General features: G+C 68.3%; 43 protein-coding genes, 2 tRNA genes and 1 other RNA gene (2 of these 46 running past the window's edge). 33 read left to right on the top strand and 13 right to left on the bottom strand.

What is annotated here, in order from left to right; all coding sequences use genetic code 11:
* The 4 genes from NW198_RS06925 to NW198_RS06910 all read left to right on the top strand — a co-directional run.
* Positions 1–527 carry the 3' portion of a hemolysin family protein gene (locus tag NW198_RS06925; protein WP_087313643.1) on the top strand. The gene continues 820 nt to the left of window position 1, outside the view, so 527 of the gene's 1,347 nt are visible here — the last part of the coding sequence; its start codon lies beyond the left edge, outside the window; its stop codon occupies positions 525–527.
* A gap of 85 nt (positions 528–612) precedes the next feature.
* Positions 613–1,296, top strand: coding sequence for a hypothetical protein (locus NW198_RS06920; RefSeq protein ID WP_258340527.1), 684 nt, complete (start codon positions 613–615; stop codon positions 1,294–1,296).
* 59 nt (positions 1,297–1,355) lie between these two features.
* Complete coding sequence (locus tag NW198_RS06915; protein WP_087313638.1) at positions 1,356–1,805, top strand: YtxH domain-containing protein; 450 nt, start codon at positions 1,356–1,358, stop codon at positions 1,803–1,805.
* 3 nt (positions 1,806–1,808) lie between these two features.
* Positions 1,809–2,813 (top strand): PRC-barrel domain containing protein, encoded by a 1,005-nt coding sequence (locus NW198_RS06910; RefSeq protein WP_258340526.1) that lies wholly within the window; start codon positions 1,809–1,811, stop codon positions 2,811–2,813.
* Positions 2,814–2,865: 52 nt separating this feature from the next.
* Here the strand turns inward: NW198_RS06910 and NW198_RS06905 are convergent, their stop codons facing one another.
* From NW198_RS06905 to NW198_RS06895, 3 genes are read right to left on the bottom strand one after another with little or no spacing between them, the layout of a single operon-like run.
* The gene (locus tag NW198_RS06905; RefSeq protein WP_258340525.1) at positions 2,866–4,887 is read right to left on the bottom strand and encodes an FUSC family protein; all 2,022 of its coding nucleotides are present in this window, start codon (positions 4,885–4,887) and stop codon (positions 2,866–2,868) included.
* A gap of 48 nt (positions 4,888–4,935) precedes the next feature.
* On the bottom strand, positions 4,936–6,180 hold the full coding sequence (locus tag NW198_RS06900) for an Nramp family divalent metal transporter (RefSeq protein WP_258340524.1): 1,245 nt from the start codon (positions 6,178–6,180) through the stop codon (positions 4,936–4,938).
* Positions 6,180–8,027, bottom strand: coding sequence for a magnesium transporter (locus NW198_RS06895; protein WP_258340523.1), 1,848 nt, complete (start codon positions 8,025–8,027; stop codon positions 6,180–6,182). Before NW198_RS06895 ends, NW198_RS06900 begins: the two co-directional genes overlap by 1 nt.
* 167 nt (positions 8,028–8,194) lie before the next feature.
* On the opposite strand from NW198_RS06895, the gene NW198_RS06890 reads away from it, so the two are divergent.
* On the top strand, positions 8,195–11,272 hold the full coding sequence (locus NW198_RS06890; RefSeq protein WP_258340522.1) for a glycoside hydrolase family 3 protein: 3,078 nt from the start codon (positions 8,195–8,197) through the stop codon (positions 11,270–11,272).
* Positions 11,273–11,429: 157 nt separating this feature from the next.
* Here the strand turns inward: NW198_RS06890 and NW198_RS06885 are convergent.
* A tRNA-Ser gene (locus tag NW198_RS06885) sits at positions 11,430–11,522 on the bottom strand.
* 96 nt (positions 11,523–11,618) lie between these two features.
* Here NW198_RS06885 and tadA point away from each other — a divergent pair.
* Positions 11,619–12,095: a tRNA adenosine(34) deaminase TadA gene (gene tadA, locus NW198_RS06880; protein WP_258340545.1), complete on the top strand. Its 477-nt coding sequence runs from the start codon at positions 11,619–11,621 to the stop codon at positions 12,093–12,095.
* A gap of 39 nt (positions 12,096–12,134) precedes the next feature.
* On the opposite strand, the gene NW198_RS06875 is transcribed toward tadA, so the two are convergent.
* The 3 genes from NW198_RS06875 to NW198_RS06865 all read right to left on the bottom strand — a co-directional run bounded on the left by NW198_RS06875 (position 12,135) and on the right by NW198_RS06865 (position 16,437).
* Entirely contained in the window at positions 12,135–13,685 is a 1,551-nt protein-coding gene (locus NW198_RS06875) for an L-lactate permease (protein WP_258340520.1), read from the bottom strand.
* 82 nt (positions 13,686–13,767) lie between these two features.
* A complete protein-coding gene (locus tag NW198_RS06870) occupies positions 13,768–15,030 on the bottom strand; it encodes a class I SAM-dependent rRNA methyltransferase (protein ID WP_258340518.1) in 1,263 nt (420 codons plus the stop codon).
* A 144-nt stretch (positions 15,031–15,174) separates the two neighbouring features.
* Entirely contained in the window at positions 15,175–16,437 is a 1,263-nt protein-coding gene (locus tag NW198_RS06865) for a DEAD/DEAH box helicase (RefSeq protein ID WP_087313620.1), read from the bottom strand.
* A 120-nt stretch (positions 16,438–16,557) separates the two neighbouring features.
* On the opposite strand from NW198_RS06865, the gene NW198_RS06860 reads away from it, so the two are divergent.
* The 3 genes from NW198_RS06860 (at position 16,558) to NW198_RS06850 (ending at position 19,680) form a co-directional block, all read left to right on the top strand.
* Entirely contained in the window at positions 16,558–17,742 is a 1,185-nt protein-coding gene (locus tag NW198_RS06860; protein WP_258340517.1) for a DUF362 domain-containing protein, read from the top strand.
* A gap of 64 nt (positions 17,743–17,806) precedes the next feature.
* The gene (locus NW198_RS06855; protein WP_258340516.1) at positions 17,807–18,718 is read left to right on the top strand and encodes a ribokinase; all 912 of its coding nucleotides are present in this window, start codon (positions 17,807–17,809) and stop codon (positions 18,716–18,718) included.
* Complete coding sequence (locus tag NW198_RS06850; RefSeq protein ID WP_258340515.1) at positions 18,718–19,680, top strand: nucleoside hydrolase; 963 nt, start codon at positions 18,718–18,720, stop codon at positions 19,678–19,680. The genes NW198_RS06855 and NW198_RS06850 overlap by 1 nt, the downstream gene beginning before the upstream one ends.
* A gap of 143 nt (positions 19,681–19,823) precedes the next feature.
* Here the strand turns inward: NW198_RS06850 and NW198_RS06845 are convergent, their stop codons facing one another.
* From NW198_RS06845 to ade, 4 genes are all read right to left on the bottom strand, one after another.
* On the bottom strand, positions 19,824–20,690 hold the full coding sequence (locus NW198_RS06845; protein WP_258340514.1) for an alpha/beta hydrolase family protein: 867 nt from the start codon (positions 20,688–20,690) through the stop codon (positions 19,824–19,826).
* Positions 20,691–20,754: 64 nt separating this feature from the next.
* Positions 20,755–21,615 (bottom strand): alpha/beta hydrolase family protein, encoded by an 861-nt coding sequence (locus NW198_RS06840; protein ID WP_087313610.1) that lies wholly within the window; start codon positions 21,613–21,615, stop codon positions 20,755–20,757.
* A gap of 75 nt (positions 21,616–21,690) precedes the next feature.
* Positions 21,691–22,257 carry a YcxB family protein gene (locus tag NW198_RS06835; RefSeq protein ID WP_087313608.1) on the bottom strand — a complete coding sequence of 189 codons (567 nt, stop codon included), beginning with the start codon at positions 22,255–22,257 and terminating at the stop codon, positions 21,691–21,693.
* Positions 22,258–22,566: 309 nt separating this feature from the next.
* Positions 22,567–24,381, bottom strand: a complete 1,815-nt coding sequence (gene ade / locus NW198_RS06830) for an adenine deaminase (RefSeq protein WP_258340513.1) — start codon at positions 24,379–24,381, stop codon at positions 22,567–22,569.
* An 87-nt stretch (positions 24,382–24,468) separates the two neighbouring features.
* Between ade and ffs the strand changes: the two genes are divergently transcribed.
* The 18 genes from ffs to NW198_RS06740 all read left to right on the top strand — a co-directional run bounded on the left by ffs (position 24,469) and on the right by NW198_RS06740 (position 46,635).
* Positions 24,469–24,564, top strand: an RNA gene (gene ffs, locus NW198_RS06825) — signal recognition particle sRNA small type.
* 247 nt (positions 24,565–24,811) lie between these two features.
* Positions 24,812–25,291, top strand: coding sequence for a PH domain-containing protein (locus NW198_RS06820; RefSeq protein ID WP_258340512.1), 480 nt, complete (start codon positions 24,812–24,814; stop codon positions 25,289–25,291).
* A complete protein-coding gene (locus tag NW198_RS06815; protein WP_258340510.1) occupies positions 25,288–26,916 on the top strand; it encodes a PH domain-containing protein in 1,629 nt (542 codons plus the stop codon). The genes NW198_RS06820 and NW198_RS06815 overlap by 4 nt, the downstream gene beginning before the upstream one ends.
* 246 nt (positions 26,917–27,162) lie before the next feature.
* Positions 27,163–29,562 (top strand): DNA polymerase III subunit gamma/tau, encoded by a 2,400-nt coding sequence (dnaX, locus tag NW198_RS06810; RefSeq protein WP_258340509.1) that lies wholly within the window; start codon positions 27,163–27,165, stop codon positions 29,560–29,562.
* Positions 29,563–29,584: 22 nt separating this feature from the next.
* A complete protein-coding gene (locus NW198_RS06805) occupies positions 29,585–29,920 on the top strand; it encodes a YbaB/EbfC family nucleoid-associated protein (RefSeq protein ID WP_258340508.1) in 336 nt (111 codons plus the stop codon).
* 13 nt (positions 29,921–29,933) lie between these two features.
* Complete coding sequence (gene recR, locus NW198_RS06800) at positions 29,934–30,542, top strand: recombination mediator RecR (protein WP_087316938.1); 609 nt, start codon at positions 29,934–29,936, stop codon at positions 30,540–30,542.
* A gap of 16 nt (positions 30,543–30,558) precedes the next feature.
* Positions 30,559–31,365 (top strand): hypothetical protein, encoded by an 807-nt coding sequence (locus NW198_RS06795; RefSeq protein WP_258340507.1) that lies wholly within the window; start codon positions 30,559–30,561, stop codon positions 31,363–31,365.
* Positions 31,366–31,471: 106 nt separating this feature from the next.
* Positions 31,472–31,548, top strand: a tRNA-Asp gene (locus NW198_RS06790).
* A 182-nt stretch (positions 31,549–31,730) separates the two neighbouring features.
* Entirely contained in the window at positions 31,731–32,444 is a 714-nt protein-coding gene (locus NW198_RS06785; RefSeq protein ID WP_258340506.1) for an HAD family phosphatase, read from the top strand.
* 1 nt (position 32,445) lies between these two features.
* Positions 32,446–32,940, top strand: a complete 495-nt coding sequence (locus tag NW198_RS06780) for an Rrf2 family transcriptional regulator (RefSeq protein ID WP_258340505.1) — start codon at positions 32,446–32,448, stop codon at positions 32,938–32,940.
* Positions 32,937–33,824, top strand: a complete 888-nt coding sequence (locus NW198_RS06775; RefSeq protein ID WP_375378032.1) for an adenine glycosylase — start codon at positions 32,937–32,939, stop codon at positions 33,822–33,824. The genes NW198_RS06780 and NW198_RS06775 overlap by 4 nt, the downstream gene beginning before the upstream one ends.
* Before the next feature lie 74 nt (positions 33,825–33,898).
* Positions 33,899–34,444: a rubrerythrin gene (gene rbr, locus NW198_RS06770; protein WP_087316928.1), complete on the top strand. Its 546-nt coding sequence runs from the start codon at positions 33,899–33,901 to the stop codon at positions 34,442–34,444.
* 341 nt (positions 34,445–34,785) lie between these two features.
* Complete coding sequence (gene glgB, locus NW198_RS06765) at positions 34,786–36,969, top strand: 1,4-alpha-glucan branching protein GlgB (protein WP_258340504.1); 2,184 nt, start codon at positions 34,786–34,788, stop codon at positions 36,967–36,969.
* A 136-nt stretch (positions 36,970–37,105) separates the two neighbouring features.
* Entirely contained in the window at positions 37,106–39,538 is a 2,433-nt protein-coding gene (locus tag NW198_RS06760) for a glycogen/starch/alpha-glucan phosphorylase (protein WP_258340503.1), read from the top strand.
* Positions 39,539–39,597: 59 nt separating this feature from the next.
* Positions 39,598–40,746: a glucose-1-phosphate adenylyltransferase gene (locus NW198_RS06755; protein ID WP_258340502.1), complete on the top strand. Its 1,149-nt coding sequence runs from the start codon at positions 39,598–39,600 to the stop codon at positions 40,744–40,746.
* 2 nt (positions 40,747–40,748) lie between these two features.
* Complete coding sequence (gene glgD / locus NW198_RS06750; RefSeq protein WP_087314633.1) at positions 40,749–41,843, top strand: glucose-1-phosphate adenylyltransferase subunit GlgD; 1,095 nt, start codon at positions 40,749–40,751, stop codon at positions 41,841–41,843.
* 10 nt (positions 41,844–41,853) lie between these two features.
* A complete protein-coding gene (gene glgA / locus NW198_RS06745) occupies positions 41,854–43,359 on the top strand; it encodes a glycogen synthase GlgA (protein WP_204204621.1) in 1,506 nt (501 codons plus the stop codon).
* A gap of 63 nt (positions 43,360–43,422) precedes the next feature.
* The gene (locus tag NW198_RS06740; protein ID WP_258340501.1) at positions 43,423–46,635 is read left to right on the top strand and encodes a 4-alpha-glucanotransferase; all 3,213 of its coding nucleotides are present in this window, start codon (positions 43,423–43,425) and stop codon (positions 46,633–46,635) included.
* A 94-nt stretch (positions 46,636–46,729) separates the two neighbouring features.
* Here NW198_RS06740 and NW198_RS06735 read toward each other — a convergent pair whose 3' ends face one another.
* Positions 46,730–48,145, bottom strand: a complete 1,416-nt coding sequence (locus NW198_RS06735; RefSeq protein ID WP_258340500.1) for an ATP-binding protein — start codon at positions 48,143–48,145, stop codon at positions 46,730–46,732.
* A 344-nt stretch (positions 48,146–48,489) separates the two neighbouring features.
* On the opposite strand from NW198_RS06735, the gene mfd reads away from it, so the two are divergent.
* Complete coding sequence (gene mfd / locus NW198_RS06730; protein WP_258340499.1) at positions 48,490–51,924, top strand: transcription-repair coupling factor; 3,435 nt, start codon at positions 48,490–48,492, stop codon at positions 51,922–51,924.
* Between the two features lie 36 nt (positions 51,925–51,960).
* On the opposite strand, the gene NW198_RS06725 is transcribed toward mfd, so the two are convergent.
* Positions 51,961–52,986 carry a YitT family protein gene (locus NW198_RS06725; protein ID WP_258340497.1) on the bottom strand — a complete coding sequence of 342 codons (1,026 nt, stop codon included), beginning with the start codon at positions 52,984–52,986 and terminating at the stop codon, positions 51,961–51,963.
* 149 nt (positions 52,987–53,135) lie between these two features.
* Between NW198_RS06725 and NW198_RS06720 the strand changes: the two genes are divergently transcribed.
* The 5 genes from NW198_RS06720 to NW198_RS06700 form a co-directional block, all read left to right on the top strand.
* The gene (locus tag NW198_RS06720; protein WP_258340496.1) at positions 53,136–54,116 is read left to right on the top strand and encodes an SIS domain-containing protein; all 981 of its coding nucleotides are present in this window, start codon (positions 53,136–53,138) and stop codon (positions 54,114–54,116) included.
* Between the two features lie 160 nt (positions 54,117–54,276).
* Entirely contained in the window at positions 54,277–55,206 is a 930-nt protein-coding gene (locus NW198_RS06715) for a PTS mannose/fructose/sorbose transporter subunit IIAB (protein ID WP_258340495.1), read from the top strand.
* A 61-nt stretch (positions 55,207–55,267) separates the two neighbouring features.
* Positions 55,268–56,068, top strand: coding sequence for a PTS sugar transporter subunit IIC (locus NW198_RS06710; RefSeq protein WP_258340494.1), 801 nt, complete (start codon positions 55,268–55,270; stop codon positions 56,066–56,068).
* 13 nt (positions 56,069–56,081) lie between these two features.
* The gene (locus NW198_RS06705; protein WP_258340493.1) at positions 56,082–56,909 is read left to right on the top strand and encodes a PTS system mannose/fructose/sorbose family transporter subunit IID; all 828 of its coding nucleotides are present in this window, start codon (positions 56,082–56,084) and stop codon (positions 56,907–56,909) included.
* 72 nt (positions 56,910–56,981) lie between these two features.
* Positions 56,982–57,671 carry the 5' portion of an SIS domain-containing protein gene (locus NW198_RS06700; RefSeq protein WP_258340492.1) on the top strand. 294 nt of this gene lie beyond the right edge of the window, so 690 of the gene's 984 nt are visible here — the first part of the coding sequence; its start codon is at positions 56,982–56,984; its stop codon lies beyond the right edge, outside the window.

Here is a 57,671-nt window from a genome sequence, read left to right as displayed (position 1 = left end):
GCCGCGCCTCCGACCCCGTTGCCGGCCACGTGCGCTCCGCCGACTTTGTCCCTGACACCAAGGACATCATCCCGCTGCTCTCCGAGATGCAGTCCAGCCACGATCAGATGGTCATCGTCGTCGACGAGTACGGCGGCACGGCGGGCATCATCACCATCGAGGACATCGTCGAGGAGGTCGTGGGCGAGATCGAGGACGAGTTCGACCCCGACAACAAGTACCTCACCAAGCTCTCCGACCGCGAGTGGCTCGTCGACGGCCGCTTCTCCATCGACGACGCCATCGAGCTCGGCTGGCCCATCGAGGACAGCGAGGAGTACGAGACCGTCGCCGGCTTCGTGCTCGAGCTCGCCGACAAGGTCCCTCACCCCGGCGACATCATCGAGAAGGACGGCTTCCAGTTCCGCGTCCAGTCGATGCGCGGCCGTCGCCTCTCCATGCTCCGCGTCGTGGCGCCCGAGCCCGCCGCCGAGGATGCCGAGACTGACGCTGACGGGGATAAGCCGGCCGACTCCGAGAAGGAGTAGGCCGGACCCCGCGACATTCATTACAATGGTCAAAGGTACGCCGCCCGCCGCTCCCGGTGGGCCTGACACGAGGGGGAGCCGGGCGATGGCTCAGCTTTTCGAGATCAAGAAGGTGATCGTCGGCCCGAGGAACCTCGAGGCCATCGTGGGGCTCGCGCCGAGCGCGCCGCTCATGACCAGCGAGGACCCCAAGGGCACCGAGCTCGTGCTCGACCTCATGCCGGGGCTCGCCGACCACCTTTGCCTGGGCGACTCCTCGTCTAGCTTTGGCGAGGTCGTAGAGGACACCGAGCTCGCTCACCTGCTCGAGCACGTGACCGTCGAGCTGCTCGCCCGCACCGACGTGGCGGGAGACGTCTCCTCCGGCCTGACAACGGGCCTCGGCGACGGCCTCTACCAGATCACCCTCGCCTGCCCGGATGACGTCCTGGTTGCCGGCGCGCTGTCGAGCGCGGTCTGGGTCCTCCAGTGGGCCTACTCCGGCGGCAGCGACCCGCGTCCCGACGTGGACGCCATCGTCGACGGGCTCGTCTCCCTGGTGGAGAGCCTCGGGGCCGAGGAGCCGGAGCTCGCTTCCGAGCCCGAGCCCGTGACCGCGCCGGCGCCCGAGGCAGAGCCCGAGCTCGTGGATGACTTTGCCGACGAGCCTGAGACGGAGGACCTCACCCCCGAGCCCGAGGACGCCCCCGAGGACGAGAAGGACCCCGAACCCGGCCCCGCGGACGCCTGGGATCTCGGCGACGTCCCGCGCCCCCACCTCGTTCGCTAACACCCGCCCACCCGGCGCACTCCCGCGCCCCCAGTAGCCAGCACTGACAGGAGGATCCCATGAACAAGAAGACGGTCGGCTTCATCTTTGGCAGCATCGTCGGCGCTGCGGCTGGCGTCGTCGCGGGCGTCATGCTCGCCCCTCGCTCCGGCGCCGAGAGCCGCGCCATGGCGGCCGACGCCATGAACGACGCGTGGGACAGCGCCGTCGACACCTATGAGCGCGGCGCCGGCGTCGTCTCCGACAAGTTCAGCGGCGTGCGCCCCGTGGTCGACGCCAAGACCGACGAGCTTCGCGCCAAGGTCGACCTCGCCCGCGAGCGCATGGACCAGCTCCGCGACTCCCTCTCCGAGGCCGTCGCCGGTGCCTCCTCCCAGGTCCAGGACGCCGTGAGCTCCGTGGCCGATCGCGTCTCCGCCATGACCGACATGCCCGTCGCCGACGAGAAGCCCGCCGACGCCGTGCACGTCGAGGTCGTCGACGCCGACGACGAGACCCCCGAGGCGTAGCGCGTGACCAAGGTCAGCGAGCTCACCGGCCTGCGCGTCCTTATCCACAAGAAGACCAAGACCGCCAAGGACGGCACCGTCACCGACAAGTACCAGAAGCTCGGCAAGGTCCACAACGTGGTCTTCTCGCCCGACGGCAAGCGGGTCGTTGGCCTCATGGTCAAGCGCCCCGACGCCGTTGGCATGATCAAGCGCGAGGACTGCTTCCTCGCGCTTGACGCATACCGTCTCACGGCCGAGAGGGACCTCCTCGTGACGCGCCCCGAGGACGGCATGGACGTCGCCGCCCGGCGTCGCCTGGGGCTCAACTGGGACGCCTGCATCATCTGGTCCGGCATGGACGCCCGGACCGTGGAGGGCAAGTCCCTCGGCTACGTCTCGGACGCCGAGTTTGACGAGAAGAGCGGCGCCGTCCGCCAGTTCCTCACCACCGACGGCAGCCTCGCGCGGGCCCTTATCGGCTCGTTCGTCATCACGCCCGACATGGTCCGCGGCTATTCCGGCGGCTTCATGGTCGTCGACCCGGGCGAGCGCCCCGTCGAGCTCGACGGCGGCCTCGCGGGCGCTGCGGGCGAGGGCTACGCCCGCGCCAAGGCCAAGGGCGCCGAGGTGGGCAAGAAGGTCGGCGCTGCGGCCGGGGAAGCCGTCGACAAGGGCTCGTTCGCCCTGGGCAAGGTGCTGGGAAAGGCCAAGCGCGCCATCTCCGACGCCGCGACGCCCGAGGACGAGCCGCCCGCCGTGCCGCAGGTGCCCGCCGCCGACGTTCGCGTCGAGAAGCCCGTCGCAAGGATCGCCGAGAAGGGCGCGGACCCGGCGAACGCCCCCAAGAAGGCGCAGCCCAAGACCTACGCCCCGGCGCCGTCCGCGACGCCGAAGGCAAAGCCCGCCCCCAAGAAGAAGCCGGCCTCAACCGGCGACAAGGTCGCTCGTGCCGCCGGCAGGCAGCTCAGCGGCTTTGGCAAGATGTTCGGCTCCTTCAAGGAGGAGTTCGACAAGGCCAGAAAGTAACCCCCTCGCGACCTGCAAATTGGGGACTGTCTTCAACTTGCAGGTCGCGGGGTCAGTGGCGAACCTGCTCGGCGTACGAGGGCTTCTCCACGAGCGCCCCGCGGGCGTCGTCGATGGCGGTGCGCAGCTCGCCGGCGCGCTCGACGTATTGCCCGAGCACGTAGCGCAGGTCCGGCTCGGAGAGGCGCGCCACGAGCTCGCGCGCATCCTCGATGCCCGTCCCAAAGCGCCGCGGGTCGCAGTTGGCCTCCGCGAGCTCGATGATGCGGCCAAACGTCGCCTGCTCCTCGGGGCGTACCTCGTGCAGGCGGACGATCAACTCGAGCTGCTCGAGCTCGCACATGAGCTCCCAGAGGCAAAACAGCGCCCGCTCCGCCGCGGCCCGATACCGTGCGAGCTCGGCGATCTCGGGGTCCCGCTCGTCCTTCTCGCCCAGCGAGTCGACGAAGCGGGCCGCCTGGCCGTGGACCATCTGGAAGTGCAGCAGCGTCTCCGAGGAGACGACGGTGTCCACGCGCGTGACCAGCGTGGCGCGCACGAGCTCCCAGAACCGCCCAATCATGTCGAACATCTGGCGCAGGTTGGCCACAAAGAGGCGCCGGTCGGAGCTCGGGCACACCAGGCGGTTGACGACGGAGACCGTGACGATGGCGAGCACCAGGCTCGCGAGGCGCATGCCCGTGGCGTAGGAGTCGTCGATGGAGACCGAGGCCATCGTGACCGCGTACGCCGTGGCAAAGAAGGCCGAGGTCACCGACCCCGGCGTCGAGGCGTACAGTGGCGCCACCAAGACCATGCCCAGCATGGTGATGCCCGCGTAGCCCAGGTCGAGCAGGGCGAGCGCGTGGACGAAGAGGCACCCGATCACGGTCCCGATCATGCGCGTGCGCATGCGGCGGACGGTCTCCTCGGGGAAGGGCTGCAGAAGCAGGAAGGCGTGCAGCGCAAACCAGTAGAGCTTCTCAACGGGAAAGAGCAGGTTGGTGGTGCAGCTCACGGCCAGGACGGCCCCGCAGCGCACGGCGAAGCGCATCTCGAAGGAGTCCAGGCTCGGCCGCTTGCGAAAGAGCGTGACGCGCGCGAGGCCGCGCGGCGTGAGGCGCCAGGGGCGCTGGTGCGGGTCGGCGGCGGTTCGCAGGATGAGCGAGACCAGGTTGAGGTAGCTCTGGAAGAAGATCCGGAAGCGGTCCTCGGGGATGGGCGTCTTTGCGAGAAGGGCGCTCACCTCGGGCAGGAGCGCCTCGCAGGCTTCGGCGCTCTCGAGTCGCAGCGCGACGTCCATGCGGCGCGTGAGGCCCGCGAGCTCGGCGAGGGCGCGGCGGTGCTGCTCCTCGTGGCGGCCCTCCCAGTCGGAGCTGCCCGAGAGGTAGGCGGTGCGCTGGGCGAGCGTCGCGAACATGTCCAGCAGGTCGGACACGCGCGCCGGCGCGCAGGAGTCCTCGCGGGCGGTGTAGGCGAGCCGCGCGAAGTCGCTCCTGAGCGCGAGCAGCTCGCCCGCGAGGGCGCCGTCGGGCCTCCCCGCGGCGCGGTCGAGGTCGTCTGCGAGGCGGCGGACAAGAACGTGCAGCTGCTCGGTGGGGCCGTCGGCGCGATGGCGCGCGACGCCGGCCATGAGCAGGGCCGCCGAGAGCAGCCCGCAGCAGGTGGCGAGCACCGCGGCCTGGGTCCAGAAGGTGTCGATGATGGCGTAGGGGCGCAGCTCGAGCCAGCAGAAGAGCATGGTGTAGGGGAAGTAGCGGCGGGGGTTGAGCTGCGAGGAGCGCATGAAGACGAGAAAGAACGGGACGCAGAGGTTCACGAGCACGCACGCGACGATGCCCGAGACCGCCACGCGTGCGGCGAGCAGCACGAAGGCGCTCACGAGCACGAACCGGGCGTATTGGGTCGGCGGGTTGTACTTGGTGAGGCGCGTCTCGAAAAGCGTCGTGAAGGGGGAGACCACGAGCAGGTAGTCCGAGCCAAACCCAAGCGTCACGACCCAGAGCAAGACGATGAAGAACACGATGACCGGCAGCGTGGCAACGAGCTTGTCACGCTTGCCGTCGAGCCATATGCGCGCCTTGAGGGCGTTCATCGTCCTTCTCCCCAGCCCTGGGGCCCCGCCCGGCCGTCGCGGCCCCGGTCACAGCCCCATTGCCTGCATGGCAAACATGATAACGGTCAGCACCGCCACGGCGGCGATCGTGAACCACGTGAGGGCGTTCCAGAGCCGGCCGTTGGCAAAGCGGCCCATCACGTGCTTGTCGCTCGCGATGAGCACCATGAAGACGAGAAGGACGGGCAGCAGCACGCCGTTGATCACCTGGGCGACCATCATGATGCCAAACAGGTTCACGTTGGGCAGCACCACCACGACGGCGGAGAGGGCGATGACGGCGGTGATGATGCCGCGGTACGCCGGGGCCTCGGTCCAGCTGCGGTCGGCCCCGCGCTCCCAGCCAAACGCCTCGCAGATGGCGCTCGAGGTGATGCCGGGCAGCACGCACGCGGCGAGAAACGACGCGCCCACGAGCCCGGCGCCAAAGAGCGTCTCGGCGTAGTCGCCCACGAGCGGGGCGAGCGCGGCGGCCGCGTCCTCGGCCCCGTTGACAGCGATCCCCGCCGGGTGGAGCACCGCGCCGGTCGTGAGGATGATGAACCAGGAGATGACGCTCGCCGCCACGGCGCCCGTGACGGTGTCGATGCGCTGGTAGGGCAGGTCGTCGGCGCGCGCGTTCTTCTCGACCACGTTGCTCTGCGCCAGGAAGAGCATCCAGGGCGCGATGGCCGTGCCCACGCTGGCCACGAGCAGCGAGAGGTAGCGCGGCGTGGCCTGGACGTGCGGCACCACGGTGTTGAGCAGCGCCTCGCCCCAGTCCGGCCCCACCATGACGCCGGCGACGATGTAGGTCACAAAGACGCACGCGATGGCGAGAAGGACCTTCTCGATGCGCCGGTACGACCCGCTCATCGTGAGCAGCCAGATGGCGAGGGCCGCGACGGGCACGGAGACGATGGGCGGCACGTCGAACAGGGCGAGCGCCGAGGCGATGCCCGCGAACTCCGAGAGCGTCACCGTGGTGTTGGAGACGAGCAGCGCGAGCATGGCCAGGGCCGAGAGCCGCACGCCGAACTGCTCGCGGATGAGCGACGCGAGGCCCTTGCCCGTGACGCAGCCCATGCGCGCCGCGGTCTCCTGGGCGACGATCAGAAGAAAGCACATGACGGGCACGGTCCAGAGCTGGTGGAACCCAAAGAGGGCGCCCGCGTTGGAGTAGGTCGCAACGCCGCCGGCGTCCGCGCCGGCGAGCGCCGCCACCATGCCCGGCCCCATGGCCGCCAGGATGCGTCGCGGCTGCAGCGACGAGGTGCGATCGGCGCCTTTCATCACGCCACCAGGGCCATCACGACGACGAGGAAGACGGCCACCGCCACGAGCATCGCGATCACCGAGATCGTGAAGCCCGAGGTCTCCTTGTTGTGCTCGTCGCGGCTGCGCAGGACGGCCAGGTAGACGGGCGTGAGCGCAAACGAGACGAAGGTGGATACCGCCGCGGCGAAGCCTCCCGTGGTGAGGGCGCCGCCGAGCCCGCCGAGCGAGGACGGGACGGCGGGAACGGCGGGCGAGGCGATGACGCTCTCGAGCGCGACGACGATCAGGGCGACGAGGACGCCGAGCGCCGCGCCCAGGCCCAGACCCTTGAACGTGAAGCCGATCATCGAGGGGGAGTCCTCGTCGTCGGGGTCGTTCTCGAGGAAGAAGTTGGTGACGTAGCTGATGGAGTCGTCCGCGAGGACGAGCGCCACGGCGAGCGGGATCGCGGCGGCGAGCGTCTCGCCGAGGCCGAGGCTGCCGCCCACCACAAACGCCAGCGCGAGTACGCCGAGCGCCCAGAGCGCGACCCAGGCGTTGCGGCGCACGAGCCAGATGAGGGTGCTCGCGTGCCCGGAGTCCTCGCCGTCCGCCGAGCCGCCGGCCACGCGCAGGTCCTCGGCGTGCTCCTCCTCGAGGACGTCGAGGGCGTCGTCGACGGTGACGATGCCCAGCAGGCGTCCCTCGTCGTTGACGACGGGCATGGCGAGCAGGTTGTACTTGGCGATGTCCTCGGCCACGTCCTCCTGGTCGTCCTCGGGGCTCGCGGTGACGAGGTCCTCGGTGGCGATCTCGGAGAGGCGGGTCTCGGGCTCGGACACGATGAGGCTGTTCAGGGTGACCACGCCCGAGAGCCGGCCGTCCTCGTCGGTGAGGTAGACGTAGCGGACGGACTCGAAGTCCTCGTCGAGGCCGCGCAGCAGCTCCACGGCGTCGGCCACGGTGGCGGTCTCGCCGATGGAGGCAACCTCGGAGGTCATGATGCGGCCCGCGGTGTTCTCGCGATAGCCGAGCAGCTGGCGGATGGCGCGCTGCTCCTGGACGCCCATCAGGCGCAGGAGCTTCTCGGCCTTGTCGTAGTCGAGCTCGGAGACCAGCTCCGCCGCGTCGTCGGGGTCCATCTCGGAGAGCATGCGCGAGGCGTCGGACTCGTTGAGGTTGCCCATGAGCTCGGCGGCCATGGCGTCGTCGTCGAACTCCGCCACGGCGGCGGCGCGCTGCTCGTCGTCGAGCTGGGCAAAGACCTGGCCGCGCAGGCGCGGGTCGAGCCGCTCGATGATGTCGGCGATGTCGGCGGGGTGCATGTCGTCGAGGGTTTTGTGCGAGACGGAGAGCTTGACGTTGGAGAGGTCGCGCTCCACGAGGTCCATGTAGCTCCACGCAATGATCTTCTCGGGCATCGGGTGGCCAAAGGTGCGCGCCAGGCGCAGCGCCACGCGCTCGAGGGCGGGGTGGAGGCTGCGCAGCAGCCCGCGCGCGCCCACCTCGGCGCCCAGCAGGCGCAGCTGGGTGGAGCTGGTGTCGGAGAGCTTGAGGTCGTTCACGCGCACGACGCGCATGCCGTGGGTGTCCACGATCTGCTTGTTGAGGATGTCGCGGGCAAGAAGCACCTCGTCCGGCTGCAGGTAGGAGAAGCGCAGGTCCGTGGCAATGACCTTGAGGTGGACCTCGTGCTCGTCGTAGGTGTCGACGAACTTGCGCCACGAGATCATGATGGGCGTGCGGCCGGGCCCCATGAAGGCCAAGCTCGTGATGCGGGGGAAGACCTCGCCGGTGGCGATGCCAAGGTCAGAGACCGTGCCGACCTTCTCGCCGTCGGCATCGAGAACAGGGTTGCCCAAGAGTTGGGACAGATAGATCATTCGCGCTCCTTAAGCTGCGTAGGGCGTCGGGCGACGCGCAGGCGGGGCGCGCCGCAGGGTCATCGACGACGAGGTCGAGGCTTCATGCGGACCTTTCTCTTCGGAGGATTATCCACTGGCCATTGTAGCCCATGCGCCGTCGTATGATGGAGCGGAGAGGAGACCACATGCCACGTGCCGAGAAGAACCACCTCATCGTGCGCCAGCTCGTGCGCCGCGTCGCGCGGGTGGCCGCCGGCGTCGTCGCACTCGCCGTCATCGGCGCGCTCGCGGCGGGCACCGCGGCCGCGGTTCTTCTCGGCGACACGATGAAGTCGTTTCTGGGCACCGACGTCGTGGAGGTCACGGACCGGGAGCGCGAGAGCGTGATGGCCGCGGGCCGCGCCCTCGCCGAGCGCGTGGAGGCCGGCGGCGTGGTGCTGCTGCGCAACGAGGACGAGACGCTGCCGCTCCCCGCCGGGACCGACCGCGTGAACGTCTTTGGCTGGGCGTCGACCCAGTGGGTGGGCTCGGGCTCGGGATCTGGCCAGGTCACGGGCCCCGTGCTGGGGCTTCTCGACGCGCTGGAGGAGCGAGGCGTGGCCTACAACCGCGAGCTTACGGACATGTACCGGAGCTTTCACGGCGAGCGGGACTACCGCGGCTCCGGCGCCCTCAACAGCCACGACTACGAGTACTGCCGCCTCTTTGAGCCGCGCCTCGGCGATGAGAGCTGCTACTCCGAGGACCTGCTCGCCTCCGCGCGCTCCTACTCGGACACGGCGCTCGTGGTGATCGGGCGCGTGGCGGGCGAGTCGATCGACTGCCCGTCCCGCCAGTACAAGGTCCGTGACCGCGACGGCGAGGTCGTGACGGACGCCACCCGCACCTACCTGGAGCTCTCCTCTGAGGAAGAAGAGCTCCTGCGCTACGTGGGCGCCACCTACGAGCACGTGGTCGTGATCGTCAACGCAACCAACACGATGGAGCTCGGCCAGCTCGAGACGATCCCCGGGATCGACGCCGCGCTGCTCGTGGGACCCACCGGCGAGGTGGGCGCCCGGGCCGTGGCGTCGGTGCTCTGGGGCGACGTCAACCCCTCGGGCCGCACCGCGGACACCTACGCCTACGACTTCTCAACAGCCGCGAGCTGGGCAAACGCGGGCGAGAAGGGCGAGGGCTCCTACGTGGGCTCGCAGGGCCTCTACCCCGCCGACGGCACCCCCAACGTCAACGTGGGCGTGCCCGAGACCTACGACGCGGTGCGCTACGTGGACTACGTCGAGAGCATCTACGTGGGCTATCGCTGGTACGAGACGGCCGACGCCGAGGGCTTCTGGGACGACGTGGAAAACGAGCACGGCACGGGCTACGAGGGCGTGGTGCAGTACCCCTTTGGCTTTGGCCTCAGCTACACCGAGTTTGGCTGGGAGGTCGAGGGGCGATCCCCCTCGCAGGGCACGCGCGTGGGGCGCGACACGAGCTTCTCGCTGCGCGTGCGCGTGACCAACACCGGCGACGTGGCCGGTCGCGACGTGGTGCAGCTCTACTGCACCCCGCCGTACAAGCCGGGCGGGATCGAGAAGGCGTCGACCGTGCTGGTGGCGTACGAGAAGACCGACCTCCTGCAGCCCGGCGAGAGCCAGGAGCTGACGCTCTCCTTTGACCTCGATGACGTGGCCTCCTACGACCACGCGGACGCAAACGGCAACGGCTTTGCGGGCTACGAGCTCGAGCGCGGCGAGTACGTCGTGGAGCTCAAGCGCAACGCGCACGAGGTCGCGGACTGTCCGGCGGCCCGCACGGTGCTCTGGCTGCCCGCGGACGTGCGCTGCGAGGAGAGCCTCGAGACCGGGGCCGTCGTGCGCAACCGCTTCACGGGCGCCGATGCCGTCGACGGCGTCTCCGTGGACGGGGGGTCGGAGGGCGTGAGCTACCTCACGCGCGCCGACTTTGCCGGGACCTTCCCGCGTGCGCGCGCCGCGAGCCGGGCGATGTCCGAGGACGTTGCCGCGCTCAACCGCTACGACGAGCGGCAGGCCGAGGGGGACGCCCTTCTCGCCTCCGAGGACGCGGAGACGGGGACCTATCAGCCCACGGCGTCCACGTGGAGCTCCGCCTGGCAGCTCTTTGACAATGGCGAGCTCACGGAGCTTGGCCGCCAGCTGGGCGAGGACTACGGGAGCCCCTTCTGGGAGATCGTGCTCGACCGCATCTCCGTGAGCGACATGGAGCGCCTCACGCTGCACGGCTACCTTGCGACGGGCGCGATCGAGGAGATTGGCAAGCCGCTCACCAAGGAGGTCGACGGGCCCGCGCAGGTGGGGTCGTTCAACCAGCTGACGTATGGCGTGGGATACCCCAGCCCCTGCGTGCTGGCGCAGACGTGGGACGAGGGGCTCGCCCGCGCCTACGGTCGCCAGCTGGGGACGGAGGCGGCGGTGCTGGGGGTCGACGGGCTCTACGCGCCCTGCGCGAACCTCCATCGCACGCCGCTGGGCGGGCGCAACTACGAGTACTACGCCGAGGACCCGCTCGTGTGCGGGACCACGGCCGCCGCTGTCGTGGCCGGGGCGCGCGAGGCGGGCACGTATTGCCTGCTCAAGCACTTTGCTGTCAACAACCAAGACTCCTACCGGGACTCGCTCTACACGTGGCTCACCGAGCAGTCGCTGCGCGAGCTCTACCTGCGGCCGTTCCAGATCGCCGTCGAGGGCGGCGCCACGGGGCTCATGACCTCGTACAACCGCGTCGGAGCCGTGTGGGCGGGCGGCAGCCGGGCGCTGCTTGAGGACGTGCTGCGCGGCGAGTGGGGCTTCGAGGGCGCCGTCATCACCGACTACGCCGACCACCAGCAGTACATGAGCGCCGACCAGGCGCTCTACGCCGGGGGCGACCTCTTCATGGACGGGGTGTTCCGCAACGGCGCGTACGCGTTTGCGCCGGAGGCGGCTGACGGGGCGGCGTGGCGCGGCTACGTGGCGAGCCTGAGGCGCGCGACCAAGAACGTGCTCTACCTGGCGGTGGAGGCGCGCGCGACGAACCTCGCCTACAACGAGGCGGCCGCCGAGGGGGGCCGTGCGGGCATTGAGCGGCCGATCAAGCGCGCGGGGCTCAACTGGGTGGGAACGGCCCTCGCGATCGCGGACGCGGTGGCGCTCACGGGCGTGGCGGCCTGGGCGCACCGCGCGCTGGCGCGCAGGCGCGTGCGGCGGGCGCCCGCGAGCGGGGAGTCCGGGGCGCTTCCCGGCACGCCAGAAAAATAACAGGCACGAAGCGGCCGCGCCTTTTTCGGCAACTGGGCAAACGCTGTCGGGCGGCCTCTCCGGGGTCGCTTCGTGCATGTTATTTTCCGGGGGTGGCGAGTAGACACGCTGCGGGCCCCGGCTGGGAAAGCCCGGCCGGGGCCCGCGTGCCCGCAAATGGCGGAGGAGGAGGGATTCGAACCCTCGGAACGGGGGTTGCCCGCTCGACGGTTTTCAAGACCGCTGCAATCAACCGCTCTGCCACTCCTCCGGATGCAGGAACTATCCTACCCTATGTGGGAGGGCTCGGGCTCGAGGAGGCAGGGTGTCAGAGGCAGAGAGGCTCGCGACGGACGAGAAGGGCGCGATCGCGCGCGTCGGCGCCGCGACGGCAGACGACGAGCGCTTCATGCGCCTGGCGCTCGCGGAGGCGCAGGCCGCGGCGGAGGAGGGCGAGGTGCCCATCGGGGCCGTGGTGGTGTGCGACGGCGTGGTCGTGGCGCGCGCCCACAACCGGCGCGAGACCGACGCCGACCCCTCCGCCCACGCGGAGTTTGCGGCGATGGTTGCCGCCTCGCGGGCGCTCGGGCGCTGGAGGCTCACGGGCTGCACGGTCTACGTGACGCTGGAGCCCTGCCTCATGTGCGCGGGCCTCATGGTCAACGCGCGCGTCGACCGCTGCGTGTACGGTGCGACCGACCCCAAGGGCGGCGCGCTCGGCACGCTCTACGACGTGAGCCATGACCCGCGGCTCAATCACGAGTTCGAGGTGACTCCTGGCGTGCTCGCCGACGAGGCTGCCGATTTGCTGCGCACGTTCTTCCGCGCCCGCCGCAAGAAGTGACGGGTTGACGTTCTTCTCGCCTGGGATGCGGCGTGGCTTCTACAGCACGAGCGACCCCGCGTACACGAGCGCCGCCATCGCGACGGCAAAGCCGAACGCGTACGCGGCAATCTTGCCGAGAATCTCGCCGTCCTTGCCCACCAGTCCGCACGCCGCGCAGCCGATGGCGATGTTCTGCGGGCTGAGCATCTTGCCCGCAGAGACGCCGAGCGAGTTGGCCGCCACGAGCCAGGTCTCGTTGGCGCCGATCGACTGGGCGGCCTGGAGCTGGACGTTGCCAAAGAGGACCTCGCTGGAGGTTCCGGAGCCGGTGACGAAGGTCCCCAGCGCGCCGAGGATGGGGGCGACGAGCGGGTAGAGACCGCCGAGCGTCCCCACGAAGAAGGCGGCGATGCTCGCGATCATGCCGGAGTAGCCCATGATCTTGGCGCAGGCCAGCACGCCGAGCATGGTGAGGATGGTCTTGCTCATCTGCCTGCAGGTGTCGAGAAGAACCTGGACGAGCTCGCGGACGCTGCAGCCCTGGATGAGGCCGCCGATGATGCCGCAGACGATGATGATCACGCCAGGGGTGTCGATCCACGTGAACGTGAGGGTTGCCGTGGGGTCGCCTGCGTAGATGTTGACCGTGGTGGCGACGGCGGAGAGCGGCTCGTAGATGGCCGGGACGAGCTGACTGGTGAGCAGCAGGGCAACGAGGATGAGGATGAAGGGCGACCATGCGAGAAGGATCTGCAGCGCGGGCCCGCCAAAGCCCTCGTAGTGGTGGACGCCCGTGAGACGGTACTCCGCGGGCACTTCTCGCCCGCGCCTGGTGAGCGCAAAGAGGAAGGTGGCGACCAGCGCGCAGGTGGCGGCGACCACGTCGGCGAGCGTCGGGCCCACGAACTGCGCCGCCGCGATCATGGGCAGGCCAAAGGAGAGGCCGGAGACGAGCGCCGCGGGCAGCGCGCCCTTGAGCGCCCTCGCACCGCCGCCCACGAGCATGACCATGAGGATCGGGCAGACGATCACGAACGGGAGCACCTGGATGGCCTGGACCGTCGCCAGCTCGAAGGCGTCGATGCCGGTGATGGAGGCGAGCGTCGTGGTGGGGATGCCGATGGAGCCGAACATGGTGGGGACGCCGTTGGCGATCAGGCAGGCGAGGATGGAGGTCACCGGCGAGACGCCGAGCGCCACGAGCATGCTCGCGGGAATGGCGACGGCAGTGCCGAAGCCCGCCATGCCCTCGAGGAACCCGCCGAAGCACCAGGCTATGAGCAGCGTGAGAATGCGCTTGTCGTCAGAGACCGAGCAGAGCATGGCCTTGATGGTCTCCATGCCGCTCGTGTGGACGGTGACGTTGTAGGTGAACACCGCGGCGATGATGACGATGACGATGGGCCAGAGCGCCATGGCAAACCCCTCGAGCGCGGCAGTTGCCATGTTGAGGGGCGTCATCTGCCAGCCGAGCATGGCGCAGACGGCCGCGACGACGAAGGCGCCGGCGCTGGCGAGCCAGGCCTCCATGTGCAGGCCGCAGAGGGCGATGACCAGCCAGATGATGGGTGCGAGGGCGAGGACGAACATGCCAAAGAGCTCGAGCATCGTGTGACTCCCGGGGACGTGCGTGACTTTCAGTCCCCTAATGTAGCACTGCCCGCCGCGCCGGCCGCGATCCTTTTGGGCGCTAGACGACCTGGAAGATGAAGAAGTCCAGGTAGTGGCTCTCCGGGAAGCCCCAGAGGATGGGGTGGTCCGGGGCCTGCTGTCGCTCCTCGACCTGCTTGAGCTGCACGTTTGCCTGGTGCGCGGCCTCGGCGATGGCCTTGGCGAGAAGGTCGCGCGTCATGAAGTGCGAGCAGCTGCACGTGGCCAGGTATCCGCCGCGCGGAAGGAGGCGCAGGGCCTCGTAGTTGATCTCACGGTAGCCGCGAGCTGCGTGAGAGACGGTTCCGCGGCTCTTGGTGAAGGCCGGCGGGTCCAGCACGATGAGGTCGAAGGGGCCACCCTCCTCGCACAGGCGCGAGCGGTCCGCGCGGAGCTCCGGCAGGTAGTCGAGCACGTTGGCGCAGGTGAAGGCCATGCGGTCCTCGAGGCCGTTGAGCCGGGCGTTCTCGCGCGCGAGCTCGATGGCCGTGTCGCTCACGTCGACGCAGCGCACGTGCTCGGCGCCGCCCGCCGCGGCGTTGAGGCCAAAGGGCCCCACGTGGCAGAAGCAGTCGAGCACGCGCCTCCCGGTCGCAATCTCGCGCACGGCGCGGCGGTTGTACTTCTGGTCGAGGAAGAAGCCGGTCTTCTGGCTGTTCTCGATGTCCAGGTCAAAGGAGAGGCCGTTCTCGCGCACCATGATGCGGGGGGTCTTGGGAGCGGGCAGCCCGTCCCACCAGCCCTTGTACTGGGCCAGGCCCTCCTTGGCACGTGAGGGCCCGTCGTTGCGCTCGTAGATGGCGTCGATCTTCTCGCCGTCTGCCGCCAGCGCGTCGAGAAGCGCGGCGTACACGACGGGTCGCAGGCGCTCCATGCCCACGGTCCCCACCTGCGTGACCAGCACGTTCTCGTAGCGGTCCGCCACGAGGCCGGGGATGCCGTCCGCCTCGGAGAAGACCACGCGGCAGCAGTTGGTGTCGGGCTCGGCGCCGGGCAGGGCGCGCCCGCCCATCACGGCGCGACGGTGCTGCCAGGCCCACGTCACGCGACGGCGCCAGAAGGCCTCGTCGACGCGGTCGTTGGCGTTGCGAGTGACAACGCGCACGCGGATCTTGGACTCCTGGGAGAGCAGGCCCGCCCCCTGCCACGTGCCGTTCTCCTCGAAGAGGTCGACGACGTCGCCGTTTTGCGCGGGGTCGGCGGCCAGCACCTCGCCCTCGAAGACCCACGGGTGCCCTGCGACGAGCGAGCGCGCCGCTTTGCGGGTGATGGTGACGCGCGGGTACGGTCGCGCCTGCTTCATACGCCCTCCTCTGCACGTTGGGGACGGGTTATTTCCGTCAGACAAAAAGGGACAGGTTTGTTGGTGCGCCCGGACGGGCCGATTCTGCCTCCAGAGACCTGTCCCAAAAAGTCTGCACGAAAAAACACGTCCCCAATTGACAGACTAGTAGTGGCGGCCGTAGCGCCCGCCGCCAAAGCCGCGGCCGCGCTGGCGCGAGCCGGCGAACATCGTGCGCGTGGAGCGCTTGGTGGAGCGGCCCTCCTGGGGCATGATGCGGCCGGCGTCGTAGGAGAAGCCGGGGAGGTCCCACACGGGCACGAGCTTCTTGGTGAAGTACTCGATCTCGCGCAGGGGGCTGATCTCGTCGGGCGCCACGAAGGTGTAGGCGTGGCCGGTCGCGCCGGCACGTCCCGTACGGCCGATGCGGTGGACGTAGTCCTCCGGGTCCATGGGGACGTCGAAGTTCACCACGGCGTCGATGCCCGAGACGTCGATGCCGCGGCTCATGACGTCGGTCGCCACGAGCACCTGGACCTTGCCATCGCGGAACTTCTCGAGGGCCCGGGCGCGGGCCTGCTGCGGGCGGTCGGCGTGCATGACGTCAACCTTCACGCCGGCGTTCTTGAGGGTCTTGGAGACGTCGTCCACGCGGTGCTTGGTCCGGCAGAACACGAGCACACGCTCGGGCCTCTCGCCCGCCGCGCCGCCGGTCTCGAGCAGCGCGCGCAGAAGCTCGGTCTTCTGGCCCTGGGTGACGGGGCAGAGGTGCTCCTCGACGGTGTCCGCCGTCTCGCCCACGCGCGAGATCTCGACGGTGGCGGGGTCGGTGAGCAGCGCGTCGATCGTGGACTTGATCGACGGCGGGATGGTCGCCGAGAAGAGCAGCGTCTGGTGACGCTCCGGCAGCGCGTGCATGATGCGGCGCACGGAGGGCCAAAAGCCCATGTCGAGCATGCGGTCGGCCTCGTCGAGGACCAGCACCTTGACCTGGGAGAGGCTCACGTGGTTGTGCTCCATGAGGTCGATGAGGCGCCCGGGCGTGGCAACGAGCAGGTCGCAGCCGCGCTCGAGCTCCTTGATCTGACGGTCGAACTTGGTGCCGCCCATGACAATGACCGCGCGCTGGCCGGTCTTCTCGCACACGACGCTCACGACGCTCTCGATCTGCGCCGCGAGCTCGCGCGTGGGGGTGACCACGAGGGCGTGCGGGCCCTTGCCCTTCTCGCCCGCCACGAGCTGCAGCGTTGGCAGCGCGAAGGCCGCCGTCTTGCCCGTGCCCGTCTGCGCGGAGGCCACGATGTCGCGCCCCGTGAGCACTACGGGGATGGCCTGCGCCTGAACGGGGGTCGGGGTGGTGAAGCCGAGGGCGTCGACCCCGGCGAGGATCTGCTCGTTTAGCCCGAGCTCGGCAAATGAAGTAGTCATGGTTTTCAGTATAGAGCATGACGGCCGTGCGCGCCGCCGCGCCGCCGCGCCGCCGCAGCCCTTCTCGCCCGCCTGTCGTAAAATCTCAGGGGAACCAGACGGACCGAGGAGAGGGGCCTCATGGACGCCGCAAAGGTCTACTTCACCAACCTGCGCACCTACGCCAAAGAAAGCCAGCTCGACAAGCTCAGGCGCCTCATCTTGCGCGCAGGCATTGAGCAGATCGACTTCGAGAACAAGTTCGTGGCCATCAAGATCCACTTTGGCGAGCTCGGCAACTTGAGCTTTCTGCGGCCCAACTACGCGCGCGTCGTCGCCGACGTGGTCAAGGAGCTCGGCGGCAAGCCCTTCCTCACGGACTGCAACACCCTCTACGTGGGCAGCCGCAAAAATGCGCTCGAGCACATCGACTGCGCGTACCAAAACGGCTTCACGCCCTACGCCACCGGCTGTCAGGTGATTATCGCGGACGGCCTCAAGGGCACCGACGAGACGCTCGTACCCGTGAAAAACGGCGAGTACGTGAAGGAGGCCAAGATCGGCCACGCCCTCATGGACGCGGACATCGTGATCTCGCTCACGCACTTCAAGGGCCACGAGCAGGCGGGCTTTGGCGGCGCCATGAAAAACCTCGGCATGGGCGGCGGCTCGCGCGCGGGCAAGATGGAGCAGCACGCCGCCGGCAAGCCCCTCGTGCGCACCGAGAAGTGCATCGGCTGCCGCGCTTGCGAGCGCATCTGCGCGCACGGGGCCGTGAGCTTTGATGCCACGCGCGAGCGCGAGCTCAAGAGCGGCAAGGTGGTCACCGTGCCCGTGGCGAGCATCGACCACGACCGCTGCGTGGGCTGCGGCCGCTGCATCGGCGCCTGCAACCAGGACGCCGTCGTGGCGGGCTCCGACTCCGCGGTCGACGAGCTCAACTGCAAGATCGCCGAGTACGCGCAGGCCGTCGTGCAGGACCGCCCGAGCTTTCACGTCTCCATCGCCACCGACATCAGCCCCAACTGCGACTGCCACGCCGAGAACGACACGCCCATCGTGCCCGACCTGGGGATGTTTGCGAGCTTTGACCCCGTGGCCATTGACCAGGCGGCCATCGACATGGCGCTCGCGGCCCCGGAGCTGCCCAACTCCGAGCTCACCGACATGCGCGCCCGCCTCGAGGCCGCTGGCGGCATCCCGGAGCGCTGCCAGCACGACCACTTCAACCTGACGCATCCGGACACCAACTGGCGCTCCATGATCGAGCACGCCGAGAAGATCGGTCTGGGCACGAGCAACTACGAGCTCATCGAGGTCAAGTAGCGAAGGAGCGCGGGGCAGAGACGACCTTCTTTCCCACGCCATCCCCGCCGCGAGGAGGTTTGCCATGCCCAAGGTCATCGTCTTTGGCAGCATGAACATGGACCTGTCCATCGACGCGCCGCGCATGCCGGCCGCCGGGGAGACCCTCGATGGCTCCGGGTTTCTCACCAACGCGGGCGGCAAGGGCGCCAACCAGGCGGTCGCCGCCGCGCGGCTGGGCGCGCCCGTGCACATGATCGCCGCGGTGGGCGCAGACGCCTTTGGGGAGGAGCTCGTGACGGGGCTCGCGGGCGCGGGCGTGGACTGCTCGCGCGTGCGGCGCCTTGCGGGCGTGACCACGGGCGTCGCCGTGATCGTGCGGTGCGCGGGCGAGAACCGCATCGTGCTCGAGGCCGGCGCCAACCACGCGCTGGGGCCCGATGACGTGCTGTCCGAGCTGCGCCGCGTTGCCGAGAAGGGCGACGCCTTCCTCACTCAGGGCGAGTGCGACCCCGCGGCCACATACGCCGCCCTGCGAGCCGCGCATGAGCTGGGGCTCTACACCGCCTTCAACCCGGCGCCGGCGCGCCCCGCCCCGGAGGGGCTCTGGGAGGCCGTCGACCTCGTGTGTCTCAACGAGACGGAGTGCCAGATCGTCTGCGGCGCGCTGCCCGTCGACGACGAGACGTGCCTCGAGGCGGCTCGGCGCCTGCGTGCCCTGGGCGCCCGCGCGGCCGTGATCACGCTCGGCGCGGCGGGCTCCTTCGGGCTCGGCCCCGACGAGGCGCCGCTGCGCGTCCCCGCCGCCCCCGCGCCCAGGGTCGTGGACACCACGGGCGCCGGCGACACCTTCATCGGCGCCCTCGTTGCCGGGCACGTGCGCGGGATGACGCTCTCCGAGTCCATGAGCTGGGGCGCCGCGGCCTCCGCTCTGACGGTGAGCCGTCTCGGCGCCCAGCAGGCCATTCCGACCGCAGAAGAAGTGGAGGCGACGTGATGAGCTCACCGCGAACGCTGATTCTCAACCTCGACACCGGCATCGACGACGCCCTCGCCCTGGCCTATGCCCTCGGCAGCCCCGAGGTCGAGCTGGCCGGCGTGGTCGCCGGCTACGGCAACGTCACGGCGGACGTGGCGGCGAGAAACACGCTCGCCCTGCTGCGGCTCCTCGGCCACCCCGAGATTCCCGTCTACCGGGGCGCCGACCGCGCGCTCGCGGCGGAGGCGGCCTTCGAGCCCCCGGCGGGCGTCGTGCGCATCCACGGCGAGAACGGCCTCGGCGGCCAGGAGGTGAGCGGCTGGTGCTACGCCGCGCCGCCCTCGGGCGCGGACTTCCTCGCCCGCGCGCTGCGCTCGGCAGCGGACGACCTCCTCTACGTGCCCACCGGCCCTCTGACCGACCTGGCGGGCGCTCTCGTGCGCGCCCCGGAGCTCGCGCGGACGCTCCCGCGCGTGACCCTCATGGGCGGCGCGCTTACGGTTCCGGGCAACGTGACCCCGTTTGCGGAGGCCAACATTCACAACGACCCTGAGGCCGCCGACGTCGTCTTGAGCCTGGGCCTGCGTACGCGCGTCATCGGACTCGACGTCACCTACCAGGTGGTCCTGACGCGCGAGGACACCGCCCTCTGGCGCGAGCTCGGGACGCCTGCCGGCCGCGTCTTCGCCGACATGGCCGACCACTACATCTCCGTCTACGAGAAGAACAACCCGCACCTGGGCGGGTGCGCCCTGCACGACCCGCTCGCCGTGGCGGCCGCCATCGACCCGACGCTCGTGAGCTGCCTATCCACGAACCTTCGCGTCGAGCTCGGCGAGCCCGCGCGCGGCCGCCTGGTCTGCGACCCCGATCGCCTGAGGGATGCCGAGAAGAGCGCGGAGGTCGCCCTCACGGTCGACGCCCCGCGCTTCCTCGACGAGTTCCGCGCCCGCGTGGCGCGTGCCCTCGCCGCGCGCTGACCCCCGGCAGGCTTGACATTTTCGTCAGGCTTGACATTTTCGTCAGGTTATATTGTCAAACGTTCGCAGTTTGACAATATAACCTGACGAAAATGTCAAGCCTGACGAAAATGTCAAGCCATCGCCCCGTTTTGGGCGCTCGCCTACTTCTGGGCCTCGGGCGGGCGGGCCTCGGTGAGGGCCGAGTAGTCCACCGACGCCGTCGACGGCTTGAGCGGGCCCGGCGCGTACCAGTCGAGCGCGCAGTCGATCCACGCGTTCCAGAACGGCCACTCGTGAGCGCCGATCTCGGGCTCCCAGTACGTGACGTCAAAGTCGGCGTCGCGCAGCAGCTTCACGAGGTCGCGGTTGTTCTGGCAGAGGTTGTCGTGCAGGCCGCAGGCCGAGTAGAAGCGCGGCTTGGGCAGGTCGGGGTCCTGGCGGAACTTGTCGATGAGGGCCACGTAGTCCTTGTCGGAGCCAATGACCGTGTCGATGTCCCCGAAGAAGCGCTCGTAGTACTTGCGCTTGCGCGGCGAGCGCGACTCCACGGCCTCGAGCACGCGGTCGCGCATGAAGGCGCCCGAGAGGATGATGATGTCGCCAAAGCGGTCCGGGCGCAGGAGCCCGTTGATGAGCGCGGTGTAGGCGCCGATGGAGATGCCCGCGAGCGCCGTGTCCTCGCGCTTGGCCGAGAGCGGGAAGAGGCGGCGCGTGAAGTCCACCAGCTCCTCGCTGATGAACTTCCCGTGCCACTCGTTTATCTCGGGCTTGTTGAGGTAGAGGCCATCCTCGCCGGAGGGCATGACGAGCGCGATGTCGCGCGCCTCGGCGGTCTCGACCACGTGGGTCTTGTCGATCCAGTCGTAGTCGCGCCCAAAGAGGCCGTGGAGCAGGTAGACCGTGCGGTACGGCCCGCGCCGCTTCTTGGCGAGCTTGTCGCCGTCCATCTTGTCGGCCGGGATCACCACGGTGAGCACCACGTTGCGCTCGAGGTAGTGGGAGTAGAAGTCGACTCTGAGCAGTGCCATTCTCGCGTCCCTCCCCGTGGGGTCGGTTGGGCTTGCCTGCGCCCCCGGCCGGGTTGTGGGCGCCCTAGCGCACGAGCCAGTTGAGGGCCTCGGGCAGGGCGGCGTTCCAGAACTCCCAGTCGTGGCCGCCGTTCATCTCATGATAGGTGACATCGAGCCCGGTGTCGCGCATGCGCCGGGCAAGCACCCGGTTGGGCTCGGCAAGCGGGTCCTGGTTGCCACAGCTCATGAAGATGCGCGGGCGCGGGCGGTCGCAGTAGACGAGGTCGGCCGCCAGGCGCGCCGGGTCCTTGTCAGATCCGCGCACCTCGTCGAGGTTGCCAAAGGTGTGCTCGAGGAAGGGGCGCGAGAGGAAGAACAGGCCGTCGGAGGAGATGATCTGGTCAAAGCTGTCGATGATCATGGCCGAGGAGAGGGCTACGATCGCGCCAAAGGTCTCGCAGTACTTGAGGCCGTTGCGCAGCGCGCCGTAGGCGCCCATCGAGATGCCGCCGATGTAGGTGTCCTCGCGACGGGTCGAGAGCGGAAACATCGTCCGCGCCACCTCGACGAGCTCCTGGCCCACGAAGCGGCCGTAGTAGTTGTGGACCTCGGGCTGGTCCAGGTAGAAGGCGTTGTAGCCGGAGGGCATGACCACGGCCACGCCGCGGCTCTCCGCCCAGTGGCGGATGCGCGTCTCAGAGATCCAGTCGGCGTGGTTGCCGGAGATGCCGTGCAGCAGGAAGAGCGTCTTGAAGGGCGCGCGGCGCGCGGGGTAGGGGTGGGCCTCCCAGGTCTTGAGGTCCTTCTCGAGCGTGCCTCCCTCGCGGCGCATGGCCGAGTCGGTCGCGTAGGCGTCGCCTTGGTCGTCAAACGGGAGGATGACCTCGAGGGTGGTGGTGCGCATGAGCGCGGAGGAGAAGTAGTCGACGCTGATAAGGGCCATGTGGGCCTCCTTGTGCTAGACGAGAAGAACCACGCAAGTATAGCCGAGGGCCGCTGGCGCGTTGCGGGAGGGCTCCTACTTGCAGTGCTCGTCGAGGATGCGCACGAGCTCGCGGAAGCGACCCTCGGAGAGGGCGCTGCGCGGCACGTAGACGTAGCGCTTGCTTCCAAACCCGGCGACCACAAACTCCGAGGTCGGGTAGACGACGCGCAGGTCGGCGTAGTCAAATCGCACGTCGACGCTGCCGGCGTCCTCGAGGTGGAGCGCGTCGTCGCAGGCGACGACGTGAATGGGGGCCTGGTAGGCGGTGGGGGCCAGCGTGGTGGTGCGCGCGTACTGGACCATCAGCTTGTTCCAGTTGTACTGGACATACATCAAGATGACGGAGACGATGAACAGCGCGATGAGAAGGGCCGAGAGGTCGGGGACAAGAATCGCCGCGGCGACGAGCGCGAGCAGCGACGCGAGGTTGGCGAACACCATCGAGCTCTTGAGCCGCGGGGCGAGCTGCTCGGCGGCGCGCGAGAGCGTGAGCTCGTTGTACTCGAAGGTCGCCGAGACGCGGACGCCCTCGTACTTGCTGTCGTCGAACATGCTCTGTGCGCTCGGCTCGTGGCGGCGCGCGGGGGACTTCTTGGCCATGAGATCTCCTTCGGCTGGCTTACCCGTCACATCCTAGCGCATGTGGGGGACGTGTCCGCGAGTTGTGTTTGCCCGGTGAAAGACGCCGTTCGCCGGAGCGCCAAGGCTAGGGCGCGCGGAATGGGGAATGATACTCGTCGTGCAGGGGGCGACCGCACGACGAAAACCGTCGCGTGCCGTCGCACTGTAGAGCCTAACAGCTTGGCAGCTGCCGAAGTGGGGGCCCGGGGCGCTTGGCGCCGACGGGCCCCTGTCCATGTGCGCGACGGCCTACGGCCAAGCGGGTGGCCCGAATGGGCCGTGGAGACCCTACTCCACGAGCAGGTCCTCCATCTCAAAGGTGAGGCAGTTTACGTAGCCGCGGTTGGTGAGGCGCAGCTCCGGCACGCACGCGAGCGACATCACGCCCATCGTCATGAAGGGCGACGGCATCGTGCAGCCCATCTGCTCCCAGGCCCTTCTCGCCTGCGCGACCTTCTCGGCCACCTGCTCCACGCGCTCCGTGCTCATGAGGCCGCACACGGGCAGCTCAACGAGGGCGAGCACCTGCCCGTCGGCCACGGCGACCTCGCCGCCGCCGCACGCCACGAGCGTGCGCGCCGCGAGCGCCATGTCCTCGTCGTTGTCACCCATCACGAGGAGGTTGTGGGCGTCGTGGGAGACGGTCTGCGCGAGCGCCCCGTGAATCCCAAAGCCCATGACAAAGCCCTGGGCGTGCGTGCCCGCCGCGCCGTGGTGGCGGTCAAAGACGCAGACCTTGAGGATGTCGTGGGCAGGGTCGGCGAGCAGCGCCTCGTCGCGAACGGGTACCTCGACCACGATGTCGCGCGTGAGGGTGTCGCCGGGCTCGATGCCCATCGCGCGGACGCGCGCGGTGCCGTCCTTGCGGCCGGGCACGGCAAAGCGGAAGGTCTCGGCCGTGGGCTCCAGGCCCAGGTCCATGGTGTGGGTCATCCACTCCGGCCACGCGTAGGGCTCGGGCGAGAAGAGCGCGCGGCCGTCCTCTGCCACGACCTCGCCGTCGATGAGGACCATGCGGGCGGCAAAGCCCTCGAGGTCGTCGAGAAGCACGATGTCGGCGCACTTGCCCGGCGTGATCGAGCCGAGGTCGTGCGCGAGGCCAAAGTACTCGGCGCAGTTGATCGTGGCCATCTGGATGGCGGTCACCGGGTCGAGCCCGAGCTCCACCGCCGTGCGCAGGATGCGGTCCATGTGGCCCTCGTCGACGAGGGTGTGCGGGTGGTTGTCGTCGGAGCAGAGCAGGCAGTGGCGCGTGTCCACGCCGCTCTCGATGAGCTGCGGCAGGTAGCCGGGGAGGTTGAGCCAAGCCGACCCCTGACGCAGCTGCACCCACATGCCCAGGCGCAGCTTCGCGAGGACCTCCTCGAAGCTCCCGGACTCGTGGCAGGACGAGACGCCGGCCGCCACGTAGGCGTTGAGCGCGCGGTCGCGGTCGGGCGAGGGGAAGTGCCCCGTGACCACGCGGTCGGCGGCGAGGGTCTCGCGCACCTCGTCGATGGCGTTGGGCTCGCAGGCGAGGATGCCCGGGAAGTTCATCATCTCGCCGAGGGCCACGACGTTGTCCCAGCCCATTGCGTCTTTGATGTCTGCCGCGGTGACCGAGGCGCCGGTGTCCTCGACGCCCGTGACCGCCGGCACGCACGACGGAGGCGTCATCATGGCCTTGAGCGGCACGCGGCGCGCGTCCTCGAACATCGCGCGCACGCCCTCCATGCCGCGCACGTTGCCGACCTCGTGGGGGTCGCAGAAGATCCCCGTGGTCCCGTGCGGCACGACGGCGCGCGCGTACTCCGCCACGCCGATCATGGCGCTCTCCACGTGGATGTGGCTGTCCATGAAGCCGGGCGCGGCAAAAAGTCCCGTGACGTCGATGACCCGCGTGTCCGCCCCGATGCAGTGCTCCGCCGTGTGCTCGCCCAGCCCGAGGTAGGCCACGCGGCCGCACGCGACGGCGATGTCGACGTCGGGCAGCACCTCGTGCGTGGTCACGCTCACCAGGCTTGCGTGACGGATCACCAGGTCGGCGGGCTTCTCGCCCTGCGCCACTCGGACGAGCTCGTCGTTGCACTCCCAGAGCGGGGACTTGCAGAAGGTGTTGCGCATGGAGGCCTCCTCGGTTGACGTTTTGACAAGGGTAACGCGCGCGTGGCGCGGCGGGGCCAACTTTGCTAGAGTGTTCTGCGAGCGCGTTCGATGGGCTCGGGTGACGCAACACCTCGAACCTGGTCAGGGCCGGGAGGCAGCAGCCATAAGGGGCCTCTGGCGGGCACCCGATCCCATCGAGCGCGCTCTCTTTGTGCCGATTTTCGGTGGCGCGCGGCGACATCGCGCGCCGTCTGGTCGTACGTCCGAAAAATAACGGGCACGAACCCTCCGGAGATTTTTCTCCAACTGGACTTTTGTCACTTGGCCCCCCTCAGACCGGCTTTGGTGCCCGTTAATTTCTGGGGCGGCCGCGTAGCCTTTCATTCTGGGCTTTGACCGGCTCGGGGTCCTGCGTGAAAATTGCCGAGACGCCGTCGAAAGGACCCTCATGACCCAGCTGCCTGCACATCGTCTTGACCCGCGCATGCTGCGCGTGTGGCGGATCTCGGATGTCGTTGGCATCGTGGTGGTGGCAGTGATCGCCCTGGCGGCCTGGTTCATCGTGCGCCACTTTGGCGGCGACGTCTTCTGGGTCTACCTCGTCGCCGGCCTCATCGAGCTCGTCTGCGTCTGCGACCTGCTGATCTCCCCGCCCATCGAGTACGCCACGTGGCGCTACGACGTCACGCCCACCGACGTGGACCTCTACCACGGCGTCTTTGTGAAGAAGCGCGTGCTCGTGCCCCTCGTGCGCGTCCAGCACGTGCAGACCGAGCAGGGCCCCATCCTGCGCGCGCACGGCCTGGCCACGGTGACCGTCTCCACGGCCGGCGAGAGTTTCGAGATCCCGGGCCTCGCGGAGGCGGACGCCAACGAGCTGCGCGACCGCGTGGCGGAGCTCGCGCGCCTCGCCAAGGAGGACGTGTGAGCGGCGCGCCGAACGAGGGGGACAACGCTCCGGCGCCGCTTTCCGGCGTTCGCCGGGCCAATCCGCTCTCGGTGCTCGTCGAGGCGCTCAAGATGGCCTCTGGCCTGGTGACGCTTGCGGCGTTTGGCCTCGCGCCCGACTTCTTTGCCGGTGACCTCGGCTCGCTCGCCAAGCTCGCCCTTGCCGCGGTCGTGATCTTCGCGGCCTGCCTACTCCCGAGTTTCGCCGTCTGGCGCGCCCGTACCTGGGAGCTTGCGGAGGATGGCCTCCGCGTGTGCTGGGGCTTGGGCTGGGGCCCGTTCAGCCGGCACAGCATCACGCTCCCCTACGACCACATCCACACGGTCTCGATGGGCTCCACCCTCTTCGAGCGCGTGGCGGGTCTCGTGACGCTGGACCTCGACACGGGCGCCGCCTCCGCGGAGGGGGACTCGTCCAAGGTCTACGGCCTGCGCGAGACCGATGCCGAGGCGCTGCGGGCGGAGCTCTTCCGCCGCCGTGGCGTGGCGTCGGCGACGGGCGAGAAGGGCGCGGGCCCCGCGGAGGGCGAGAAGGACGCGGCCGCTCCCGCCCCCGTCGAGGACCGTCCGCTCGCCGTCTTCACGCTCGAGGGCCGCGACCTCCTTCTGGCCGCGGCATCCCAGGTGAGCGCCGGCGGCCAGGCCGTGGCGCTCGTGGTCCTTCTCGTCAACTGGCTCAACAACCTCATCGAGTGGGGCGCGCTCGACCTCGAGGGCGCGGGCGACGAACTCGTCGCCGCGGCGACCCCGGCGCTCGTCCCGCTGGTGGTGGGCTTTGTGGTCGCGGTGCTTTTGCTGGGCGCGGCCGTCTCGTTTGTGGTGAACCTCGTGCGCTACGGCGGCTACCGCGTGGAGCGCCATGCCGACCGCGTGGTCGTGGAGCACGGCCTGCTCACGCGCTCCTCCCGAACGCTCGCGGAGGGCCGAGTCCAGTTCGTGGCCGTCCGCCAGGGCATCATTCGCCAGCTCATCGGCTATGCCGAGGTTAACGCATGGGTGGTCGCGGCCCCCGGCGAGACGGGCGGAGAGCCCTCGGGCAGCGTGCTTTTGCACCCGTTCATCCGCATGGGCGAGGTCGACGGCTTTCTCGCCGAGGTCCTGCCGGACTACGCGGGCGTCCTTGGCCGCGTGGAGCTGGGGCACCTGGGGCCCGTCGCGCGGCGTCGCGCCGTGGTCCGCGCCGCGATCTGGTGGCCGCTTGCCGCCGCGATCAACGCGGGCGCGCTCTGGATCTTTGGGTTCTCGGGCCTGCTCGAGAGCGCCGCGTGGCTGCTGCGGCCCCTGCTCGTGGCCGCCGCCGTCCTGAGCGTGGCGCTGCTCGTTGGCCTCGTTGTCAACGCGTTGCGCGCTTGCCGCTACGCGCGCTTTGGCCACACCGCCCGCGAGCTGGTGCTCGTCACCGGCGGTCTCACGCGCCAGACCATAATCGCGCCGCGCGCACGCCTGCAGCGCATGGAGCTCTCCGCCAACCCCTTCCAGCGCCGCGCGGGGGTCGCGAGCCTCTCCGTGCGCACCGCCGCCGGCACCGCGGACGGCCTCGAGCTCCGCGACCTGCCCGCGGACGCCGCCAGCGAGCTCCTCGCGTGGTTTCGCCCCCGCGGCTGACGCGGCACCGTCGCCGCCGGGGCGCCACGGCGCCGGGACGCCTCATTAACATGCACAGTTCCGTTAAGTTTCATATATCCGCAGGTCGGAAAATGACGTTTCCGGAACTGTGCATGTTAGCGCGCCCCGCGGGCGCCCCGCCCCGCGCGGCGCCCGCGGCGGGCGAGAAGAACCTGTGACCGTCGGGCGAGCCCGGCCCGGCGCGGGTATACTGGAAGGCCGTAGGTCACGTCGCCGGGAGGCCGCATGGAATCGCTCTACACCAAGTACCGCCCGCAGACCTTTGAGCAGGTCGTGGGGCAGGCCCATGTGGTCGAGACCCTCAAGCGCGCCGTGCTCGAGGGGCGCACCAGCCACGCCTATCTCTTCTGTGGCCCGCGCGGCACCGGCAAGACCACGATGGCGCGCATCCTCGCCAAGGCGCTCATGTGCGAGAGGGGCCCGGCCGCGCTGCCCGACGGCAGCTGCGAGCAGTGCCGTCTCATCGCCGCCGGCGAGCACCCCGACGTCATAGAGCTCGACGCCGCGTCGCGTACCGGTGTGGACAACGTCCGCGAGGAGATCATCAGCCGCGTGAGCTACGCGCCGGCGATGGGCCGCTGCAAGGTCTACATCATCGACGAGGTCCACATGCTCACGACGGCGGCGTTCAACGCGCTGCTCAAGACCCTCGAGGAGCCCCCCGAGCACGTGGTCTTCATCATGTGCACCACCGACCCGCAGAAGATCTTGGCCACGATCCTCTCTCGTGTGCAGCGCTTTGACTTCCATGCCATCGGCAACGACGAGATGCAGGCGCACCTGGCGTTTGTCTGCAAGCAGGAGGGCTTTTCCTACGACGAGGCGGCCCTCGAGCTCGTGGTGCGCCACGCGCGCGGCGGCATGCGCGACGCCCTGACCTCGCTCGAGCAGCTCTCGGTCTTTGGTGCCGGCTCGATCGACGCGGCGGCGGCCGCGGAGTTTCTCGGCGAGGTCTCCGGGTCCGTTTTGGGCAAGGTGTCCCGGGCGATGGCGCATCGTGACGTCGGCGCGCTCTTCGCGGAGGTCGCGGAGCTGGCGGACGCCGGGCGCGACCTGCTGCAGTTCACGCGCGAGCTGGCCGCGCACGTGCGCGACGTCTACGTGGTCGCCGCCGTGCCGAGCGCCGAGGACGTCGTCGCGGCACGCGGCGAGGAGCTCGACGCCCTGCGCGCCGAGGCCGCCGCGTTTGGCTCCGTCGACCGCCTCTCGCGCGTGCTCACGATTCTGGGCGACGCCTCGAGCGAGATGCGCACGGCCACCAACCAGCGCCTCGTTCTCGAGATCGCCCTCACGCGCATCGCCCGGCCGGGCACCGACCTCACCCTCGAGGCCCTCGCCGAGCGCGTGAGCGACCTCGAGCGCCAGGTCGCCATCCTCGCGACTCCCGGCGCCCTCGCAGTCGCCGCCCCCATTATCGAGAAGACCCTCGAGCAGCTGCCCGCATCTCCGGCAACGCCCCAGCCCGAGGCGCCCTCCCAATCCCAGCCCTCGGTTGACGAGCCCGCCCCGGAGAACGCCGCCGAGAAGAGCGTGGCCCCGTCACCGGCCGCCGCGCCCGAGCGGCCGACGACCCCCCAGCCCGAGAAGCCTCCGGTACCGAGCGCCCCTGCCCCCGGCGTGACCAGCCCCAGCGCGAGTCGCGAAGCGAGCGACGAGTGCAGCGAGGAGCGCCGAGCGGCTGGGGCTGGCCACGCCGGGGGCAGGGCCGGCCACAGCAACGGCAATCTCCAGCGCCTCTGGAAGCAGGTCGTCGACCAGCTCGTGGCGCAGGTGCCGGCGAAGGGCTCGCTGCTGCTCTCGTCCACGGCGGTCTCCGACGACGGCGAGAAGCTCATGGTGTCGCTGCCCAAGGGGTCGCACTTCGCGGCTCGTATGCTGGAGCGTTCCGACGTGCGCGCGAGCGTGGAGCCGGTGATCGTGGCCGCCTTCGGCCCGCGCCAGGTGGTCTACGTGGAGTCGAGCCTCGCCGGGGCAGACATCGCCCGCGCCGAGCGCGCCGCGACGCCTGCGCCCGCTCCGGCCCCCGCGCCCCAGCCGCAGCCCGCCCCGGCTCCCGCGCCCCAGCCCGCAGAGCCCGAGAAGCCCGCCTACCCGATGCCGTGGGACGAGCCCGCCGCGCAGGCGGCCCCGACCCCGGCGCCCGTCCCGGACGACGACGTCGTCCCCTACACCGACGCCGACGTGACGGTCTACGAGGAGGTCTACGAGCCCGACGTCCCGATGCCGGACGCCCCCGCGCCCCAGATTCCCTCACCAGCCCAGACCCCGATTCCCCCTCTGCCGCGAGCCTCGGGCTCGGCGCCCGACGCTTTGCCCGAGACCGCCGCCGGGGCCTTCCCCAGCGCGAGTCACGAAGTGAGCGACGAGCGCAGCGAGGAGCGCCGAGCGGCTGGGGAAGGCCCCGGCGGCACCTCAGGGGCCGGCGCCGGCGACGAGCTCACCCCCGAGTTCGCGAGCATTGCCTCCATGTTGGCGGAGGCGTTTGGGCAGCCGCTCTCGGTGAGCGTGGAGAGCGCGGCCACGACCTCGGACGAGGACGCCGCCGAGGAGCTCGCGATGGATGACGACGACGCCTCCGAGATGGGCTACACCGACGAGCCCGTCGACGACGAGGACGACGAATAGGAAACGAACGAAAGGAACCGCAATGGCCAGGGGATACAACATGGGCGGCATGAACCGCAACCAGATGATCGCGCAGGCGCGCAAGATGCAGGAGCAGCTCATCGCCGTGCAGCAGAAGGTCGCCTCGACCGAGGTGTCCGCGAGCGCGGGCGGCGGGGCCGTGAAGGTCACCGCGACGGGCGGGATGCGCCTGACCTCGCTCACCATCGACCCCGAGACCCTCGACCCCGAGGACGTCGAGATGCTGCAGGACATGATCCTCGCTGCGGTCAACGACGCGCTCGAGTCCGCCGAGCAGATGGCGAGCCAGCAGATGGGGTCGGTGACCGGCGGCCTCAACATCCCGGGCCTGTTCTAGGCGGGCGCGGTAGATGACGAGCCCCGGCAACGACGGGCGCGCCCTGCAGCGCCTCCTCGACGAGCTCGGGAGGCTGCCGGGGATCGGCCCGAAGTCGGCCCAGAGAATCGCCTATCACCTCCTCGAGGCCGACGCCGAGGAGGCGCGTCGTCTGGCGCAGGCGATCCTCGAGGTCAAGCAGCAGGTGCACTTCTGCCCCGTGTGCTTTAGCTACGCGACGCGCGACACCTGCGACGTCTGCGCGGACGCCAGCCGCGACCGGACCTCCATCTGCGTGGTGTCCGAGCCGCGCGACGTCACGGCGATCGAGCGCACCGGGGCCTACCACGGGCTCTATCACGTCCTGGGCGGCGTGATCAGCCCCATGGACAAGATCGGGCCCGAGCAGCTCCACGTCCGCGAGCTGCTGGCGCGTCTGGCGGACGGCGAGGTGAGCGAGGTCATTCTCGCCACCAACCCGGACGTGGAGGGCGAGACCACCGCGACCTACCTCTCCCGCGTCATCCGCCCGCTCGGGGTGAGGACGTCGAGGCTCGCAAGCGGGCTTCCGGTGGGCGGGGACCTGGAGTACGCTGACGAGGTGACCCTCGGCCGCGCCATCGAGGAGCGCCGGGAGCTCTAGCCGCAAGGAGGAGATCATGGCAAACGAGAAGGGCCGTCACGCCGCGCACGCTGCCGGAACCTCGCCAAAGGCGAAGGTGTCTCGGCGGGCCGCGGCGGGCGAGGGGGAGGGCATCTCCACCATCCGCTCGGGGCAGGGCGCCCGCGTGACCACGCGCAAAAACGCCGCCGAGGCCGCCGACCGCGCGCGCCGAAATGCCGAGAAGCGCTACTTCAAGCGCCACCCCGAGGCCAAGGCGTCCGACGTCGGGCCCGAGCGCAGCGGCAAGAACGTGGTTCTTCTCGTCATCGCCTCGATTCTGGTGCTGGCGATCGTGTTTGTGATCGGGAGCTGCGTGACGGGCCTGGTCTTCTCCTCCAATGACGGCTCCTCGGACCAGCCCGAGCAGACGCTCAAGCTCACCGAGCAGGAGCAGCAGCTCGTCGACCAGCAGCTGTCCCACGACGTGGGTCAGGAGCGGGCCGACGTTGGCGGGTCGGTCTCGTTTGGGGGCGACTCCTACGCGCTGAGCCAGCAAGACGACGGCACCTGGGCGCTCGCCTGCACGAGCTCCTCGGGGTCGAGCTCGACGCTGTTTCTGATCGAGGGGACCCCCGTCGCGCTGCTGCGCTCGAGCGACACCCTCCTCATCCCGGAGAACCGCGGCGAGGCGTGGGACGTCGTCTGCTACGTGATCGACGGGCACAGCGGGGCGGGCTACGTCACGACGGCCGACGGCTCTCTCGCCGGGGGCGCGGGCGAGGCCGTTGGCGCCGAGCTCGACGGGACCACGCTGCGCGTCACCGACGCCGACGGCGCGACCCACGACGTCTCGCTCGTCTAGTCGCGCGGCACCTCCGGGGCCCAAAGGACGCGCCCGAACTTTTTTGAAATTACCCCTTGCGCGATGGGTGGGGAATATGTCAGAATAGCCCTCGCGCAAGGCGAACGGGGTGTTAGCTCAGCTGGTTAGAGCGCCGGCCTGTCACGTCGGAGGTCGAGGGTTCGAGTCCCTTACATCCCGCCATTGCACTGACTGGGGACCCTTCGGGGTCCCTTTTTCATACCTCGAGACCCGGCGCCGCCCTCGCGTCTCCGGCGCCGCCCGCCGCGGCCGGGCGCCCTGCGCCGCTTGCCAACTCCTTACCAACCAAATGCTCACATCGGAGTATCATATCTCCGTACGCAACGTGCGACGACGGGACATCCATGCGGCCCAGCAGCGAGCCAAAGACACAGGGCGTGGCGGTCTTCGACTTCGACGGGACCTCGATAGGGGGCCAGTCGGGCTCGCTGTTCACGCGCTACCTCTTTCGGAACCACATCATGTCCCCGTGCAGGCTGGCGCGGCTGATCTGGTGGGGCGTGCGCTACAAGCTGCACCTCCCGTATCGACAGGACGAGGCGCGCGAGCTGGTCTTTGGCGCGCTGGGCGAGAAGAGCGCCGAGGAGGTGGACGCCGTGATGGCGCGCTTCTACGACGAGGTGCTCGCCCCGCTCTACCGGCCCCGCGCGGTCGAGGAGGCGGCCCGCTGCCACGCGGCCGGGCTCACGGTCCTGCTCGTCTCCGCGACCTTTGAGCCCATAGCCGCGCGCGCCGCCAAGGCGTTGGGCGCGGACGGGTTCGTGGCGACGCGCATGGAGCGCAACGCCGCGGGCGACTACACCGGAGAGGTCGACGGCCCGGTCATCGCGGGTGCCGAGAAGTACCAGGCGGTGGTGCGCTGGTGCGACGAGCACTTTGGGCCCGGCAACTGGTCGCTCGAGGCCGCCTATGCAGACCACCACTCCGACGCCGACCTGCTCGCCCGCGCCCGGAGGCCCTACGCGGTCTGCCCGGGGAAGACCCTCGCCGTCGCCGCAAGAAGAAACGGCTGGCCGATCCTGGACTGGAAGACGGGGTCGCGCGCCGGAAGGAGCTGAGATGGACATTTCGAGAAGGACGGACTACGCCCTGCGGATGCTCACAGAGCTCGTCGAGGACCCCAGCGGGATCGTGTCGGTCAGGACCGCGGCGCGCGAGAACGCCGTGCCCTACTCCTTTGCCCGCTCGATCCAGCACGACCTCGGGGTGGCCGGCATCGTGGAGAACTCCCGCGGCGCCAACGGCGGCATGCGCCTGGCGGTGGACCCGCGCGAGACGACGCTGCTCGACGTCGTGGAGGCGCTCCAGGGGTCGGTCGAGATCTCGTGCTGCGCGGACCCCTCGGGGGACGGCTCGCCGTGCCCCAACCTGCCCACCTGCCGCTTTAGCCCGGTGTGGTGCAACGCCCGTCGCCTGCTGCGGGGGCTCTTCTCGTCGGTCACCCTGCACCAGCTGGTCGTCGAGGGCCGCTCCCCCGTCTTCGAGGGCGAGTTTCGCCTCGTCGACGTCTCGGCCGCGCGCGATCTCGCCACGTCCGACGCGTCGTCGCGATGAGGGTGGCGTCGCCCGTGAGCCCGGATGGGCTCGCCGAGTTCAGGGGGCTCGTCCTCGCGCGCGGCGCGGAGCTCTACCGCGACCTCCCGTGGCGGCGCACGCGCGACCCGTACGAGATCTGGCTCTCCGAGGTCATGCTCCAGCAGACCCAGACCACGCGGGTCGACGGCCGCTGGCAGCGCTGGCTCTCGAGGTTTCCCACGGTCGGCGCCCTCGCCGCCGCCTCGCCCGCAGACGTTCTCGACGAGTGGCAGGGGCTGGGCTACAACCGCCGCGCACTCGCGCTGCACCGGGCCGCGGGGGAGCTCGTCGCGGGAGGGGGAGCACTCCCTGCCGACGCCCGCGCGCTCCAGGCGCTGCCCGGGGTCGGTCCCGCGACGGCTGCGGGGATCCTCGCCTTTGCTTTTGACCAGCACGCCGTTTATCTCGAGACCAACGTGCGCGCGGTCTTTCTCCACGAGCTCTTCCCCGGAGAGGGGGCCGTCTCCGACCGAGAGCTGCTCCCGCTCGTGGACGTAACATGCCCCGCGGACGCCAGCGACCCCGCCGACGACCCACGGACCTGGTACTACGCCCTGCTCGACTACGGCGCCTACCTCAAGCGGACGGTCCCCAACCCGAGCCGCCGCTCGAGCGGGCACACCCGCCAGTCCCGCTTTGAGGGCTCGCACCGCCAGAAGCGCGCCGCCGCGCTGCGCGTCCTTCTCGCTCACAGGGAAGAAGCGGCCGGTGGGCCGACCCTCGAGGCAATTTCCGCGGAGCTTGCAAGCGAGGAGGAGAAGTCGGGTAGAAGCCCCTTAAGCGCACCGGAGGTGCGGGCGCTGCTCGACGAGCTCGCGGCGGAGGGCTTCTGCCGACTCGTCGGGGACGCATGGTGCGTCTAGCTGAGTAAGGTATTGCGTGGTCGGGCAGGGGCCCGACCGGACAACGCCCCCGCGGGGGCGGGAGAGGAGTTCCGATGGCCGTTGACTTTGAGAGCTCGCAGACGAAGAAGAACCTCGAGGCAGCGTTCGCCGGCGAGTCTCAGGCCACCAACAAGTACGCCTATTACGCGAGCAAGGCCAAGAAGGAGGGCTACGTCCAGATCTCAAACATCTTCACCGAGACCTCCGGCAACGAGCGCGAGCACGCCAAGCTCTGGTTCAAGTACCTCCACGGCGGCGAGGTGCCCGACACCCTGACCAACATCAAGGACGCCGCGGCGGGCGAGAACTACGAGTGGACCGACATGTACAAGGGTTTCGCCGAGACCGCCGAGGCCGAGGGCTTCACCGAGATCGCGGCCAAGTTCCGCATGGTCGGCGAGGTCGAGAAGCATCACGAGGAGCGCTACAACAAGCTGGCCGAGCGCATCGAGGCCGGCGAGGTCTTCGCGCGCGAGGGCGTCAAGGTCTGGAAGTGCCTCAACTGCGGTCACCTGCACGTGGGCGCCGAGGCCCCCGAGGTCTGCCCCGTGTGTAACCACCCGCGCGCCTACTTCGAGGAGCACGCGATCAACTACTAGTCGCCTGACCCAATCGAGCCGGTGGCTCCCCGGTCCCGCACGCGGAAGTGCGCTTCGCGAAACTTCCGCTTAGCGGGACCGGGGAGCCCTCTCATGTGTCGCTCCCGCCCGCCCCGCGCTGTGGCTCCACGCGCTTAGCAATCGTGGCGCTTTCGGGCCCCGCCGCCCGACCGCCCGCCGCGAACCGACCCCTGCTCGCGGGCGCATTGGTCTCACTCACGGTTTTTTCATGGACAGCGCATTGACGGAATTGGCACAATGGGTGTTGTTCTGCGCGCTTTGATTTTGCGTCGGAATGCCCGCGCACGGGGCGCGGTGCCAAGACCTTCGAGGAGTGAGACATGGAAGCTCTCGACAGCACGCTCTACCTGAGCAACGACGACCTGTTCCTGTTCGCTCGCGGCGAGTGGTATCGCAGCTACGAGAAGATGGGCGCGCACCCCGCGCAAACGGATGACGGCACGAAGGGCTACCACTTCGCCGTCTGGGCCCCCGACGTCCAGAGCGTCCACGTCATCGGCGACTTCAACGGCTGGGACGAGACGGCCACTCCGCTCACCCAGACCGAGACCGGCGGCGTCTGGGAGGGCTTTGTCCCCGGCATCGAGGGCGAGTGCCTCTACAAGTACCTGATCGTCTCCGCCGAGGGCGAGAAGCTCTACAAGGCCGACCCGTATGGCTTCTACGCCGAGAAGATCCCGGGCACCGCCTCGCGCACCTTCGACCTCGCCGGCTACAAGTGGGGCGACGGCGCCTACCTGAAGAAGCGCGCCGCCCGCAACATGTTCAAGGAGCCGCTCAACATCTTTGAGGTCCACCTGGGCAGCTGGCGCCGCCACGGCGACGAGCCCCAGGGCGACCCGCGCCCCGACGGCACCTACCCCGGCCCCGGCGATCCCTTCCCCGCGCAGCGCGGCGTCGTCTACTCCTACGACGACCTCGCCGAGGAGCTCGTGGCCTACGTCAAGGACATGGGCTACTCCCACATCGAGGTCATGCCCGTCAACGAGCACCCCTTCGACGGCTCCTGGGGCTACCAGCCCACGGGCTACTTCGCGGCGACCTCGCGCTACGGCAACCCCAAGCAGTTCATGCACTTCATCGACGCCTGCCACAAGGCCGGTATCGGCGTGATCCTCGACTGGGTCCCGGGCGGCTTCTGCGCCAACTCCGAGGGCCTCGCCACCTTCAACGGCGAGATGCTCTACGAGCACAAGATCCACCCCAACTGGAACACCCACCAGTTCGACTACTCCCGCGGCGAGGTCCGCAGCTTCCTGGTCTCCAACGCCCTGTACTGGGCCGAGCTCTTCCACGCCGACGGCATCCGCATGGACGGCGTCTCGAGTATGCTCTACATGAACTTTGGCATCGACGACCCGGGCCAGAAGCGCTTCAACGAGAAGGGCACCGAGGAGGACCTCAACGCCTCCGCCTTCATCCGCCAGACCAACGCCGCGATGGGCAAGTTCTACCCCGACGTCATGATGATTGCCGAGGAGTCCACGGCGTGGCCGCTCGTGACCTACCCGCCCGAGAACGGCGGGCTGGGCTTCCACTTCAAGTGGGACATGGGCTGGATGAACGACACTCTGCACTACATGCAGACCGACTTCCCGTGGCGCCCCGGCAACCACCGCATGCTCACGTTCTCCACGATGTACCAGTTCAACGAGAACTTCATCCTGCCGCTCTCCCATGACGAGGTCGTCAACGGCAAGTGCTCGCTGATCACGCGCATGCCCGGAGACTACTGGCGCCAGTTCGCCGGCATGAGGGCGCTCGCCTTCTATCAGATGACCCACGCTGGCGGCAAGCTCAACTTCATGGGCAACGAGATCGCCCAGTTCATCGAGTGGCGCTACTACGAGGCCATCCAGTACTTCCTCGCCGAGCAGTACGAGACCCACCGCCACCAGCAGACCTTCGTCCGCGCGCTCAACCGCTTCTACAACGAGCACCCGGCGCTGTGGCAGCGCGCCTTCGAGTCCGAGGGCTTCGAGTGGATCGACGCCGACAACAACGACCAGTCGATCGTCACCTTCATCCGCAAGGGCGACAAGCCCGGCGACGAGCTCGTGATCCTCATCAACTTTGACGTCAACGCGCGCGAGGACTTCCGCATGGGCGTGCCCGAGTGGGGCGTCTACGAGGAGCTGTTCAACTCCGACGAGGAGCGCTTCGGCGGCTCCGGCGTCGTCAACACCGGCAAGATCAAGTGCCAGGACGAGCCGTGGAACGGCCGCGAGCAGTCCGTCGTCGTGCGTGTCCCGCCGCTGGCCGGCATGGTCCTCAAGCGCACCGGCGCGCTGCGCCGCCCGGCCAAGAAGACGGCGGCCAAGGCCACCAAGGCCGCGACCACCAAGACGGCTGCGACCAAGACGGCCGCCAAGCCCGCGGCAAAGAAGGCCGCGACCAAGACGACCGCGACCAAGACGGAGGCAAAAAAGCCTGCTGCCAAAAAGCCGGCCGCCAAGGCGCCGGCACAGAAGTCAGCAACGCGTAAGAAGGCTTCTGAGGAGTAATCGGAGTAGTAAGCTAAGTGGGGCCGCCTGGCTGGGCGGCCCCACACCGCCAAGGGGTCGACAAGCGACGACGACCCCTCGCGCGGCGCCCCAGCCGCGTGCCACCTGTCCTTGTCGCCCGATCTGAGGAGATGTTTTGACTACCGAGAAGATCTTTGAGAACGAGCAGGACTTCATCGAGCAGTATCGCGAGGCCTGCATGACGAAGTACGGCTCCAAGTTCGAGGAGTGCAGCAGCCAGGAGCAGTTCTACGTGCTCGCCGAGCTTATCGCCAGCAAGGCCCGCGCCATCCAGACGAGCTCGCACACCAAGGAGGAGAAGAAGGTCTACTACTTCTCCCTCGAGTTCCTCCTCGGCCCCCTGCTCGACAACTATCTGATCAACTTCGGCATCCGTGACCTCGTGGCCAAGGGCGTCGAGTCCATGGGCGCCAACCTCGAGGAGATCTGCCGCCAGGAGGTCGACCCGGGCCTGGGCAACGGCGGCCTGGGCCGTCTGGCCGCGTGCTTCCTCGACTCCATGGCCCACGAGGGCATCGCCGGCTACGGCAACGGCATGCGCTACCGCTACGGCCTCTTCCGCCAGTACATCGAGGGCGGCCGTCAGGTCGAGCGCACGGACAACTGGCTCGCCAACGGATTTCCCTGGGAGACCCGCAAGGACGGCAGCTCCGTGCTCGTGCGCTTTGGCGGCCAGGTCGTCCGCCACGAGGAAAACGGCCACTTCTGGTTCACCCAGGAGGGTGGCGAGATCGTCCGCGCCGTTCCCTATGACGTGCCGATCGTGGGCTTTGGCGGCAAGGTCGTGAACAAGCTGCGCCTGTGGTCGGCCGAGCCCTACACGGAGGACTTCGACCTCGACGCCTTCAACGCCGGCGACTACGCCCGCGCCAACAAGTTCCGCTCCGACGTCGAGGCCATCTCCACGATCCTCTACCCCAACGACGCGGGCGAGCACGGCCGGATGCTGCGCCTCAAGCAGGAGTACCTCTTCGTCTCCGCCGGCCTGCAGACCATCCTGCGCACCTATGAGCGCGAGTTTGGCCAGGACTGGGCCAACCTCGGCAAGCGCGTCTCCATCCACACCAACGACACGCACCCCGCCATGTGCGGCCCCGAGCTCATGCGCATCCTCGTTGACGAGAAGGGCGTGGGCTTTGACGAGGCCTATCAGATCTGCAAGGAGACCATCTCCTTCACCAACCACACGGTCATGCCCGAGGCGCTGGAGAAGTGGCCGATCAACACCTTCCGCAACCTCCTGCCGCGCCTCTACATGTTCATCGACGAGATCGACCGCCGCTACCGCGACAACCTCTCCACGCACCTCTCGCCCAACGACGGCAACTGGACCAGCGTCCTCGAGAAGACCGCGATCCTGTGGGACGGCCAGGTCCGCATGGCCAACCTCTCGATCATCTTCTCGCACTCGATCAACGGCGTCTCCGCGCTGCACACGCAGATCCTCAAGGACACCGTCTTCCACGAGTTCTACGAGATGATGCCGCACCGCTTCAACAACAAGACCAACGGCGTGACCCACCGCCGGTTCCTGTGCGAGGCCAACCCGTCCTACTCCAAGCTCATCACCGAGGCCATCGGCGACGGCTGGCTCGACGACGCCATGGAGCTCGAGAAGCTCGTTCCCTTTGAGCAGGACGCCTCGTTCCTCGAGGGCATGGAGGTCGCCAAGAAGGCCGACAAGGAGCGTCTGGCCGCCTACGTCAAGCAGACCTCCGGCGTGGTGCTCGACACCAACACGGTCTTTGACGTCCAGGTCAAGCGCTTCCACGCCTACAAGCGCCAGCTCCTCAACGTCTTCAAGGTGCTCGACATCTACAACCGCCTCATCACCGACTCGAGCTACAACCCGCGCCCGACGTCGTTCATCTTCTCCGGCAAGGCGGCCCAGAGCTACACCTTCGCCAAGGAGGTCATCCGCCTGATCAACTCGGTCGCCGACGTCATCAACAACGACGAGCGCGTGAACGACAAGATCAAGGTCGCCTTCGTGCCCAACTTCGCGGTCTCCAACGCCCAGCTCATCTACTCCGCGGCCGAGATCTCCGAGCAGATTAGCGTGGCCGGCGCCGAGGCCTCCGGCACCTCCAACATGAAGCTCATGATGAACGCCGCCATCACCCTCGGCACGCTCGACGGCGCCAACATCGAGATCTCCGAGCTCGTGGGCCCCGAGAACATCAAGATCTTTGGCCTGCACGCCGACGAGGTCGACGCGCTTCGCGCCTCGGGCCGCTACTACGCGTGGGACATGTACAACTCCGACCGCGACCACCTCGGCCGCATCGTGGACATGCTCACCGACGGCACGCTCGCGCGCCTCTCGGGCAACTTCGACAGCATCCACGACTACCTCATGGTCGACAACGACCCGGATCTGGTCATGCGCGACTTCCACTCCTACGTCCAGGCGTGGAGCGAGCTGACCGAGTTCTACGGCGACCGCGCCGCATGGAACAAGTCGGCCCTTCACAATACCGCCAAGGCCGGATACTTCTCTTCTGACCGAACAATTCGTGAGTACATGGCTGACATCTGGCACATTTAGGTGTACGTGTTGGGGGGCCCGACGGCCCCCCATGCAATGGCTGTGAAAGGAGTGGGGGAATGAGCAAGAAAGAGTGCATCGCAATGCTCCTGGCAGGCGGTCAGGGCAGCAGACTCGGTGCGCTGACGAGCAACGTCGCCAAGCCGGCGGTCTCGTTCGGCGGCAAGTTCCGCATCATCGACTTCGCGCTCTCCAACTGTGCGAACTCGGGCATCACGACGGTGGGCGTCCTGACCCAGTACCGTCCGTACCTGCTGCACAGCTACATCGGGACCGGCGAGGCCTGGAACCTCGACGAGCGCGGCGGCGGCGTCTCGATTCTGCCCCCCTACGCCACGCAGACCGGCGGCGCCTGGTACGAGGGCACGGCCGACGCCGTGACCCAGAACCTTGGCTACATCGAGACCAACGATCCCGAGTACGTCCTCATCCTCTCCGGCGACCAGCTCTACCGCATGGACTATGACGACATGCTCGCCACGCACAAGGCCAACAACGCCGACCTCACCATCGCGGTCATGCCCGTGCCCTGGGAGGAGGCCTCCCGCTTTGGCATCCTTACCGCCGAGGACGACGGCCGCATCACCAAGTTCTCCGAGAAGCCCAAGCAGCCCGATTCAAACCTCGCCTCCATGGGCATCTACATCTTCAACGCCGACCTTCTCGTCGAGACGCTGAAGGAGGACGCCAACGACCAGAACTCCAGCCACGACTTTGGCGGAGACATCATCCCCAAGCTCCTGGCCGACGGCAAGCGCCTGTTCACCTACAAGTTCGAGGGCTTCTGGCGCGACGTTGGCACCATCTCGAGCTACCACGAGACGAGCATGGACCTTCTTGGCCCCAACCCCGCCTTTGACATCTTCAGCACCACCTTCCCGATCATGAGCAACGCCTCCACGCGCCCGCCTGCGTTCGTGGGCAAGGACGCCACGATCGACGACAGCCTCGTCGCCAACGGCTGCCAGGTCTACGGCACCGTCAAGCACTCCATCCTCTCGACCGACGCCTACGTTGGCGAGCGTGCCACGGTCATCGACTCCGTGCTGCTCCCGGGCGCCGTCGTCAAGGACGGGGCCAACGTCGTGCGCGCCATCCTGGGCGAGAACTCCACGGTCGAGGAGAACGTCAGCGTCGGCAGCGTCGACACCACCAAGGACACCGCCGTCATCGGCAACGACGTGGTCGTCGGGAAGGGGGAGAACTAATCATGGAAAAGGTCATCGGCCTTATTACCTGCAACTACTCCGCCAAGGAGTCCAGCCCGCTCAATGAGAGCCGCCCGATGGCGTCGCTGCCCTACTTCGGCCGCTACCGTCTCGTCGACTTTGCGCTCTCCAACTTCGTGAACTGCGGCATCCGCACCGTGGGCATGGTCATGCCGTACAACTACCGCTCGATCATCGACCACGTTGGCTCCGGCAAGGACTGGGACCTCGACCGCAAGAACGGCGGCCTGTTCATCCTGCCCGGCTCCGCCTTCGGCACGTCCCGCACCGGCGCCCGCTTCCTGCTGCGCGACCTGGTCCACAACAAGGCCTACTTCACCCGCAGCACCTCCGACGCCGTGTTCTTCTCGACGGCCAACTTTGTCTACAACATCGACCTCGACAAGGTCTACGAGGCCCACAAGGCCTCCGGCGCGGACATCACCGTCCTGACCAAGACGGCCTCCGAGAAGGACCCCGACGTCACCGCCTTTGACGTCGAGGACGGCCGCGTCTGCGGCGTCCACCACGGCACCGCCTTTGGCGAGACGATGTTCCTGGACTGCTTCGTGATCAATCGCCACCTGCTGCTCGACATGTTCGACTGGTACGCGGCGACCGACTACCTGGACCTCTTCGAGGCCATGACCGGTGACTTTGGTCGCGTGAACGTCCGCACCTACGACTTCGACGGCTACGTCGCCCCGATCTTCAACAAGCGCGCCTACTTCCGCGCCAACATGGACCTGCTCGACCCGCGCATCACCGGCGAGCTCTTCGTGGAGGAGCGCTTCATCAAGACCAAGACCCACGACACGCCGCCCGCCAAGTTCGAGGTCGGCAGCCACGTCTGCCACTCCGCCGTCGCATCCGGCGACCGCATCTACGGCAACGTCAGCGACTCCATCCTCGGTCGCAACGTCATCATCGAGGCGGGCGCCACGGTGCGCAACTCCATCGTGATGCAGGGCTGCGTCGTCAAGAGCGGCGCTCGCGTCGAGAACGCGATCGTCGACCGCGGCAACGTCGTCCCCGCCGGCACCGAGCTGAGGGGCACCCCCGAGGACGTGCTGATCAAGGAAAAGGCTCGCGACTAGGATCGAGGGGATGGACGTGTCCACACAAGCAAAGCGCAGGAAGATTCGCGTGCTCTTCGCCACCTCCGAGGCCGTGCCCTTCGCCAAGACGGGCGGCCTGGGTGACGTCGCGGGCTCGCTGCCCCGCGCCCTCAAGCACGCCGGCGCCCGTGCCGCCGTCATCATGCCCAAGTACGCCAGCATCCCGCAGGAGTACAAGGACCAGATGAAGCACGTCGCGGACTTCTACGTTCCGCTCGCGTGGCGCAACGAGTACTGCGGCATCGAGAAGCTCACGCTGCAGGACCTCGACTTCTACTTCATCGACAACGAGGCCTACTTCAAGCGCGACGGCCTCTACGGCTACTTCGATGACGGCGAGCGCTTCGCATTCTTCTCGAAGGCCATCTGCGAGGCCATCGCCAAGGTCCCCGAGCTCGAGTGCGACATCCTGCACTGCAACGACTGGCAGACGGCGCTGTGCTGCGTCTTCCTGCGCGAGTTCTACCAGCAGATCCCGCAGTGCGCCAACGTCAAGACCATCTTCACGGTCCACAACGTCAAGTTCCAGGGCCAGTACAGCGACAAGGTCCTCGAGGAGGTCCTCGGCCTCGCCCACATCCCCGCGGCCCGCGACCAGCTCTACTGCGACCGCGACTCGGTCAACTACATGAAGGGCGCGCTCTGCTACGCGGACTACCTCACCACGGTGAGCCCGAGCTACGCCAACGAGCTGCAGATGCCCTTCTACGGCGAGGGCCTCGACGGCATCTTCCGCCGTCGCTGCGACGTCCTGAGCGGCATCCTGAACGGCATCGACCAGACCATCTGGAACCCGACGACCGACCCGATGATCCCGGCCAACTACTCCGCCAAGGAGCTCGAGAACAAGGCCGAGTGCAAGCGCGCGCTGCAGGAGGAGCTGGGCCTCGCCCAAGATCCCACGCGCCCGCTCGTGGTCTCCATCGGCCGCCTCACCGATCAGAAGGGCCTGGGCCTGGTGCGCTACGCGATGGACCACCTCATGCAGCGCGGCGTCCAGGTTGCGATCCTGGGCACGGGCGACAAGGACCACGAGGACGCGTTCCGCTACTTCGACGCCAAGTACGGCGACCAGATGTGCGCGCGCATCGCCTTTGACAACGCGCTCTCTCACCGCATGTACGCCGGCGGCGACCTCCTGCTCATGCCGTCCGAGTTCGAGCCGTGCGGCCTCTCCCAGATGATCGCCATGCGCTACGGCACCCTCCCGGTCGTGCGCGAGACCGGCGGCCTGCGCGACTCGGTTACCCCGTACAACAAGTACACGGGCGAGGGCACGGGCTTCTCGTTTGCCAACATGAACGCCGACGAGATGGCCGACACCCTTCTCGGCGCCTGCGAGATCTTCTGGACGGATCAGGACGCGTGGACTAAGCTCATGCTTCAGGCGATGGACGCCGACTTCAGCTGGCGTCGCGCCGCGAACGACTACATGGACATCTACCACGGTCTTCACCCGGAGATCATCAGGTACAACAAGAGAAGAGATAGGTAGCGCTTGAAAGCACGTCACGTAACCTCAGAGCCTGAGTACAGAAGTCCTTTCGGTGCCGTCCAGTTGGGCGGCACCGTTTCGCTGAGCATCGACGTATGGGGCGACGACGTCGTTTTCTGCACCCTGCGCGTCTGGACCGACGCGCAGGGCGAGCAGCTCATCGAGATGCGCGGCGCCAACGAGGGCGACCACCTGCGCTTCACGGCGAGCTACAAGCCGGCGACGACCGGCGTCGTCTGGTACAACTTCGACATCGAGGCGAGCGACGGCGCCGTGTGGCGCTACGGCGCCCGCGAGGGCTGGACCACCGGCGAGGGCGCCTTCACCTACGGCGACCCGCCGTCGTTTCAGATCACGGTGTACCAGCCGCGCCCCCACCAGCCCCGGTGGTATCGCGAGGGCGTGGTCTACCAGATCTTCCCCGACCGCTTCGCGCGCGGCGAGGACTGGCGCGAGCGCGCCGCCGCCTCGCTTGCCGTGCACCGCAAGGGCGGCCCCGGCCGTGAGCTCGTGGAGGACTGGGACACCCCGCCGACCTACGCCCGCACCGAGGACGGCGGCATCGCTCACTGGGACTTCTACGGCGGCACGCTCGAGGGCATCCGCGAGAAGCTGGACTACCTCGAGAGCCTCGGCGTGACGGTGCTCTACCTCAACCCCATCTTCGAGGCGGCGAGCAACCACCGCTACGACACGGCGGACTACCTGCGCGTCGATCCCATGCTCGGCGACGAGCAGAGCTTCAGGGCGCTGTGCGTGGACGCCGCCGAGCACGGCATCTCCGTCATCTTGGACGGCGTCTTCAACCACTGCGGCGCCGACTCGCGCTACTTCAACCGCTTTGGCACCTACCGCGAGCCCGGCGCGTGGCAGGGCGAGCAGTCGCCGTACCGCGACTGGTTCACCTTCAACGACGACGGCACCTACGCCGGCTGGTGGGGCGACCAAAACCTCCCGAGCTTCCGCGCCGACTGCGAGCCGTTCCACGAGCTCGTGTGCGGGCGCGACGGCGTGATTCGCCGGTGGCTGCGCTCCGGCGCGCGCGGCTGGCGCCTCGACGTGGCCGACGAGCTCACCGACGAGTTCATCGCCCAGATCAAGCGCGCCCTTCTCGCCGAGAAGCCCGACGGCGTGCTCATAGGCGAGGTCTGGGAGGACGCCTCCAACAAGCTCGCCTACGGCAAGCTGCGCCAGTACTTCCAGGGCGCCGAGCTCGACGGGACGATGAACTACCCGCTGCGAACCGGGCTTCTCGCCTTCATACGCGGCGAGATCGGGGCCTCCGAGCTTGCTGCGCGTCTTGAGCAGCTGCGCGAGAACTACCCGCGCGACAACTTCTACTCCGCCCTCAACCTCATCGGCAGCCACGACCGCGAGCGCCTGTTCACGATGCTCGGCGGCGCCCCCGACCCGGACTCGGTGCCGGAGGAGGAGCGCGCGGGCTTTCGTCTCACGGACGACCAGGCGGGTCTTGCCATGGCGCGCCTGTGGGTGGTGGCCCTGCTCCAGATGACGCTTCCCGGCGTGCCGTGCGTCTACTACGGCGACGAGCGCGGCGTCGAGGGCTTCCGCGACCCCTACAACCGCGCGCCCTTCCCCTGGGACGGCGGCCGCGCGGACTGCACCAGCATCTACCGCAACGCCATCGCCGCGCGCCGGACGCTGCCGCTCTTTGTGGACGGCGAGTTCGAGCCCTTCGCCTCCGGTGAGGACATCTTTGGCTTCTGGCGCCGCAAGGACGGCGAGGCGGTCTGCGTCCTGGCCAACGGGTCGCTCTCCAATGCCCACGCCGTGAAGGTGCCGATGATCGGCGACGCCGTCGCCGACGTCATCTCGGGCCAGACGCCCAAGGTCGCAAACGGCCAGGCGGAGATCTTCCTGTGGCCGCTCGGCACGGCGGTGCTCCACTTCCACCGCTCCGAGCGCCTGCAGCAGCCGCTCGAGCGCGGGATGGGCGTGCTCTGTCACATCACCTCCGTCCCCAACGACGGCCGTCCCGGCACGCTCGGCGCCCCGGCGCGCCGCTTCGTGGACTGGCTCGCCGCGGGCGGCCAGACCTACTGGCAGGTCCTACCCGTCAACCCCACGGACGAGTACGGCTCCCCCTACGCGGGCGTCTCGGCGTTCGCCGGCAACGTCGCGCTGCTCGAGGACGACGTCGAGACGGTTCTCAGGCGTCTCGAGAAGATCGGCAACGACGAGGACTACGTCCAGTTCTGCAACGAGAACGACTACTGGCTCACGCCCTATGCGATCTTCTGCGCCATCAAGGAGGTGCTGGGCGGGGCGCCCTGGCAGACGTGGCCGGCGCGCTACCGCCACTACAGCCCGAGCCACACGCGCAACCCCCGCATCGCCATGGCGGCCGAGAACCACAAGCGCCTGCAGTACGAGTTCGACCGCGAGTGGAACGAGCTTCGCGAGTACGCGCGCGAGCGCGGCGTTGAGATCGTGGGCGACATGCCGATGTACGTCTCGGGCGACTCCTCCGACGTCTGGAGCGAGCCGGACATCTTCGACCTGGACGAGTACGGGCACGCCCGCCGCGTGGCCGGCGCCCCCGGCGACGCCTTCGCGCCCGAGGGCCAGGTCTGGGGCAACCCCACCTACCGCTGGGACATCCTGCGCGAGCAGAACTACGGCTGGTGGCTGCGCCGCTTCAGCCGCGCGCTCGCGCTCTACGACTACGTGCGCCTCGACCACTTCATCGGGTTCTCGTCGTACTTCTCGATTCCCGCGGGCAAGCCCGCGAGCGAGGGCTCGTATGCGTTTGGCCCGGGCATGGAGCTCTTCGAGGCCGCGCATCGCCAGTTTGGCCCGCTGCCGTTCATCGCGGAGGACCTCGGCGCCATCACGCCGGCCGTGCGTGCCCTGGTGTGCGCGACGGGCATCCCGGGCATGGACGTGGTCCAGTTCTCCGACGGCGACGTCCGCGAGGGCTACGCGCCGCGGCCCGAGACCGTCTGCTACACGGGCACGCACGACAACCAGACCCTCGTGGGCTTCTGCGAGAGCCGCTTTGGCGTCGAGGGCGACGAGGCCGTGGAGCTTGCCGACGAGCTCGAGCGGCGAGCGCTCGCGTCCGAGGCCGACGTGGTCATCGTGCCGCTGCAGGACGTGCTGGGCCTGGACGACGCCGCGCGCATGAACGTGCCCGGCGTGGCCGAGGGCAACTGGTCCTGGCAGGCCGAGTGGGCCGACGTCGACGCCGCGTCCGAGCGCCTGCGCGAGCTGGCGACGCTTCGCGCGGGGGATGACGCGGGCCGCGCGGGCTAGAAGTCCGCACCTCGCTGATGTCCTTCTTGCCCGCGCTAGACGATATGTGGGGTTCCTGCCGCTCCCCACATATCGTCTAGTTTGCGTCTTGGCCTCAGCGGGGGCGCGACACGCCCTCGCACATCTCGTCAAACGTCACGAGGCGGGCGCCAAGCTCGCGTGCCGTCTCATCGCAGCCGGCCGTGAACCCGGAGCGCGAGAAGGCCCATCGTGCGTCCGCACTGTTGGCCCCCGCGAGATGGGCGTGGCGGTCTAGCTTGAGAAGCTGATCGGCTCCCATGGGCTCGCCCCGCCACTTGCACTCCCCAACCATGACGGTCTGTGAGCCGTCAACTGCAACGAGGTCGATCTCCGCCTCGCAGCGCGCCTGGGGATCGTTGCCCCACCACCGACCGACGTCGGTCATGGGGAACGGCAGGCGTCCCTGCGCAAGCTGACGCCAGAGCCAGTCGCGGCAGATTCCCCCAAAGACGGGTCCCAGATGCTCGGGTAGGCCCTCTCCGATGCGGGCGACCACCGTTTGACCCAGGCCGCGTTCGATGAGGGCGCGATATGGCCGGATGAAGCGATACCAGAATCTGAAGAGGCTGTCGGAGAGCCGCCACACCGCCTTGCGCCCCCCGCGCGCGGGCATCGGCTCTTCTCGCTCAACCAGGCCAATGCGCGCGAGCTCCTTGAGGTAGTAGTCAAGCGCGGCTGTCGAGAGGCCCGCCCTCGTTGCGATTTGGTTGTGCTGCGAGGCTCCCCCTGCTATTGCCGAGACCACGGCGTTATAGGGCGCCACCTTGCTGACTTCCTGCTTGAGCAGGCTCTCGGGCTCCTCGTAGAGAATGGAGCTGGGGTCAAGGAACGCGTCCGCGATGTTCTCCGAGAGCCCCCTCTCTTCTGAAAACTGAAGGAGATAGAGCGGCACGCCTCCCACCATGCCATAGATCGCGGCGGCATCCTCAGGCGTCATGTGCGGGAAGAACCTCAGGGAGTCAAAGAAGTCAAAGGGCCTGAGCTCAATCTGGGCCGTGCTCCGTCCGTAGAGCGGGCTCTCCTTGTTCAGCAGCTGCTCCTTCATGAACGAAAGAGAGGAGCCGCAGAGCACGAGAAACAGCTGTGACCGGTCTTTCCTGCGGTCAATGACCGTCTGCAACACGGAGGGAAAGCTCGTGTCTGACTTGGCAAGATAGGGAAACTCATCTATCACAAGGACGCCCCGCTCCTCGCGCGTCGCATCAAAGGCCGCCTCGAGCGCCGGCCGGAAGTCAGCATAGACGGGGGCGCTCTCGGGGCTGGCGTCTGGGTTCTGAAGCGACCACACGGCTTGGCTCAGGAGGCGCAGGTTCATGGCGGCGTCGTCCTCCACGGCGGCGCACCAGCCGCAGCGCAGGTCTCGCGTGAACTCACTCAAGAGGGCGGACTTTCCCACGCGGCGGCGGCCGTACAGCCCGATGAACTCAAAGCCGCCAGATTCGTAGCGCCTGTGCAGCAGTGCGAGCTCACGCTCTCTCCCGATGAACACTGTCCCACCTTTCTCGATGTTACCGTAGTATATTTTACCAAACAATTCTTTAGCAAAGTATTCTTGGGTATATGTTGTGAACGCGCGCAATTCACTGGCCTGTTCGGGTTGGACGCCCGCCGGCCCTCTGCCCAGATGCCGTTTCGAGTGGAGGCGGGGCCGGTGCGAGGCGGCACGCTCTTCTCCGCGGTCCCGTTTCCCGTATGGGCGGCAACGGCCAAGCCCTGCCAAGAAGAACCTGTGAGACCACGTCTCGCTCGCTACAATGGGGCGAGAAGAACCACCCGTCGCAGCCGACGCCCCACCGGGCGCCGGCCCAAAGTCATGCAGAGGGAGTCCGCCCCATGCTCATCGACCGCGTTTCTCGCCAACTGCTCGGCGCGCCCGAGCTCGCCCCGCTCCTGCGCGAGCTTGCCGCCGGGCATGACGCCACGCTCGCCGTCGCGCAGTCGGCCCGCCCGCTCGCGCTCGCGGCCCTCTGGGCGCGCGACCCGCGCCCGTGCCTGCTCGTGGTCTCCGGCGAGGAGGCGGCCGACCGCACGGCCCGCGCGCTCGCGGCGTGGCTCGGGCAGGACAGCGTCTCGCGCTACCCCGAGCGCCGGGACCGTCCCTGGGCGGACGCCACCCCCGACGACGCCGTGATCGGAGCGCGCTGTCGGGCCGTGTCGCGCCTCGCCGCCGGCGAGCGCTGCGTCGTCGTGGCCTCCGCCCACGCCCTCCTGCGCCGCGTCCCGCCCAAGGGCAGCGGATACTTTGCGTCGAGCACGTTCGCCGTGGGCGAGGAGGTCCCCTTCGAGGACGTGCCCGCGCTGCTCGTGGGCATGGGCTATGCGGACAACGGCGAGGTCGACGCCCCGGGCTCCTTCCACGTGCATGGCGACGCGGTCGACGTATTTCCCGCGCAGGCCGCAAGCCCCGTGCGCATCGAGTTCTTTGGCGACGAGATCGACCGCGTGCGCCGCATGGTCGCCTCAACGGGCCAGACCATCGGCGAGCTCGACGCGGTGACCGTGGCCCCGTGCCGCGAGATGGCCTTCACGGACGAGACCGTCGCCCGCGCCGAGCGCGCGCTCTACAAGGCGGCCCAGGAGTCGAGCAAGACGGCCGCCGACCTCGAGCTCATTCGCCAGCGGGCGGCGGACCCGAGCCTCGAGCGCTACCTCCCCCAGCTCTACGGCTCCACGTCGAGCCCCCTCGAGCACATCAGCCAGGAGACCCTCGTGGTGCTCGCCGAGCCGCGCGCCCTCTTCGACGACTGCATGCGCGCCTACGACGAGCTCTCCGCCGCGGCGGGCGCGGCGCGCATCCCGCTGGAGGGCCTCTACACCTCACCGCGCGAGCTGGACTTTGGCAGCCAGCAGCGCCTGTCCTTCTCGTCCATCCTTCGTGCCGGCACAGGCGCGGCCACCGCCGAGCTCGCCGTTCGCCAGCCCCAGATTGCCGGGTCCGACGCAAAGCTGCTCGGCCGCGTGCGCCAGCTCGTCGCGGACCGCGCCGCCGTGCTCTTTGCCGTGCCGGACCGCGCGGCCCGCGAGTCGCTCGAGCTGCGCTTCACCGACGAGTCAATCCCCGTGGTCGAGTCCCTCGGCACGTCTGCCGAGAACAACGACCCGCAGGCACCGCCCCTGGAGCGCGGCAGCGTCACCTTCATCGACGCGCCCGTGCCCGCCGGCATCGTGATCCCGACGGCGAGCCTCGCTGTCTTCTCGGTCTCCGACCTCACCGCCCGCACGGCCAAGAACCGCCGCCGCGCGCGCCGCGTGGACCCCACGAGTGTGACCTTCCCGTTCAAGCCCGGCGACTACGTGGTCCACGCCACGCACGGCATCGCTCTGTTTGCCGAGATCGTGCGCCAGGAGGTCGCCGGCCGCGAGCGCGACTACTTCCTGCTGGAGTACGCGGGCGGGGACAAGCTCTACGTGCCCTTCGAGCAGGTCGACCGCATCACGCGCTACGTGGGTCCCGACGGCGCGAGCCCGCGCCTCACGCGCCTCAACACGGCCGACTGGTCCCGTGCCACGGGCAAGGCTCGCCGCTCGGCCAAGAAGCTCGCCTTCGACCTGGTGGACCTCTACACGCGCCGCTCCTCCGTGCCGGGCTACGCCTTCTCGCAGGACACCCCCGTCCAGGAGGAGATGGAGGCGAGCTTTAGCTACGAGCTCACGCCCGACCAGCGCTCGGCGATCGCCGACATCAAGGCGGACATGGAGGCGCGCCGTCCCATGGACCGGCTGCTCTGCGGCGACGTGGGCTTTGGCAAGACCGAGGTGGCGCTGCGAGCGGCCTTCAAGTGCTGCCAGGACTCCAAGCAGGTGATGGTGCTCTGCCCCACCACCATCCTGGCGCAGCAGCACTTCGAGACGTTCTTCTCGCGCTTTGCCCCCTTTGACCTTAAGGTCTGCGTGCTCTCCCGCTTTGTGACGCCGGCCCAGCAGCGCCGGGCGCTCGAGGGCTTCGCGGACGGCTCGGTGGACGTGCTCATTGGCACGCACCGCCTGCTCTCGGCCGACGTCAACCCCTATGACCTGGGCCTCGTTATCATCGACGAGGAGCAGCGCTTTGGCGTGCAGCACAAGGAGCAGCTCAAGAACATGCGCGAGCAGGTCGACGTGCTCACGCTCTCGGCCACGCCCATCCCGCGCACGATGCAGATGGCCATGAGCGGCGTGCGCGACATGAGCCTCATCATGACGCCGCCGCCGGGACGCCTGCCCGTCAAGGTCACGGTGGGCGAGTGGGACCCGGACCTGGTCTCGGCCGCCATCCGCGAGGAGCTTGCGCGCAAGGGCCAGGTCTACTACGTCTCCAACCGCGTGCACACCATCGACGAGGCGGTCGAGCGCGTGATGGAGGCCGCGCCCGAGGCGCGCGTGGGCGTGGCGCACGGCAAGATGAGCGCCCGCGAGGTCGAGGACGTGATGCTGCACTTCCAGGAGCACGAGGTCGACGTCCTGGTGGCCACCACGATCATCGAGAGCGGCATCGACAATCCGCGCACCAACACGCTGATCATCGAAGACTCCCAGCGCCTGGGTCTGGCGCAGCTCTACCAGCTCAAGGGTCGCGTGGGCCGCGGGCGGGTGCAGGCCTACGCCTACTTCATGTTCCCGGGCGAGGTCTCGCTCACGCCGGAGGCCACCGACCGCCTCACGGCCATCAACGAGTATCAGGACCTGGGATCGGGCATGAAGATCGCGATGCGCGACCTCGAGATTCGCGGCGCCGGCTCGCTCATGGGCGCCGAGCAGCACGGCAACCTTTCCAGCGTGGGCTTTGACCTCTTCACGCAGATGCTCGGCGAGGCCGTGGCCGAGGCTCGCGGCGAGACCCGCGAGGTCGAGCAGGCCGAGGTCACCATCAACCTGCCGGCCGACTTCTTCCTGGCCGAGGAGTACCTGCCCGACGTGGACAAGCGCGTGCTGGCGTACCGGCGCCTCGCCGCGGCGGTCGACCTAGCCGAGATCGACGAGCTGCAGCAGGAGTGCGAGAAGGACTTTGGCGCGCTGCCGCTCGCCGGGCGCAACCTCTTCGATCGGGCGCGCGTGCGGATCCGCGCGCAGCGGCTGGGGTGCGCGAGCGTGTCGCTTGCCAACGGGCGACTGGTCTACCAGGGGCTCGAGGTCGCGCGTCCGGTTGCGCTCAAGCTCAAGGAGCGCGGCGCGCTCGTGTACCCCAAGACGAAGAAGGTGGCCTACCCGTTCCATCGCAGCGAGGAGGAGGTCATGCCGGCCGCGCTCGGCGTACTCGAGCAGGTCGGCGGCGACGACGAGCTCGACTAGTGGGACAGAAACCTCCGGGGTGTTTGTCCCACTTTGCTATACCCATCTAAAGCCGCGGCCGGTGATCTCCGACGTGGTGACGTACGTGATGAAGGCGTTCTCGTCCAGGCTGCGGACGTAGCGCTGCAGGCGCAGCGCCTCGGCGCGCGTGAGGACGGTCATGACCTGGGCCACGCGCCGTCCCGAGTACGCCCCGTAGCCGTAGCTTATCGTCGCGGTGCGGCTGAGCTCGCGCACGATGAACTCCTCAACGCGCGCGGGCTGCCGGCAGATGACGGTGCAGACCTTGTGGCACTTGAGGTCCTCGAGGACGCCGTTCACGATGACGGTCTGCAGAATCAGGCCCACGATGCAGTAGACGCCCACGCGCGCCCCGTAGAGCGCGACGCCCGAGGCTGCGACCACGGCATTGGCGAGCGCCACGGCATGGGCGACGGGAAGGCTCGTGTGGCGGGTGAGCGCCATGACGATAATCTCCGTCCCGCCCGTCGACGCCCCCGCGTTGTAGGCGATAGCGTTGCCCAGCGCGATGAGCAGGACCGTGCAGCAGAGGTCCATCCACAGGTCCCCCGTGAGCGACCCGGCTACGGGCATGATTGCCTGGATGATTGAGGCGTAGACGGGGATGACGACGGAGGCCACCACGCTCCAGACGACCGCCTTGCGCTCCACGAAGATGAGACCCACGACGACGAGCGCGACATTCACGATCCAAAGCGCGGCGTCGCTCGACAGCGCCGGCACGAGCGTGGAGAGCACGATCGAGAAGCCCGTCGCCCCGCCGATGGCGAAGTTGTTGGGCGCCTGGAACGCCACGAACGCAAAGGCGCAAATCAGGGCGCCCACGTTGAGCGAGACCACGAGCCGAACGAGGCTCGGCTGGTCGCGCTTGCGCAGCTTGCGCAGGCTGGCCTCCTCCTCGTCCTCGCTGACCAGCGCCTCGCCCTGGAGCACGGCGTGGCCCTCGTAGGCGGGCGCCGCATGGTCAGGGTCCACCCGCGCCTCCGCGAGCTCCTCCTCGTTCGCCGTTCTTCTCGGCCCTTCCGCCTTTCTTCTTGCCACCTTCATGACCGCTCCTCCCGGATTTACCTACCGTTCACAGGCAATTCCCCGTCTGGACACAAATCATACTAGACGTATATAACGACTATGATGATAATCTCGGTAAGCGGAAAGCCCACGGGGCGAATGCGCCCAGCAAAGGAGCAGACATGAGGATCCAGGACGAGGTTGCCAGCGTCGTGAAGAGCGTGCTCGAGCAGCACGAGATCAAGCGCGTCATCTGGATCGCGGCCGGCGGCTCCTTCGGCGGCCACTGGGCGGCCAACTACTTCCTGCAGCGCGAGAGCAGGACCATCCCCACCGAGATGCACACCTCCAACGAGTTCGTCTTCGCGACGCCGCCGTATGTGGACGAGCGCTGCCTCTGCGTGCTCACGTCCATGCGCGGCACGCCCGAGACCTGCCGCGCCGCCGAGCTCGCCCGCGACCGCGGCGCCGCCACCATCGCCCTCTACGTCCAGGAGTCCGACCTCACGGCCGCCTGCGACCACAAGATCGCCTACGAGAGCATCGCGCTCGACGAGTCCCGCACCGAGCGCGTGAACTCGAGCATCGCCCTGCAGATCGCCATGGCCCTTCTCGCCCAGACCGAGGGCTACGCAAACTACGACAAGGCCATGGCCGCCTTTGACGTGGTGGACGCCATCTACCGCAAGGCCGTCGACTACACGACCCCGCTCGCGGCCGCATGGGCGGAGCGCGTGGCGGGCGAGAAGACCATCTACGTGATGGGCAGCGGCCCGGCCTACGGCTCGGCGTACATCTTCTCGATCTGCAACATCGAGGAGATGCTGCAGATCGACTCGCCGACGGTCAACTGCTGCGAGTTCTTCCATGGGCCCTTCGAGGTCGTCGACAAGGCCAAGCCCATCTTCCTGCTCATGAGCGTCGGCCGCTGCCGCGCCGCCGACGAGCGCGCCCTCACCTTCCTCAACCGCTACGCGGGCGAGAACCTCTATGTGCTCGACGGCAAGGAGATCGGCCTCAACGACCTGCCCGATGAGGTCTCCGAGTACTTCAACCACGTGCTCTTCTCGCCGGTCCTCAACAACGTGTACATGCGCGCCCTCTCCAAGACCACGCACAAGGACTACATGACCCGCCGCTACATGTGGAAGGTCGAGTACTAGCGCACCTCCTTCTGCGGGCGCCGGCCCGCCTCCCCCTAAAGGCCGGCGCCCGCGCAACCCCCTGGGAAATCTTTCGCGTCGCTGCAGAGGCGCTTGGGATTTAGGGCCCCGATGGGCCAGCAACATCGTTCATCTCGGACACAAAGAAAGGAAGGTGGCCATGAACCAGATCATCCTGGCGACGCACGGCGGTCTTGCGGACGGCATGCGGGACACGCTCTCCATGGTGCTGGGCGACGCGTCCAACGTGCACGTCGTCTCCCTCGCCCGTGACGACAAGGACCCCATCACCTCCAAGGTGCAGGCGCTCATCGACTCGTTCGACCCTGCCGACAAGGTCTACGTCTGCACGGACATGCTCGGCAGCAGCGTCAACAACGAGATGGTCGCGCTCGGTGCGGCAAACGAGAAGCTCACCATCATCGCCGGCATGAACATGCCGTTCGTGATCGAGCTCGCCGCCGCCGTCGAGCCGCTCACCAACGAGGAGCTCGTCGAGCTCATCAAGGCGAGCCGAGAAGGACTGCGCGACTGCTCGGCCAACCCCGTCGTGGTGGCGGGTGCGGCGACGCCCGCCAAGAAGGCGCGCGCCGCGACATCTGCCGGCCCCGCCAAGATCAACCTCGTGCGCCTGGACTACCGTCTGCTGCACGGGCAGGTCGTCTTCTCCTGGGTCACCAAGGTCGGCGCCGAGCGCATCATCGTCGTGGACAACGACGCCGCGGGCGACGACGTCAAGAAGAGCGCGCTGCGCCTGGCCAAGCCCTCGGGCGTGCGCCTGAACGTCTTCACCGTCGAGCGCGCCCTCGCGAAGATGGCCAAGCTCAACACCCTCGGCGAGAACGTGATGTTCGTCTTTGGCAACACGCGCGAGCTGCTCGAGTTCAACCGCTCTTACAAGTTCGACGCCGTGAACCTGGGCGCGACCGCCAACCACGACGGCGCCGAGCAGGTCGGCGGCTCCGACAGCTCGGTCTTCTTCGACGCCTCGCAGAAGGCGGACGTCAACGAGCTCCTCAAGATGGGCGTCGAGCTCTACGTCCAGCAGACGCCCACCCAGAAGCGCGTCGACATCACCTCCCCTCTGTAACCGTGCAAAGGGGACAGGCACTTTTGCACATTCCACCTAGCGCAACCGAAAGGAGTTACGCATGAACATGTTCCTCAACGCCGTGCTCGTCGGCCTCGTCGCGGTGTTCTGCATGCTCGACTCGCGCCTGCTCGGCCGCCTGAACTTCGAGCAGCCGCTCGTCGGCGCCACGCTCGTGGGCATCGTGCTCGGCGACCCGGCCACCGGCCTCGCCGTCGGCGCCGCCACCGAGCTCGTGAGCATGGGCCTCGTCTCCGTTGGCGCGGCCGTGCCGCCCGACATGGTCCTCGGCGGCATCGTCGCCTCCGCCTTTGCCTGCCTGACCGGCGCCTCCGCGGAGACCGCCATGACGATCGCCATCCCGGTCGCCGTGCTCGGCCAGCTGCTCGGCATCGTCTTCCGCTCCATCATCGCCGCGCTCACCCACGTGGCCGACTCCGCGATCGAGAGCGGCAAGTTCAAGACCGCCCAGTACCTGCACATCGTCGCCGGTACCGCGCTCTACTCGCTCATGTACTTCATCCCGGTCTTCATCGCCGTCTACGTGGGTACCGACATCGTCCAGGCCGTCGTCGACCTCATCCCCGAGTGGCTCTCCAACGGCCTCAACGTCTCCAGCAAGATCCTGACCGCCTACGGACTTGCCCTCCTGCTCTCCCTGATGATCAAGAAGGGCATGACGATCTTCCTGCTGCTGGGCTTCCTGCTCGCGTCCTACCTGGGCCTCTCGGTCATCGCGGTCTCCGCCCTGGGCGTCATCCTGGCCCTCATCCTCATGGACCTCAAGTTTGGCAAGGGTGACGGCGCGGCGCTTGCGGCTGCCGACCCCGACTATGACCCCCTCGAGGACGACGACGAGTAAAGGAGGAACCACCATGGCAGACATCACCGTTTCCAAGAACCGCAAGCTCTGGCAGTTCTTCTGGCGCAGCTGGGCCATCCAGGACTCCTGGAACTACGAGCGCCAGATGAACATGGGCTTCCTCTACGGCATGGCCCCCACGCTCGACCGCTGCTACCCCAACGAGAAGGACCCGCAGCAGCTCGAGGCCAAGAAGGAGGCCTACCGCAGGCACATGGCGTTCTACAACTGCACCCCGCAGACGAGCGCCTTCGTCCTCGGCCTCTCCGCCTCCATGGAGGAGCAGCTCGCCAAGGACCCCGCGAGCTTCAACCCCGACACCATCAATGCGGTCAAGACCACGCTCATGGGCCCGCTCTCCGGCATCGGTGACTCCTTCTTCCAGGGCACCATCCGCACCATCGCCTTTGGCCTGGGCGTCAGCCTCGCGCAGCAGGGCTCGATGATGGGCCCCGTGCTCGCGATGGCGATCTCCATCGTCCCGTCCGTGCTCATCACCTGGTTCGCGGCCAAGCTCGGCTACGAGGGCGGCCACCAGTACCTCGAGAAGATGCAGAGCGGCAACCTGATGGACAAGGTCATGTACGTCTGCGGCATCGTCGGCCTCATGGCCGTGGGCGGCATGATCGCCACCCTCGTGGGCGCCACGACTCCGGCGATCTTCTCGGACGGCACCGTGGTCATCCAGGACATCCTCGACTCCATCATGCCCCAGATGATCCCGCTCGCCCTGACCGGCCTCATGTACTGGCTCATCAAGAAGAACGTCGGGACCGGCTGGCTGCTCGTCATCGCCATCGTGGGCGGCGTGATCCTCTCCGCCCTCGGCGTCCTGGCGTAATGCCCCGAGCCGTCGTTCTTCTCGGCACCCGTTAGTCCCACTGCAGTAGGTCCTCACACAAAGGAGCAGAACATGTACGAGATCGACCTCTCCCAGCCCAAGCAGATCGTCGCCGACGTCCTGGCCAACCACCAGATCGACTCCGTCGCCTTCGTCGGCTGCGGCGCCTCGATGTCCGAGCTCTACCCGGCCAAGTACTTCCTGGCCAACAACACCAAGACCCTCAACGTCCAGATCTTCACGGCCAACGAGTTCAACTACGACACGCCCGCCTGGCTCGGCCCCAACACCTTCGTGATCACCTGCTCGCTCGGCGGCGGCACCCCCGAGACCGTCGAGGCCAACAAGACCGCCAAGGCCGCCGGCGCCCCCGTCGTTGCCATCACCCACGCCGCCGGCTCTGCGCTCACCAAGGGCGTCGACCACGTGATCGTTCACGGCTTCGAGGCCAACTACGCCGCCAAGACCGAGAAGATGGGCTACGCCATCGCCGTCGCGCTTGAGATCCTGCAGCAGGTCGAGGGCTACGACCACTACGACGAGATGGTTCAGGGCTTTGCGCACGTCTTCGAGTGCGCCGAGAACGCCGCCCAGTCCGTGGGCAAGGTCGCCGAGGCCTGGGCCCAGGAGCACAAGGACGACGACTGCATCCACTTCCTTGCCTCCGGCGCGAGCGAGAAGGTCGCCTACTCCACCTCCATGTTCCTCATGATGGAGATGCAGTGGATCAACTCCGGCAACTTCAACTCCGGCGAGTTCTTC

Origin of the sequence: Thermophilibacter sp. ET337 (assembly GCF_024733715.1) — a bacterium.
Classification (GTDB): Bacteria; Actinomycetota; Coriobacteriia; order Coriobacteriales; family Atopobiaceae; genus Thermophilibacter.
Note: the sequence above shows the minus strand (reverse complement) of the source record. Positions and strands in the feature narration are given on the sequence as shown.

Coding starts and splice junctions, on each gene's coding strand:
- NW198_RS06775 (WP_375378032.1), top strand. CDS start 32,937: ATGAGGGTGGCGTCGCCCGTGAGCCCGGATGGGCTCGCCGAGTTCAGG.
- rbr (WP_087316928.1), top strand. CDS start 33,899: ATGGCCGTTGACTTTGAGAGCTCGCAGACGAAGAAGAACCTCGAGGCA.
- NW198_RS06835 (WP_087313608.1), bottom strand. CDS start 22,257: ATGGCCAAGAAGTCCCCCGCGCGCCGCCACGAGCCGAGCGCACAGAGC.
- recR (WP_087316938.1), top strand. CDS start 29,934: ATGACGAGCCCCGGCAACGACGGGCGCGCCCTGCAGCGCCTCCTCGAC.
- NW198_RS06755 (WP_258340502.1), top strand. CDS start 39,598: ATGAGCAAGAAAGAGTGCATCGCAATGCTCCTGGCAGGCGGTCAGGGC.
- glgA (WP_204204621.1), top strand. CDS start 41,854: ATGGACGTGTCCACACAAGCAAAGCGCAGGAAGATTCGCGTGCTCTTC.
- NW198_RS06780 (WP_258340505.1), top strand. CDS start 32,446: ATGGACATTTCGAGAAGGACGGACTACGCCCTGCGGATGCTCACAGAG.
- NW198_RS06895 (WP_258340523.1), bottom strand. CDS start 8,027: ATGATCTATCTGTCCCAACTCTTGGGCAACCCTGTTCTCGATGCCGAC.
- NW198_RS06870 (WP_258340518.1), bottom strand. CDS start 15,030: ATGAAGCAGGCGCGACCGTACCCGCGCGTCACCATCACCCGCAAAGCG.
- ade (WP_258340513.1), bottom strand. CDS start 24,381: ATGCGCAACACCTTCTGCAAGTCCCCGCTCTGGGAGTGCAACGACGAG.
- NW198_RS06795 (WP_258340507.1), top strand. CDS start 30,559: ATGGCAAACGAGAAGGGCCGTCACGCCGCGCACGCTGCCGGAACCTCG.
- NW198_RS06915 (WP_087313638.1), top strand. CDS start 1,356: ATGAACAAGAAGACGGTCGGCTTCATCTTTGGCAGCATCGTCGGCGCT.
- dnaX (WP_258340509.1), top strand. CDS start 27,163: ATGGAATCGCTCTACACCAAGTACCGCCCGCAGACCTTTGAGCAGGTC.
- NW198_RS06865 (WP_087313620.1), bottom strand. CDS start 16,437: ATGACTACTTCATTTGCCGAGCTCGGGCTAAACGAGCAGATCCTCGCC.
- NW198_RS06845 (WP_258340514.1), bottom strand. CDS start 20,690: ATGGCACTGCTCAGAGTCGACTTCTACTCCCACTACCTCGAGCGCAAC.
- glgB (WP_258340504.1), top strand. CDS start 34,786: ATGGAAGCTCTCGACAGCACGCTCTACCTGAGCAACGACGACCTGTTC.
- NW198_RS06890 (WP_258340522.1), top strand. CDS start 8,195: ATGCCACGTGCCGAGAAGAACCACCTCATCGTGCGCCAGCTCGTGCGC.
- NW198_RS06820 (WP_258340512.1), top strand. CDS start 24,812: ATGACCCAGCTGCCTGCACATCGTCTTGACCCGCGCATGCTGCGCGTG.
- NW198_RS06855 (WP_258340516.1), top strand. CDS start 17,807: ATGCCCAAGGTCATCGTCTTTGGCAGCATGAACATGGACCTGTCCATC.
- NW198_RS06840 (WP_087313610.1), bottom strand. CDS start 21,615: ATGGCCCTTATCAGCGTCGACTACTTCTCCTCCGCGCTCATGCGCACC.
- NW198_RS06805 (WP_258340508.1), top strand. CDS start 29,585: ATGGCCAGGGGATACAACATGGGCGGCATGAACCGCAACCAGATGATC.
- NW198_RS06900 (WP_258340524.1), bottom strand. CDS start 6,180: ATGAAAGGCGCCGATCGCACCTCGTCGCTGCAGCCGCGACGCATCCTG.
- NW198_RS06905 (WP_258340525.1), bottom strand. CDS start 4,887: ATGAACGCCCTCAAGGCGCGCATATGGCTCGACGGCAAGCGTGACAAG.
- glgD (WP_087314633.1), top strand. CDS start 40,749: ATGGAAAAGGTCATCGGCCTTATTACCTGCAACTACTCCGCCAAGGAG.
- NW198_RS06785 (WP_258340506.1), top strand. CDS start 31,731: ATGCGGCCCAGCAGCGAGCCAAAGACACAGGGCGTGGCGGTCTTCGAC.
- NW198_RS06920 (WP_258340527.1), top strand. CDS start 613: ATGGCTCAGCTTTTCGAGATCAAGAAGGTGATCGTCGGCCCGAGGAAC.
- NW198_RS06715 (WP_258340495.1), top strand. CDS start 54,277: ATGAACCAGATCATCCTGGCGACGCACGGCGGTCTTGCGGACGGCATG.
- NW198_RS06720 (WP_258340496.1), top strand. CDS start 53,136: ATGAGGATCCAGGACGAGGTTGCCAGCGTCGTGAAGAGCGTGCTCGAG.
- NW198_RS06860 (WP_258340517.1), top strand. CDS start 16,558: ATGGACGCCGCAAAGGTCTACTTCACCAACCTGCGCACCTACGCCAAA.
- NW198_RS06710 (WP_258340494.1), top strand. CDS start 55,268: ATGAACATGTTCCTCAACGCCGTGCTCGTCGGCCTCGTCGCGGTGTTC.
- NW198_RS06875 (WP_258340520.1), bottom strand. CDS start 13,685: ATGCTCGAGCTCTTTGGCATGTTCGTCCTCGCCCTCGCACCCATCATC.
- NW198_RS06850 (WP_258340515.1), top strand. CDS start 18,718: ATGAGCTCACCGCGAACGCTGATTCTCAACCTCGACACCGGCATCGAC.
- mfd (WP_258340499.1), top strand. CDS start 48,490: ATGCTCATCGACCGCGTTTCTCGCCAACTGCTCGGCGCGCCCGAGCTC.
- NW198_RS06705 (WP_258340493.1), top strand. CDS start 56,082: ATGGCAGACATCACCGTTTCCAAGAACCGCAAGCTCTGGCAGTTCTTC.